Annotated in this window: 52 protein-coding genes (1 of these 52 only partly in view); 30 read left to right on the top strand and 22 right to left on the bottom strand. The window is 72.8% G+C overall.

The window, feature by feature from the left end:
* The 6 genes from dacB to folE form a co-directional block, all read left to right on the top strand.
* On the top strand, positions 1-786 hold the final stretch of the coding sequence (gene dacB, locus ELQ39_RS13875; RefSeq protein ID WP_242592063.1) for a D-alanyl-D-alanine carboxypeptidase/D-alanyl-D-alanine endopeptidase. 813 nt of this gene lie to the left of the window's left edge; the window shows 786 of its 1,599 coding nt (coding positions 814-1,599); the start codon falls outside the window, past its left edge; it ends in the stop codon at positions 784-786.
* A 214-nt stretch (positions 787-1,000) separates the two neighbouring features.
* Complete coding sequence (locus tag ELQ39_RS13870; RefSeq protein WP_242592062.1) at positions 1,001-2,134, top strand: zinc-dependent metalloprotease; 1,134 nt, start codon at positions 1,001-1,003, stop codon at positions 2,132-2,134.
* 196 nt (positions 2,135-2,330) lie between these two features.
* A complete protein-coding gene (gene tilS / locus ELQ39_RS13865) occupies positions 2,331-3,359 on the top strand; it encodes a tRNA lysidine(34) synthetase TilS (RefSeq protein ID WP_190004764.1) in 1,029 nt (342 codons plus the stop codon).
* A 67-nt stretch (positions 3,360-3,426) separates the two neighbouring features.
* Entirely contained in the window at positions 3,427-3,987 is a 561-nt protein-coding gene (hpt, locus tag ELQ39_RS13860) for a hypoxanthine phosphoribosyltransferase (protein ID WP_033274920.1), read from the top strand.
* A gap of 189 nt (positions 3,988-4,176) precedes the next feature.
* Positions 4,177-6,216: an ATP-dependent zinc metalloprotease FtsH gene (gene ftsH / locus ELQ39_RS13855; RefSeq protein WP_190004825.1), complete on the top strand. Its 2,040-nt coding sequence runs from the start codon at positions 4,177-4,179 to the stop codon at positions 6,214-6,216.
* 143 nt (positions 6,217-6,359) lie between these two features.
* Entirely contained in the window at positions 6,360-6,965 is a 606-nt protein-coding gene (gene folE / locus ELQ39_RS13850) for a GTP cyclohydrolase I FolE (RefSeq protein WP_242592061.1), read from the top strand.
* A 61-nt stretch (positions 6,966-7,026) separates the two neighbouring features.
* Here folE and ELQ39_RS13845 read toward each other — a convergent pair whose 3' ends face one another.
* From ELQ39_RS13845 to folP, 5 genes are all read right to left on the bottom strand, one after another.
* Entirely contained in the window at positions 7,027-7,515 is a 489-nt protein-coding gene (locus ELQ39_RS13845) for a DUF3180 domain-containing protein (protein WP_019526730.1), read from the bottom strand.
* Between the two features lie 61 nt (positions 7,516-7,576).
* Complete coding sequence (gene folK / locus ELQ39_RS13840) at positions 7,577-8,188, bottom strand: 2-amino-4-hydroxy-6-hydroxymethyldihydropteridine diphosphokinase (RefSeq protein ID WP_242592060.1); 612 nt, start codon at positions 8,186-8,188, stop codon at positions 7,577-7,579.
* Complete coding sequence (gene folB / locus ELQ39_RS13835; RefSeq protein WP_190004768.1) at positions 8,185-8,544, bottom strand: dihydroneopterin aldolase; 360 nt, start codon at positions 8,542-8,544, stop codon at positions 8,185-8,187. The genes folK and folB overlap by 4 nt, the downstream gene beginning before the upstream one ends.
* 140 nt (positions 8,545-8,684) lie before the next feature.
* Complete coding sequence (locus ELQ39_RS13830) at positions 8,685-9,194, bottom strand: nuclear transport factor 2 family protein (protein ID WP_189897438.1); 510 nt, start codon at positions 9,192-9,194, stop codon at positions 8,685-8,687.
* Positions 9,191-10,099 carry a dihydropteroate synthase gene (gene folP, locus ELQ39_RS13825; RefSeq protein ID WP_190004769.1) on the bottom strand — a complete coding sequence of 303 codons (909 nt, stop codon included), beginning with the start codon at positions 10,097-10,099 and terminating at the stop codon, positions 9,191-9,193. The genes ELQ39_RS13830 and folP overlap by 4 nt, the downstream gene beginning before the upstream one ends.
* Positions 10,100-10,647: 548 nt before the next feature.
* Between folP and ELQ39_RS13820 the strand changes: the two genes are divergently transcribed.
* Complete coding sequence (locus ELQ39_RS13820; RefSeq protein ID WP_242592059.1) at positions 10,648-11,991, top strand: hypothetical protein; 1,344 nt, start codon at positions 10,648-10,650, stop codon at positions 11,989-11,991.
* A gap of 65 nt (positions 11,992-12,056) precedes the next feature.
* On the opposite strand, the gene ELQ39_RS13815 is transcribed toward ELQ39_RS13820, so the two are convergent.
* On the bottom strand, positions 12,057-13,391 hold the full coding sequence (locus tag ELQ39_RS13815; RefSeq protein WP_242592058.1) for a PH domain-containing protein: 1,335 nt from the start codon (positions 13,389-13,391) through the stop codon (positions 12,057-12,059).
* Entirely contained in the window at positions 13,388-13,963 is a 576-nt protein-coding gene (locus tag ELQ39_RS13810) for a PH domain-containing protein (protein WP_242592057.1), read from the bottom strand. Before ELQ39_RS13810 ends, ELQ39_RS13815 begins: the two co-directional genes overlap by 4 nt.
* A gap of 31 nt (positions 13,964-13,994) precedes the next feature.
* On the opposite strand from ELQ39_RS13810, the gene ELQ39_RS13805 reads away from it, so the two are divergent.
* Complete coding sequence (locus ELQ39_RS13805; protein WP_190004772.1) at positions 13,995-15,146, top strand: NADH-quinone oxidoreductase subunit D; 1,152 nt, start codon at positions 13,995-13,997, stop codon at positions 15,144-15,146.
* 3 nt (positions 15,147-15,149) lie between these two features.
* Here ELQ39_RS13805 and ELQ39_RS13800 read toward each other — a convergent pair whose 3' ends face one another.
* Complete coding sequence (locus tag ELQ39_RS13800; protein ID WP_242592056.1) at positions 15,150-16,169, bottom strand: SAM-dependent methyltransferase; 1,020 nt, start codon at positions 16,167-16,169, stop codon at positions 15,150-15,152.
* 150 nt (positions 16,170-16,319) lie between these two features.
* Here ELQ39_RS13800 and ELQ39_RS13795 point away from each other — a divergent pair, with 150 nt between their 5' ends.
* From ELQ39_RS13795 to ELQ39_RS13785, 3 genes are all read left to right on the top strand, one after another.
* On the top strand, positions 16,320-17,522 hold the full coding sequence (locus tag ELQ39_RS13795) for a sensor histidine kinase (protein WP_190004774.1): 1,203 nt from the start codon (positions 16,320-16,322) through the stop codon (positions 17,520-17,522).
* 80 nt (positions 17,523-17,602) lie between these two features.
* Positions 17,603-18,274 carry a response regulator transcription factor gene (locus ELQ39_RS13790; RefSeq protein ID WP_190004775.1) on the top strand — a complete coding sequence of 224 codons (672 nt, stop codon included), beginning with the start codon at positions 17,603-17,605 and terminating at the stop codon, positions 18,272-18,274.
* Between the two features lie 32 nt (positions 18,275-18,306).
* Positions 18,307-18,921: an AAA family ATPase gene (locus ELQ39_RS13785; RefSeq protein ID WP_242592055.1), complete on the top strand. Its 615-nt coding sequence runs from the start codon at positions 18,307-18,309 to the stop codon at positions 18,919-18,921.
* Positions 18,922-18,941: 20 nt separating this feature from the next.
* On the opposite strand, the gene ELQ39_RS13780 is transcribed toward ELQ39_RS13785, so the two are convergent.
* Complete coding sequence (locus ELQ39_RS13780) at positions 18,942-20,048, bottom strand: DUF5937 family protein (RefSeq protein WP_225640977.1); 1,107 nt, start codon at positions 20,046-20,048, stop codon at positions 18,942-18,944.
* 77 nt (positions 20,049-20,125) lie between these two features.
* Positions 20,126-21,307, bottom strand: a complete 1,182-nt coding sequence (locus ELQ39_RS13775) for a threonine aldolase family protein (protein ID WP_225625496.1) — start codon at positions 21,305-21,307, stop codon at positions 20,126-20,128.
* Positions 21,308-21,500: 193 nt separating this feature from the next.
* Between ELQ39_RS13775 and ELQ39_RS13770 the strand changes: the two genes are divergently transcribed.
* The 10 genes from ELQ39_RS13770 (at position 21,501) to ELQ39_RS13725 (ending at position 29,753) form a co-directional block, all read left to right on the top strand.
* Complete coding sequence (locus ELQ39_RS13770; RefSeq protein WP_242592054.1) at positions 21,501-22,448, top strand: Rossmann-like and DUF2520 domain-containing protein; 948 nt, start codon at positions 21,501-21,503, stop codon at positions 22,446-22,448.
* A gap of 73 nt (positions 22,449-22,521) precedes the next feature.
* Positions 22,522-23,520: a pantoate--beta-alanine ligase gene (gene panC / locus ELQ39_RS13765; protein ID WP_242592053.1), complete on the top strand. Its 999-nt coding sequence runs from the start codon at positions 22,522-22,524 to the stop codon at positions 23,518-23,520.
* Positions 23,517-25,220 carry an L-aspartate oxidase gene (locus ELQ39_RS13760; RefSeq protein WP_242592052.1) on the top strand — a complete coding sequence of 568 codons (1,704 nt, stop codon included), beginning with the start codon at positions 23,517-23,519 and terminating at the stop codon, positions 25,218-25,220. The genes panC and ELQ39_RS13760 overlap by 4 nt, the downstream gene beginning before the upstream one ends.
* Positions 25,221-25,225: 5 nt before the next feature.
* Positions 25,226-26,203, top strand: a complete 978-nt coding sequence (gene nadC, locus ELQ39_RS13755) for a carboxylating nicotinate-nucleotide diphosphorylase (protein WP_190004782.1) — start codon at positions 25,226-25,228, stop codon at positions 26,201-26,203.
* A gap of 8 nt (positions 26,204-26,211) precedes the next feature.
* Entirely contained in the window at positions 26,212-27,009 is a 798-nt protein-coding gene (locus ELQ39_RS13750) for a type III pantothenate kinase (RefSeq protein WP_048459544.1), read from the top strand.
* Between the two features lie 278 nt (positions 27,010-27,287).
* A complete protein-coding gene (locus ELQ39_RS13745) occupies positions 27,288-27,893 on the top strand; it encodes a hypothetical protein (RefSeq protein WP_242592051.1) in 606 nt (201 codons plus the stop codon).
* 26 nt (positions 27,894-27,919) lie between these two features.
* Positions 27,920-28,093 (top strand): hypothetical protein, encoded by a 174-nt coding sequence (locus ELQ39_RS13740; protein ID WP_242592050.1) that lies wholly within the window; start codon positions 27,920-27,922, stop codon positions 28,091-28,093.
* A gap of 161 nt (positions 28,094-28,254) precedes the next feature.
* Positions 28,255-28,662, top strand: coding sequence for a BlaI/MecI/CopY family transcriptional regulator (locus ELQ39_RS13735; protein WP_242592049.1), 408 nt, complete (start codon positions 28,255-28,257; stop codon positions 28,660-28,662).
* A 9-nt stretch (positions 28,663-28,671) separates the two neighbouring features.
* A complete protein-coding gene (locus tag ELQ39_RS13730; RefSeq protein WP_190004786.1) occupies positions 28,672-29,205 on the top strand; it encodes an amino-acid N-acetyltransferase in 534 nt (177 codons plus the stop codon).
* A gap of 212 nt (positions 29,206-29,417) precedes the next feature.
* Positions 29,418-29,753, top strand: a complete 336-nt coding sequence (locus tag ELQ39_RS13725) for a histone-like nucleoid-structuring protein Lsr2 (protein ID WP_242592048.1) — start codon at positions 29,418-29,420, stop codon at positions 29,751-29,753.
* Here the strand turns inward: ELQ39_RS13725 and ELQ39_RS13720 are convergent.
* Positions 29,732-30,439, bottom strand: coding sequence for an SCO3374 family protein (locus ELQ39_RS13720; protein ID WP_242592047.1), 708 nt, complete (start codon positions 30,437-30,439; stop codon positions 29,732-29,734). The two genes, ELQ39_RS13725 and ELQ39_RS13720, sit on opposite strands and share 22 nt — an antisense overlap.
* 430 nt (positions 30,440-30,869) lie before the next feature.
* Here ELQ39_RS13720 and ELQ39_RS13715 point away from each other — a divergent pair, with 430 nt between their 5' ends.
* Positions 30,870-33,395: an AAA family ATPase gene (locus ELQ39_RS13715; protein ID WP_190004789.1), complete on the top strand. Its 2,526-nt coding sequence runs from the start codon at positions 30,870-30,872 to the stop codon at positions 33,393-33,395.
* Between the two features lie 75 nt (positions 33,396-33,470).
* On the opposite strand, the gene ELQ39_RS13710 is transcribed toward ELQ39_RS13715, so the two are convergent.
* Positions 33,471-34,124, bottom strand: coding sequence for an HAD family acid phosphatase (locus ELQ39_RS13710; protein ID WP_242592046.1), 654 nt, complete (start codon positions 34,122-34,124; stop codon positions 33,471-33,473).
* Positions 34,125-34,564: 440 nt separating this feature from the next.
* On the opposite strand from ELQ39_RS13710, the gene ELQ39_RS13705 reads away from it, so the two are divergent.
* Positions 34,565-35,302: a M23 family metallopeptidase gene (locus ELQ39_RS13705; protein ID WP_190004791.1), complete on the top strand. Its 738-nt coding sequence runs from the start codon at positions 34,565-34,567 to the stop codon at positions 35,300-35,302.
* 28 nt (positions 35,303-35,330) lie between these two features.
* Here ELQ39_RS13705 and ELQ39_RS13700 read toward each other — a convergent pair whose 3' ends face one another.
* Positions 35,331-35,927: a TetR/AcrR family transcriptional regulator gene (locus ELQ39_RS13700; protein WP_242592045.1), complete on the bottom strand. Its 597-nt coding sequence runs from the start codon at positions 35,925-35,927 to the stop codon at positions 35,331-35,333.
* Between the two features lie 137 nt (positions 35,928-36,064).
* Between ELQ39_RS13700 and ELQ39_RS13695 the strand changes: the two genes are divergently transcribed.
* A complete protein-coding gene (locus ELQ39_RS13695) occupies positions 36,065-37,633 on the top strand; it encodes an MDR family MFS transporter (protein ID WP_242592044.1) in 1,569 nt (522 codons plus the stop codon).
* Positions 37,634-37,676: 43 nt separating this feature from the next.
* On the opposite strand, the gene cseC is transcribed toward ELQ39_RS13695, so the two are convergent.
* The 5 genes from cseC to ELQ39_RS13670 all read right to left on the bottom strand — a co-directional run bounded on the left by cseC (position 37,677) and on the right by ELQ39_RS13670 (position 42,284).
* On the bottom strand, positions 37,677-39,020 hold the full coding sequence (gene cseC, locus ELQ39_RS13690; protein WP_242592043.1) for a two-component system sensor histidine kinase CseC: 1,344 nt from the start codon (positions 39,018-39,020) through the stop codon (positions 37,677-37,679).
* A gap of 8 nt (positions 39,021-39,028) precedes the next feature.
* Positions 39,029-39,727 carry a two-component system response regulator CseB gene (gene cseB, locus ELQ39_RS13685; protein WP_048459555.1) on the bottom strand — a complete coding sequence of 233 codons (699 nt, stop codon included), beginning with the start codon at positions 39,725-39,727 and terminating at the stop codon, positions 39,029-39,031.
* Between the two features lie 160 nt (positions 39,728-39,887).
* On the bottom strand, positions 39,888-40,538 hold the full coding sequence (locus ELQ39_RS13680) for a hypothetical protein (RefSeq protein WP_242592042.1): 651 nt from the start codon (positions 40,536-40,538) through the stop codon (positions 39,888-39,890).
* Positions 40,526-41,065 (bottom strand): SigE family RNA polymerase sigma factor, encoded by a 540-nt coding sequence (locus ELQ39_RS13675; protein ID WP_190004796.1) that lies wholly within the window; start codon positions 41,063-41,065, stop codon positions 40,526-40,528. Before ELQ39_RS13675 ends, ELQ39_RS13680 begins: the two co-directional genes overlap by 13 nt.
* A gap of 283 nt (positions 41,066-41,348) precedes the next feature.
* The gene (locus tag ELQ39_RS13670; RefSeq protein ID WP_225625489.1) at positions 41,349-42,284 is read right to left on the bottom strand and encodes an A/G-specific adenine glycosylase; all 936 of its coding nucleotides are present in this window, start codon (positions 42,282-42,284) and stop codon (positions 41,349-41,351) included.
* 938 nt (positions 42,285-43,222) lie between these two features.
* Here ELQ39_RS13670 and ELQ39_RS13665 point away from each other — a divergent pair.
* Positions 43,223-44,098, top strand: a complete 876-nt coding sequence (locus tag ELQ39_RS13665) for a hypothetical protein (protein ID WP_242592041.1) — start codon at positions 43,223-43,225, stop codon at positions 44,096-44,098.
* Positions 44,099-44,219: 121 nt separating this feature from the next.
* Here ELQ39_RS13665 and disA read toward each other — a convergent pair whose 3' ends face one another.
* Together disA and radA are read right to left on the bottom strand one after the other, a co-directional pair.
* Positions 44,220-45,344 carry a DNA integrity scanning diadenylate cyclase DisA gene (gene disA, locus ELQ39_RS13660; RefSeq protein WP_026244092.1) on the bottom strand — a complete coding sequence of 375 codons (1,125 nt, stop codon included), beginning with the start codon at positions 45,342-45,344 and terminating at the stop codon, positions 44,220-44,222.
* A gap of 69 nt (positions 45,345-45,413) precedes the next feature.
* On the bottom strand, positions 45,414-46,826 hold the full coding sequence (gene radA, locus ELQ39_RS13655; RefSeq protein ID WP_190004799.1) for a DNA repair protein RadA: 1,413 nt from the start codon (positions 46,824-46,826) through the stop codon (positions 45,414-45,416).
* A gap of 230 nt (positions 46,827-47,056) precedes the next feature.
* On the opposite strand from radA, the gene ELQ39_RS13650 reads away from it, so the two are divergent.
* Positions 47,057-48,838 carry a BACON domain-containing protein gene (locus ELQ39_RS13650; RefSeq protein ID WP_242592040.1) on the top strand — a complete coding sequence of 594 codons (1,782 nt, stop codon included), beginning with the start codon at positions 47,057-47,059 and terminating at the stop codon, positions 48,836-48,838.
* A gap of 89 nt (positions 48,839-48,927) precedes the next feature.
* Here the strand turns inward: ELQ39_RS13650 and ELQ39_RS13645 are convergent, their stop codons facing one another.
* Positions 48,928-49,791: a DUF1631 domain-containing protein gene (locus ELQ39_RS13645; protein WP_242592039.1), complete on the bottom strand. Its 864-nt coding sequence runs from the start codon at positions 49,789-49,791 to the stop codon at positions 48,928-48,930.
* A 95-nt stretch (positions 49,792-49,886) separates the two neighbouring features.
* Between ELQ39_RS13645 and ELQ39_RS13640 the strand changes: the two genes are divergently transcribed.
* The 4 genes from ELQ39_RS13640 (at position 49,887) to ilvD (ending at position 54,408) form a co-directional block, all read left to right on the top strand.
* On the top strand, positions 49,887-50,819 hold the full coding sequence (locus ELQ39_RS13640) for a Ppx/GppA phosphatase family protein (protein ID WP_190004802.1): 933 nt from the start codon (positions 49,887-49,889) through the stop codon (positions 50,817-50,819).
* Positions 50,820-50,927: 108 nt separating this feature from the next.
* Positions 50,928-51,791: a sugar phosphate isomerase/epimerase family protein gene (locus tag ELQ39_RS13635; RefSeq protein WP_242592038.1), complete on the top strand. Its 864-nt coding sequence runs from the start codon at positions 50,928-50,930 to the stop codon at positions 51,789-51,791.
* Positions 51,788-52,423 carry a TetR/AcrR family transcriptional regulator gene (locus tag ELQ39_RS13630; RefSeq protein ID WP_190004804.1) on the top strand — a complete coding sequence of 212 codons (636 nt, stop codon included), beginning with the start codon at positions 51,788-51,790 and terminating at the stop codon, positions 52,421-52,423. The genes ELQ39_RS13635 and ELQ39_RS13630 overlap by 4 nt, the downstream gene beginning before the upstream one ends.
* A 131-nt stretch (positions 52,424-52,554) precedes the next feature.
* A complete protein-coding gene (gene ilvD / locus ELQ39_RS13625) occupies positions 52,555-54,408 on the top strand; it encodes a dihydroxy-acid dehydratase (protein WP_242592037.1) in 1,854 nt (617 codons plus the stop codon).
* Between the two features lie 25 nt (positions 54,409-54,433).
* On the opposite strand, the gene ELQ39_RS13620 is transcribed toward ilvD, so the two are convergent.
* Complete coding sequence (locus tag ELQ39_RS13620) at positions 54,434-56,602, bottom strand: outer membrane protein assembly factor BamB family protein (protein WP_242592036.1); 2,169 nt, start codon at positions 56,600-56,602, stop codon at positions 54,434-54,436.
* Positions 56,603-56,724: the final 122 nt, after the last annotated feature.

The raw sequence follows: 56,724 nt of genomic DNA, 5'->3' as shown, positions 1-56,724 counted from the left end.
ACCCTCTACAAGGGCGACACGGCCCACCCGATCGGGCGCAACGACAACCTCGCCGCCGTCACCCCCCTCATGGCCGACGAGGGCCGCACCGACGACTCCTCCAGCGGACCCGCCCCACGGGTCGCCGACCCCGCGGCGGACGCCGCCCGGACGTTCGGCGACCTGCTGAAGGAGCACGGGATCACGGCCACGCCGCCCGGCCCGTCGAAGTCGACCACGCGCGCGACCACCCTCGCGACGGTCTCCTCGCCGCCGCTCTCCTCGCTCGTCGAGCGCATGCTGACCAACAGCGACAACGACCTCGCCGAGGCGCTCGCCCGGCACACCGCCGTGGCCACCGGCAAGCCGGCGGACTTCGCCGGCGCGGGGGCGGCGGTCACCGCGCGGCTGAAGCAGCTGAAGCTGCCCGTGAAGGGCGTCGTGATCAAGGACGGCAGCGGTCTGGACCGCGAGGGCCGGCTCACCGCCGACCTCCTGACCGCCCTCCTCGTCAAGGCGGGCGACCCCGCCCACCCGGAACTGCGCTCCGCCCTCACGGGCCTCCCCGTCGCCGGCTTCACCGGCACGCTGTCCGGCCGCTACGCCGACGGCGCGGCCGGCGTGGTCCGCGCCAAGACCGGCACGCTGACCGGCGTCAACACACTCGCCGGCACGGTCGTGGACCGCGACGGCCGCCTGCTGGCGTTCGCGTTCCTCGCGAACGACACCGCGGGGGCGGAGGCGGCCCAGACGGCCTTGGACAAGGCCGCGACAGCGTTGGCGACGTGCGGCTGCCGGACGCGGTAGGGGAGTGCGGAGGCCGCACTTCTAGGAGCTGCGGGGCGGCAAAGCCCCTCAGGGGCGCGGGGAAGTGCGCGCACGGGGGGCCGGGGGCGGAGCCCCCGAGGACGGGAGGGCAGGACACCGCACATCCGTGTGCCGGTGCAGCCGCGCGCGCCCCCGGCAGGGGCGTCGCTGTGAGGATCTGCCCGTTTCCCCACCCCTCACGTACCGTTGACACATGACGAGCATCGGTGGTGCTGCCTCATCCGGCATGGTCGACTGGAACCTCGCGGTCGCGACCGCGACCAGGCTCATGCGGCCCGGCCCCGACGTGAGCCGGGACGAGGCCCGCGCCGTCGTCGCGGAGCTCCGCCGCCACGCGCGGTCCGCGGAGGAACACGTCCGCGGCTTCACGAACCTCGGCACGCCCGAGACCCATGACACACCCCTCCTCGTGGTGGACCGCCCCGGCTGGGTGCGGGCCAACGTCGCCGGCTTCCGCGAGCTGCTCAAACCCCTGCTCGACAAGATGCAGGAACGACGCGGCACGAGCCCCGGCAACGCGGTGATGGGCGCCGTCGGCGGCAAGGTCACCGGCGTGGAGCTCGGCCTGCTCCTGTCGTTCCTGGCCTCCCGCGTCCTCGGCCAGTACGAGACCTTCGCCCCCGCGACCCGGGACCTCCCGGCCGGGGCGGCCGGCGGCGGACGGCTGCTGCTGGTCGCCCCCAACATCGTCCACGTCGAGCGCGAACTCGACGTGGAGCCGCACGACTTCCGGCTGTGGGTGACGCTGCACGAGGAGACGCACCGCACCCAGTTCACGGCCGTGCCCTGGCTGCGGGACCACCTCGAGGGCGAGATCCAGGCGTTCCTGGCCGAGACCGACGTCGACCCGATGACCGTGCTGGAGCGGGTGCGCGAGGCCGCGCAGTCCCTGGTCGGCGGGCGTCCCGAGGGCGAGGAGGGCGACGAGGGGCGTTCCCTCGTGGAGATCGTGCAGACCCCCGCCCAGCGGGAGATCCTCGGCCGGCTCACCGCCGTCATGTCGCTGCTGGAGGGCCACGCCGACTACGTCATGGACGGGGTGGGCCCCGAGGTCGTGCCGAGCGTCGCCGAGATCCGCGAGAAGTTCCAGCAGCGCCGCGCCAAGGGCGCCTCCCGCCTGGACATGGCGCTGCGCAAGCTGCTCGGCCTGGACGCCAAGCTCCGGCAGTACCGCGACGGCGAGCGCTTCGTCCGCGCGGTCGTCGACGAGGTCGGCATGGAGGGCTTCAACCGGGTGTGGACGTCGCCGAACACCCTCCCCACCAAGGCGGAGATCGGCAAACCGGCGGACTGGATCACACGGGTGCACCGCAAACCGGACGCATAGGCGCCGCGCCCCCGTCGCGCTGGGCGTCCGGGCGACGGCAGACGGACGCCCCGCCAATCACCCGTCCGAGGGACCGTGAGCCCCGGGCAGGCGTGCAATGCTCGGGGAACGGCCCGGTTCTGTCACCATCTACACACTCTGCGTGACCGACCCCCGGGTTCACCCCCCCCCGGACATCATCAGAAGGGAACCGGACATGGGTCCCCATCCTGCGGTCGCGGCGATACGCCTGGCGGTCCGCCGCGTCCTGAACGACATCCTCGCCGAACACGGCCGGACGCCCGGCCGCCTCACGCCCGACGAGCGGTCCTCCTCCCCGCTCGTGCTCGTGGCCTGCTCCGGCGGCGCCGACTCCATGGCGCTCGCCTCCGCCCTCGCCTTCGAAGCCCCCCGCGCCGGTCTGCGCGCCGGCGGCGTCACCGTCGACCACGGCCTCCAGGCGGGCTCCGACCTGCGCGCCGCCGAGGTCGCCTCCCGGCTCCGCGAACTCGGCCTGGACCCCGTCGAGCCGGTCGCCGTCACCGTCGGCCGCGACGGAGGCCCCGAGGCCGCCGCCCGCGACGCGCGCTACGCCGCCCTCGACGCCGCCGCCGAACGCCACCGCGCCGCCGCCGTCCTCCTCGGCCACACCCGCGACGACCAGGCCGAGACGGTGCTGCTCGGCCTCGCCCGCGGCTCCGGCATCCGCTCCCTGTCCGGAATGGCCGCGGTCTCGGGGGCCGACGGCCGTTACCGGCGGCCCTTCCTCCAGCTCGACCGCCAGACCGCCCGCAAGGCCTGCATGGTCCAGTCCCTGCCCGTCTGGGACGACCCGCACAACACCGACCCCGCCTACACCCGCTCCCGGCTGCGCCACGAGGGCCTGCCCGCCCTGGAGAAGGCCCTCGGCAAGGGCGTCGTCGAGGCCCTCGCCCGTACGGCCCAGCTCTCCCGCGACGACGCCGACGCCCTCGACGCCTGGGCCGGGAAGGCCGCGGCGGGCGTCCGCGACGCCGATGGCCGCCTGGAGTGCGCCGCGCTGCACGACCTGCCGCCCGCCGTGCGCCGCCGTGTGCTGCGCCGGGCCGCCATCGAGGCCGGCGCCCCGGCCGGTTCGCTCTTCGCCCGTCACATCGAGGAGGTCGACCGGCTGATCACCGGCTGGCGCGGTCAGGGGGCCATCAATCTCCCCGGCCGGGTCGTCGCCCGCCGGCAGGGTGGCAGACTGGTGATTCGGCAGGGCTGAATCCGGACCCCACCGACCGAAGAGGTCGCGGGGCGGACCGGACCGGCCGGTGGGACGACCGAAAGTGATGCGGGTGGACGCGAACGACATGGGTGCCGACCTCGAGAAGGTGCTCATCACCAAGGAAGAGATCGACGCCAAGCTGACGGAGCTGGCGGCGAAGATCGACGCGGAGTACGCGGGCAAGGACCTGCTGATCGTCGGCGTGCTCAAGGGCGCGGTGATGGTGATGGCCGACCTCGCCCGGGCGCTGTCCACCCCCGTCACGATGGACTGGATGGCCGTGTCCTCGTACGGGGCGGGCACGCAGTCCTCGGGTGTGGTGCGGATCCTCAAGGACCTCGACACGGACATCAAGGGCCGCCACGTCCTGATCGTCGAGGACATCATCGACTCCGGCCTGACGCTGTCCTGGCTGATCTCCAACCTCGGCTCGCGCGAGCCCGCCTCCCTCAAGGTGTGCACGCTGCTGCGCAAGCCCGAGGCCGCCAAGGTCGCCATCGACGTCGAATGGGTCGGTTTCGACATCCCCAACGAGTTCGTCGTGGGCTACGGCCTGGACTACGCGGAGAAGTACCGCAACCTGCCGTTCGTCGGGACGCTCGCGCCCCACGTCTACGGCGGGTGAACCGCGGCGGCCCCGGCCGCCGCACGTGATCGGGAACCCCGGCGGGCTCCGCGGCGTTGGAGCATGCGTGGACGCCATTGCCGGCCCGTCCCTCGCAGCGTCGGGGGCCGATGCTGGGGTACCGTCCGAAGAACAGCCTTTATCAAACTCACTATGGCAGGAGGGACGGGGCGGCACCGCTCCGTATGGATGGACGTGAAGCGATACTTCCGTGGGCCGGTCATGTGGATCGTGCTGGCCGTCCTTGCCGTGGTCGTGTTGATGCAGGTCGTCGGCTCGTCCGGCGGCTACAAGACGGTGGACACGGGCCAGGTCGTCCAGGCGATCAATGAGAACAAGGTCGAGTCGGCCAAGCTGACCACCGGCGACGAGCAGACCGTCAAGGTCCAGCTCAAGGACGGCCAGAAGGTCGAGGGCAGCTCGAAGATCCAGGCGAGCTACATCGGCGACCAGGGCGTCACCATCGCCAGCACGCTGCAGGACAAGTTCCAGAACAAGCAGATCCCTGACGGCTACACGGTCTCGCCGTCGAAGCAGAACCCCTTCGTGAGCATTCTGCTGTCCCTGCTTCCCTTCGTCCTCATCGTGGTCGTCTTCCTGTTCCTGATGAACCAGATGCAGGGCGGCGGCTCCCGTGTCATGAACTTCGGGAAGTCCAAGGCGAAGCTCATCACCAAGGACACCCCGAAGACGACGTTCGCCGACGTCGCGGGCTCCGACGAGGCCGTCGAAGAGCTCCACGAGATCAAGGAGTTCCTGCAGGAGCCGGCGAAGTTCCAGGCCGTCGGCGCCAAGATCCCCAAGGGCGTGCTGCTCTACGGCCCGCCCGGCACCGGCAAGACCCTGCTCGCGCGCGCCGTCGCGGGCGAGGCGGGCGTCCCGTTCTACTCGATCTCCGGTTCCGACTTCGTCGAGATGTTCGTCGGTGTCGGCGCCTCCCGTGTCCGTGACCTCTTCGAGCAGGCCAAGGCGAACGCCCCGGCGATCGTCTTCGTCGACGAGATCGACGCCGTCGGCCGCCACCGCGGCGCCGGCCTCGGCGGCGGTCACGACGAGCGCGAGCAGACGCTGAACCAGCTGCTCGTCGAGATGGACGGCTTCGACGTCAAGGGCGGCGTGATCCTCATCGCCGCGACGAACCGCCCGGACATCCTCGACCCGGCGCTGCTGCGTCCCGGCCGCTTCGACCGCCAGATCGCGGTCGACCGTCCGGACATGCAGGGCCGCCTCGAGATCCTCAAGGTGCACCAGAAGGGCAAGCCGGTCGCCCCGGACGTCGACCTCGGCGCCGTGGCCCGCCGCACGCCCGGCATGACCGGTGCCGACCTGGCCAACGTGCTGAACGAGGCCGCGCTGCTCACCGCGCGCAGCGACCAGAAGCTGATCGACAACAAGATGCTCGACGAGGCGATCGACCGCGTCGTCGCGGGCCCGCAGAAGCGGACCCGGATCATGTCCGACAAGGAGAAGAAGATCACCGCGTACCACGAGGGCGGACACGCCCTGGTCGCGGCGGCCTCACCGAACTCCGACCCGGTCCACAAGATCACCATCCTGTCGAGAGGCCGCGCCCTCGGCTACACCATGGTCCTGCCGGACGAGGACAAGTACTCCACCACGCGCAACGAGATGCTGGACCAGCTCGCGTACATGCTGGGCGGCCGCGCGGCGGAGGAGCTGGTCTTCCACGACCCGACCACCGGTGCCGCCAACGACATCGAGAAGGCCACGGGACTGGCCCGCGCGATGGTCACGCAGTACGGCATGACCGAGCGGCTCGGCGCCATCAAGTTCGGCGGCGACAACACCGAGCCCTTCCTCGGCCGTGAGATGGCTCACCAGCGCGACTACTCGGAAGAGGTCGCCGCGCTGGTCGACGAAGAGGTCAAGAAGCTCATCGAGACCGCGCACAACGAGGCGTGGGAGATCCTCGTCGAGAACCGCGACGTCCTCGACAACCTGGTCCTGGCCCTCCTGGAGAAGGAGACGCTGGGCAAGGAGGAGATCGCCGAGATCTTCGCGCCGATCGTGAAGCGTCCGCCCAGGCCCGCCTGGACCGGCTCCTCGCGCCGTACGCCGTCCACCCGCCCGCCGGTGCTCTCCCCCAAGGAGCTGGCCCTGACGAACGGGGCGAACGGCGCCACGCCGGCCATCTCCACCACGAAGACCGCCACGACGGACCCCGCCCCGCAGCCGGAGCGGACCCCGGAGGAGCGCCCCGAGAGCTGACCCGAGGCTCCCGGAGCCCTCACCGGGCCCGGAATGGATGCCGCGTCCCCCTGGTTCTAGCCTGGGGGACGCGGCATTCTGCGTAACCCGCAGTTCGAGACGCGTGCCCGGTCACGCGTGCAGGCACAGGAACGAGGCACCCCATGACCGACCCCGTGACGCTGGACGGCATAGCCCCCATCGGAGAGTTCGATGAGAAGCGGGCCCAGGACGCCGTGCGCGAACTGCTGATCGCGGTGGGCGAGGACCCGGACCGTGAGGGCCTGAAGGAGACTCCGGCGCGCGTGGCCCGTGCCTACCGGGAGATCTTCGCGGGGCTGTGGCAAAAGCCCGAGGACGTACTGACGACGACGTTCGACCTCGGCCACGACGAGATGGTGCTGGTCAAGGACATCGAGGTCCTGAGTAGCTGTGAGCACCATCTGGTGCCGTTCGTCGGGGTTGCTCACGTCGGTTACATTCCGTCGGTCGAGGGCAAGATCACGGGTCTTTCGAAACTGGCCAGGCTCGTGGATGTCTACGCCCGGCGCCCGCAGGTGCAGGAACGACTCACCACTCAGGTCGCCGACTCCTTGATGGAGATCCTGGAGCCGCGTGGGGTGATCGTCGTGGTCGAGTGCGAGCACATGTGCATGTCGATGCGCGGAGTGCGGAAGGTGGGGGCGAAGACCATCACGTCGGCCGTCCGCGGACAGCTGCGTGACCCTGCCACCCGCAATGAGGCGATGAGCCTGATCATGGCGCGCTGACGCCGGACGGACGGAAGGGGCACGGTCCGGGAGGACCGCCCCCTTTTTCGCGTACGGCGTCTCAGCTCGCCGGGGCCGTGCCCGGGTGGTCGTCGTCCTCGTCGTCCGGGAGCTTGCACACGTGCTCCAGGAACTTGGCCGCCGCTATCACGCCGATGCCCGCCACCACGGAGAAGCCGGCGTAGATGGCCTGGTCGCGGCGGGCGGGGATGTCCAGGGAGCCCAGCAGCACGACGAAGGTGCCGCCGTAGAGGCCCGCGACGAGAGCCGCCACCAGGGCGCTGGCCTGCCCGAAGACCACCGCGCGGGCCGCCTGCAGCGGGTCGACGCCCTTGGCGTCCGGACGGCGCTCGCGCTGGGCCTTGAGGCGGGCGCGCAGGGAGAGCGCCGTGGCCGCGAGGACCGTGGCGATCAGGGCGAGCACGATCGGCGCCGCCACGGGGACGCTCGGGAGGGTGCCCAGCGAGTTCCACAGGCGGGCGCCGGCCCAGGACAGGACCCCGGCGACGACGAAGACGCCGGCCAGCACCCTGATGCGCAGCTCTTTCACGGTGTCCCTTCGCGTTCCCCCGGCCGGTGGCCCGGGCTGTGGCCGTCCTCGACCTTAACGGCTACTCGGGCAGCCGGAGTTCCAGGTCGGCGCGCGGCGCGACCCCGTCCCGGGTGACGGCGTCCAGCAGCTCCGCCACCGGACCGTGTCCCGGGAGCTCGGCGGCGGGGTCGATGTCCAGCCAGGGGGCGAGCACGAAGGCGCGCTCGTGGGCGCGCGGGTGCGGCAGGGTGAGGTGCGGGTCGTCGGAGTGGAGGTCGGCGTAGGCGACGATGTCGACGTCCAGCGTGCGCGGACCCCAGCGCTCGTCCCGTACCCGGTGGAAGGCCTCCTCGACCGCCTGGGCGCGCTCCAGCAGGGAGGACGGCGGCAGGGTCGTCCTCAGCACGGCGACCGCGTTGAAGTAGGACGGCTGGCTGCCGGGCTCGACGCCCCACGGCTCCGTCTCGTACACGGGGGAGACCGCCTTGACGCGGATGCCCGGGGTGTCCTCCAGGGCGTCCACGGCCCCCTGGAGCGTCTCCAGGCGGTTGCCCAGGTTGGCGCCGAGGGACACCACGGCCCGTTTCGGGTTCTGGAGGGTGGTGTCGGCGGCGTCCACCTGCTCGACCACGGAGGCGGGGACGGGCTGGACGGTCGGGTCGGTGTGGCCCGTGGTGGACGGCCTGGTCATGCGCGGCTCCGGGTGATGGTGACGGTCACGTCGTCGAAGGGCACGGTGATCGGCGCGTCCGGCTTGTGGACGCGCACCTCGACCTCCCGTACGACGTCGTGCTTCAGGCAGACCTGGGCGATGCGCTCGGCGAGGGTCTCGACGAGGTTGACGGGCTCGCCCTCGACGACGGCCACCACCTCCTCGGCCACGATGCCGTAGTGCACGGTCTTCGTCAGGTCGTCGTCGGCGGCGGCCGGGCGGGTGTCCAGGCCCAGGACGAGGTCCACGAGGAAGGTCTGGCCCTCCTCGCGCTCCTTCGGGAACACACCGTGGTGCCCGCGGGCCCTCAGGCCGCTCAGCGCGACACGATCCACACGAATCACTCCTGCTGTCGTCGGTCCGGCCGGTCGGTGCCCTGTGCGGACGGCACACCGGCCTTCTCTCGAATCTACCCGCGGCGGGCGCGTGCCCCGGCGGCCGTGCCCGGCGGGGTGAGAACCGCCACGTGCGCGGGTCAGGGCGGGGTCGGGGTGTCGTCGTCCTCGTCGTCGTCCTCCTCGGCGAGGACCGGGGAGGCGTGGTGGGACCAGAGCTTCCAGCCGGACGGGGTGCGCCGGTACACGTTGGTGGCGACGACGAGCTGCCCGACCAGCGGTCCCAGCTCCTCGCCCTCCTCGGGGGCGGGTCCGCCGCTGAGGATGTTCTCCGTGCAGGTCACCACCGCGGTGTCCCCGGTGACGGAGACGTGCACGTCGGTGAGGAAGAACTGGATGTAGTCGGTGTTCGCCATGATCAGCGCGTAGGAGCGGAGCACCTCGCCGCGTCCGGTGAGCACCGGCCAGCCGGGGTGCACGCAGGACACGACGCCCGCGTCGGCGGGGTCGTGGTACTCCTCGTCGACGCCGAGGTCGGCAGGGGTGAGCCAGGCGGAGGCGACCTCCTCGAAGTCGCCCCGCTCCAGTGCCTCGTAGAAGGCGGTGTTGGCGGCCTCGACCTGCTCGACGTCGGTGTGGGGTGCGGTCACCGGGCTCCTTCCGCACCGTGCTCGGGGGATGAGGGGTCGTCGTCGGGGCGTGCCGCCTGTATCGCGCGGACCACCCGTACGGCGTCGGCGCTGGCCCGGACCTCGTGGACCCGCACCGCCCAGGCGCCGGCCCGGGCCGACAGGGCGGTGACGGCGGCGGTGGCCGCGTCGCGTTCGCGGGCGGGCGGCGGCGGGGCGTCGGGGCCCGCCAGCACCCGGCCGAGGAACCGTTTGCGGGACGCGGCGACGAGCAGGGGGTGGCCGAGGCCCAGCAGGCGGTCCAGGCGGGCGAGCAGCGCGAGGTCGTGCCCGGCGTCCTTGGAGAAGCCGAGACCAGGGTCGACGATCACGCGGTCGGCGGCGATGCCGCCCTCCAGGACGGCCTCCACGCGCGCGTGGAGCTCGTCGGCGACCTCGGTGACCACGTCCTCGTACACGCCCCGGACGTTGCCCCCCTCCAGGAAGCCGCGCCAGTGCATGACGACGAACGGGGCGCCGGCGGCGGCGACGACGCCGATCATGGCGGGGTCGGCGAGGCCGCCGCTGACGTCGTTGACCAGGGAGGCGCCGGCCGCGAGCGACTGCTCGGCGACGGAGGCGCGCATGGTGTCGACGGAGACGGTGACGCCCTCCGCGGCGAGCCCGCGGACCACCGGGACGACGCGCCTGAGCTCCTCGGCCTCGTCGACACGGGTGGCGCCGGGGCGGGTGGACTCGCCGCCGACGTCCACCAGATCGGCGCCCTGTGCGACCAGGTCGAGGCCGTGCTTGACGGCCGTGGTGGTGTCGAACCAGCGTCCGCCGTCGGAGAAGGAGTCCGGGGTGACGTTCACGACTCCCATGACCGCGCACCGGTCCCAGTGGGGGAGGCCCGCGACCTGACGGCGTCCGCTGTGAGTGCTCATACGTTCAGCGTAGGCCCAGGGAGGGTGGGTGGTGGCGCACGGGCCCGGCGCGCGGGAAACGCCGCGCGCGGACATTGGCGGCACCTTTCGGGCCGCATTGCCGTGAGGGGGACGCGCGGAAGAGCGGAAAGAGCGGGAGAGGGGCCGAAACGGGGTCCCCGGGGGCGGGGAGAAGCCGATCTCCTCCGGGAAGACGCGCCCTGCGGGGAGCGGTCGCGGGGGAGACGCCGAAACGGATCGGAAGGGGTGGAGGGAAGGGCGTCGGCGGGCGGAAGCGGAGGGCTGAAGGAGCCCGGGGCACGCGGGTGGCGAGGGGCGGTGGGGCGCCGGGGCGGGGCGTCCCGGAGGGGGCCGGCGCAGGGGCCGACCGGAATGCGCCGAGGGCGAGTTGAGCGGCGGACGGACCCCATAAATGATCTTGAAGAGAATTCAATGACCCGTTTTTCACGCACGGCCCCGATCGCTGACGGCCTGTGAAACGTCGCTTGTGGCTTTCTTTTTACGGGGCGGGGCACCATCATTCGCCTACGCGCGGTAAGTTTCTGGCCATGCCACGTGGACGTCACCGTCATTCCCCGCCTCTGCACAGGATGCTGCCCCCGTCGGCGATCGCAGGCGTGTCCGTCGTCTGCGCCCTGGCGCCGTGGGTGTTCACGCAACCGGTGGTGCTCCGTCTCCTGGCCGCGGCCGCCGCGGTCACGGCGATCGTGGGCGCCGTCGTGATGCGTCACTGGGACGCCCAGGCGGGCAAACGCGTCGCCGACCTCACGCGCGCGCGGGCGAGCGACGAGTGGCGTTTCGAGGAGCGCGTCGCCGAACTCGAGTCGGACCTCGAGGAGTCGCGTGAGCTGCGCATGAAGCTGGAGCAGCGGCTGCGCGCCAAGCGCGCGGAACTGGCGGGGCTGCGCAACGAGCACGCCGCACTGCTGCGCCGGTACGCGGCGGCCGAGGCGGAGCGCGCCAACGTCCTCGAGGAGCGCCGGGTGCTGGAGATCGAGGCGGCCGTCCCGGCACGCGCCCTCCCCGCGGGCACGCCCGCGACGACCCGGCCGGAGCCGGAACCCACGGTCCCCGGGACGACCGCGGACGTGGACCGGGCGGAGGACGCCGGGCAGCAGGAGAAGCGGGACGAGAAGACCGCCGGCGTCTTCTCCCCGGAGGGTTCGAAGCTGTACCTGAAGGCCGACGCGGCGCTGGCACGGTTCGCGGCGAAGCCGAAGGCCCACACCGGGACGCCGGCCGAGGCGGAGACCGAGGCCGAGGCGGACTGCGACGCGCCGGAGGAGACGGCCGCGGAGCCCTCCGTGCCGGCCGCGCGCAAGGAGAGCGCCCAAGGGACCGCGAAGGCCGGGGACGCCGCGAAGGCCGGGGACGCCCCGAAGAGTCCTGCCGTGAGGACCACCGCTCCTCAGGGCGGCGGCACCCCCGAGGACGACGGGCCCGAGCCGACGAAGCGGCCCAGGCCCGACCCGGCGCAGGAGGACGAGGCCGGGGGGCAGCCCCGGGCGGCCGGCGACCATGAGCGCGCGGCCGCCCCCACCGCACCGGCCGCCTCCCCCGCCCCGGCCGCGCGCCGGCCCGCCGGGCACTTCACGGTGCCGACCGCGGTGGCGGTCGTCCCGCCGACGCAGCCCGTGCGGCAGCCGGTGCAGGACGACGGGTTCGACTTCTTCGGCACCAAGAACGCCCGGCGCGAGGCGCTGGACGCCGTGCAGAACGAGGACCTCGCCGACGTCGTCGGCCAGGAGGCGCTGGCGCTGCACAAGGCGGAGGCGGAAGCCCAGTACAAGCCGGCCGCCGAGGAGCCGAGCGCCGGTCAGGTCATCGACCTGACGGCCCACGACGAGACGGAGCACATCGACGTCCAGGGACTGCGCAGCGCGGTGTCCTGAACCGGCAGTCCTTCATGGGAGAGGGCCCCCGCCCGGGCGGGGGCCCTCTCCCATGTCCGTGCCGGTCAGGCCATCCAGCGGTCCGGCAGGGCGTCCCTGCGCCCCGTGCGGGACCGTTCCGCCTGGGAGTGCAGCAGGGCCGCGGCCTCCTCGGCGGGGCGCAGACGGGCGGTCACGGTGCCGTTGGCGCCGGTGTCCACGTGGACGTCGGCGACCCCGTGCGCCCGCTGCCAGGGCCCCTGGGCGAGCCGTACGCTCTGCACCTTCGCGTGCGGCACCAGCGAGAGGCTGCGCCGCAGCAGACCGCGCCGGGAGGCGAACACCGCGTCCGTGACGGCGAGCCCGTGGCCCCGCCACCACACCGGAACGCACCACCGTGCGCCGCGCGGCGGGCGGGAGAACGCCTCGGGCGGGGGCACGGTCACCCCGGGCAGAACCCGCGCGACGACCGACTCGGCCATCGCGCGCGGGGCCACCGGCAGCAGCAGGGAGTTGGACGAGCCGGCCACGTCCAGCTCCACGCGCACCCAGCCCCGCCTCCGCCACAGCAGCGGCTCGACCAGCCGCACGGTCTGCACCCGGCCGGGCGGCACCGTCTCGTGCGCCCGGTCCAGCAGCCCGTGGTCGATGCGGAGGCCGTCGGGCGACTCGCCCAGCGTCCAGTCGTACTCGGCGACGAAGCGGCCCACGCTGCTCGCGCCCGCCGCGCCGAGCATCGGGACGCCGGCCGCGAGCACCGTCCACAGGCTGTGGGTGGCCGTCCACAGCAACGGCAGGGCGACGGCGGCGACCAGCAGCCAGACCCAGGTCGCCCCGGTCAGCAGCAGCGAGACGGCCAGCACGCCCGGCGGCACCCGCAGCATCTGCCGGGAGGGCGCCTCGCCCACCTCGTGAGCGCTCTCCGGGGCGAAGCCCGCCGCCCGCGCCAGCAGCTCCGCGCGCAGCGCCCGCGCCTCGCCCGCCCCGAGGAACGCCAGCTCGTCCTTCTTGTCGGTGCCTATGACGTCGAGTTTCAGCTTCGCCACGCCCGCGACCCGGGCCAGCAGCGGCTGGGTGACGTCGATGGCCTGGATCCGCTCCAGCCGGATGTGCGCGGTGCGCCGGAACAGCAGCCCGGTGCGCACCCGCAGCTCGCTGTCGGTCACCGCGAAGTGGGTGAACCACCAGCTCAGGAAGCCGTAGAGGGCGGCAGCCGGGATGAGCACGCCGAGCCCGACCAGCAGCGTGGTCGTGGTCAGCCGGGTGAGCTGACGCTGAGCGCCGTCGGGGTCGTGGACCGCCCAGCCCATCAGGACGGCCACCGGCGCCCACGCCCGCCGCAGCGGTGTGACGGGGTGCAGCCGCCGCTCGGTCACGGGCGGCCGGCCGGTCACGTCCTCCTGGACGCCGGGCGCGGTCACAGCCCCGCCGACCGGGCCTCGCCCAGCTCGGTGAGCCGGTCGCGCAGCCGTTCCGCCTCGGCCGGGTCGAGCCCGGGGATGGTCGCGTCGGTCGCCGCGGCGGCGGTGTGCAGCTGCACGCTGGCCAGCCCGAAGTGCCGTTCGACGGGCCCGGAGGTGACCTCCACGAGCTGCATCCGCCCGTACGGCACGACCGTCTCCTCGTGCCACAGCACGCCGCGGCTGATCAGCAGGTCGTCGGCGCGCTCGGCGTACCGCCAGGAGCGCCAGTTGCGCTCCAGCATCACCCAGCCCCACAGCAGCAGGGCCAGCGGGAGCACCGCGAAGGCTCCCCAGGCGGGCCCGGCCAGCAGGCCCGGCACCAGCGCGGTGGCCAGGGTCAGGAGCCCCAGCCACACCACCAGCAGCAGCCGCCGCATCGTCAGCAGCCCGGGCGGCAGCGCGCGCCAGACCGGCTCCGCGCCGGCGTCCGGCTCGGTGCCGGCGTCCGGCGCCGGTACGTCCGCCGTCGCAGGCGTGGGCGTCCCCTGCGCGTCCGCTGTCCCCGTGTCGTGCGGGCTCCCCGTCTCCATGGGGCCAGCGTACGTAGGACAGACTGTGTCCATGACTCCTACGACGGAGACCATGGTCGGAATCGGCGGCGCGGCGGAGAGCACCGACATGGTGCTCAACATCGGCCCGCAGCACCCGTCCACGCACGGCGTGCTGCGGCTGAAGCTGGTGCTGGACGGTGAGCGGATCGTCCGCGCGGAGCCCGTGATCGGCTACATGCACCGGGGCGCGGAGAAGCTGTTCGAGGCCCGCGACTACCGGCAGATCATCGTGCTGGCCAACCGGCACGACTGGCTGTCGGCGTTCTCCAACGAGCTGGGCGTCGTCCTCGCCGTGGAGCGGATGCTCGGCATGGAGGTCCCGGAGCGAGCGGTGTGGCTGCGCACGCTGCTCGCCGAGCTGAACCGGGTGCTCAACCACCTGATGTTCCTCGGCTCCTATCCGCTGGAGCTCGGCGGCATCACCCCGATCTTCTACGCCTTCACCGAGCGCGAGAAGCTCCAGCACGTCATGGAGGAGGTCTCCGGCGGGCGTATGCACTACATGTTCAACCGCGTCGGCGGCCTCAAGGAGGATCTCCCCGCCGGCTGGACGGGACGCGCGCGTGCCGCGGTCGCCGACGTGCGCTCGCGCATGGACCGCTTCGACGACCTGGTGCTCGGCAACGAGATCTTCCGCGGCCGCACCCGGGGCGTCGGCGCGCTGTCCGCGGAGGCGGTGCACGCGTACGGGGTGAGCGGGCCGATCGGGCGCGCCTCCGGGGTCGACTTCGACCTGCGCCGCGACGAGCCGTACCTGGCCTACGGCGAGCTGGGCGACGTGCTGAGGGTGGTCACCCGCGAGGAGGGCGACTGCCTCGCCCGCTTCGAGTGCCTGCTGGAGCAGACGCACAACTCCCTGGACCTCGCCGACGCCTGCCTCGACCGGCTGGCGGAGCTGCCGCCCGGCCCGGTCAACCAGCGGCTCCCGAAGGTCCTCAAGGCGCCGGAGGGCCACACGTACGCGTGGACGGAGAACCCGCTCGGCATCAACGGCTACTACCTCGTCAGCAAGGGCGAGAAGACGCCGTACCGGCTGAAGCTTCGCTCGGCGTCGTACAACAACATCCAGGCGCTCACCGAGCTGCTGCCGGGCACGCTGGTCGCGGACATGGTGGCCATCCTGGGGTCGATGTTCTTCGTCGTCGGTGACATCGACAAGTAGCCGTCACTCGGCCAGGACGTCCCCGACGCCCACCGGCTGCACCAGCCACCCGAAGTCGCCGAGGCCGCCCGGCGCGGTCAGCTCGGCGGCCTCCCCGGCGGCGGCGAGGGCGCGGACGTAGCCGGCCGGGTCGCTGCTCGCCCGGGACAGCGGAGGACGCCCGCCCGTGACGCCCAGGGCGCGCAGGGCGTCCCGCTGGGTCAGCAGGCGCGTGCCGGGCAGGGCGGGGGCGGCGGCGCAGGCGTCCAGCGCGACGTGCGCCGTGAGGTCGCGGGTGCCGTCCGGCACGGGCGCGGTCTCCCGGCCCTCCCGGAACGCGGTCAGCGTCCCGAACGGCGGGCGCGCGCCGACGGTGTGCGCGTAGTCCACGGCGACGGCGGCGCCGCGCGCGAGCGTGCCGACGGCCGCGGTCCAGGCGTGGTCCCGGGGACGTCCGATCTCCGCGCGCAGGCCCTCCTCGGGCGGCAGTGTCCACCACCGGTCCAGCCACCCGGCGTCCGCGCCGGCGACCGGCTCCCCGAGCCGCTCGGCGCCGTCCGCCCGCACCAGCACGTACCGGGGGGTGCCGGACGCGTCCACCTCGGCGACGTCCAGCGGCACGTTGTCCAGCCACTCGTTGGCGAACAGCAGCCCCGTGACGCCCTCGGGCGGCTCGTCCCGCCACACGATCCGGTCGTCCAGCCCCTGGGGGCGCGCGGCCAGTTCGACGGCGTACGGATGCACGCGGGCCGACACGTCCGCGGGGAGCGCCCCCAGCACCCCGGTGACCAGTTCGCCCCGTCCGGCCGCCATGTCCACGAAGTCCAGCGCGGGCGGGCGGCCCAGTGCCTCGTCGACCCGGCACAGCAGCAGCGCCACGGCACGCGCGTACAGCGGGGAGGCGTGCACGGACGTCCGGAAGTGGGCGGCCGGGCCCGCGCCGGGGCGGCGGTAGAAGCCGTCCGGGCCGTACAGGGCCTCCTGGGCCGCCTCCCGCCAGCCGCGGAAACCGTCCTTCGCCGTCCCCGTCGTACCCGCCGTCACCGCTGCCCCGCGTCCGCCGTCGCCGTCGTCACCGGGCCAGGCTACGTGCGCGCGCCGGACGGCCCTCCACCTTGCGGAGTACACGCGGCGCGAGGGGATCGGCCCTCCGGTTGACCCCTGCACGCATTTCGCTTCCCTACGCTGGGTTACGTGCAGCGCCTCTATGACTTCCTCCGCAGGCACCCGACGTGGGTCGACGGCTTCTGGGCCGTGATCCTGTTCGGGATCTCGGTGCTCGGCGGAGCGAGCGTCGAGGAGGGGCGGGGCACCGACCTGCAGGCCCTCATCGTGCCGGTGATGCTCCTGCTGTCCGTGGTGGTGGCGCTGCGCCGCAGGATGCCGGAGCGGATGCTGCTCCTCGCCCTGGTCGTCGGTCTCGGCCAGCTCGTCCTCGACGTCCCCACGGGGCCCGCGGACTTCGCGCTGCTGGTGATCGTGTACACGGTCGCGGCCGTCGGCGCCCGCTGGGCCTCCCGTCTCGCGCTGACCGCCGGTCTGTGCGCCGCCCCGCTCGCGCAGCTGCGCTGGCCCAGCCCGCAGGCGAGCACGGCCGAGAACGTCGCCCTGTCGGTCATCCTGGCCGTGCCGTTCGCCCTGGCCTGGGTGCTCGGCGACTCCATACGCACCCGCCGCGCCTACTTCGCCCAGCTGGAGGAGCGGGCCGCCCGGCTGGAGAAGGAGCGCGAGGCGCAGGCCAAGGTCGCGGTCGCCGCCGAACGCGCCCGGATAGCCCGCGAGCTGCACGACGTGGTCGCGCACAACGTGTCGGTCATGGTGGTGCAGGCCGACGGCGCCGCCTACGTCCTCGACGCGGCGCCCGACCAGGCCAAGAAGGCCCTCGAGACCATCTCCACCACCGGCCGCCAGGCCCTCGCCGAGATGCGCCGCCTGCTGGGCGTGCTGCGCACCGGCGAGCACCAGGAGGCGGGGGAGTACGTGCCGCAGCCGGGGCTCCAGCAGATCGAGGACCTGATCGAGCAGTGCCGGGAGTCCGGACTGCCCGTGGACTTCAAGGTGGAGGGCACCTCGCGGGAACTGCCCCGCGGCGTCGAGCTGACCGCCTACCGCATCGTGCAGGAGGCGCTGACCAACACCCGCAAGCACGGCGGCCCCAACGCGGGCGCCAGTGTGCGCCTGGTCTACTTCGACGACGGGCTGGGCCTGCTGGTGGAGGACGACGGCAAGGGCGCCCCGCACGAGCTGTACGAGGAGGGCGGTTTCGACGGCCAGGGACACGGCCTGATCGGCATGCGCGAGCGGGTCGGCATGGTGGGCGGAACGCTGGACGCCGGACCGCGGCCGGGCGGAGGATTCCGCATCAGCGCGCTGCTGCCGCTCAAACCGGCGCATTGACCCACACGCACGCCCCTGGTGACACCTGTCACGCCCCTGTGGCACCCGATGACCGAGACGAACCGACGGAAGAGGCCCCGATGACGATCCGCGTGATGCTCGTCGACGACCAGGTGCTGCTGCGCACCGGTTTCCGGATGGTGCTCGCCGCCCAGCCGGACATGGAGGTCGTCGCGGAGGCGGGCAACGGCGTGGAGGCCCTGGAGGTGCTGCGGACCACCTCCGTCGACGTGGTGCTCATGGACGTCCGCATGCCGAAGCTGGACGGCGTGGAGGCCACCCGCCGGATCTGCGCCGACACCGACCCGCCGAAGGTGCTCATCCTGACCACCTTCGACCTCGACGAGTACGCCTTCTCCGGACTGAAGGCGGGCGCGTCCGGCTTCATGCTCAAGGATGTGCCGCCCGGCGAACTGCTCACCGCGATCCGCGCCGTGCACAGCGGCGACGCCGTGGTGGCCCCCTCCACCACCCGCCGGCTCCTCGACCGGTTCGCGCCGATGCTGCCCAGCAGCGGCAAGCGGCCCGAGCACAAGGAGCTGGAGCGGCTCACCGAACGCGAGCGGGAGGTCATGGTGCTGGTCGCACAGGGCCTGTCCAACGGGGAGATCGCGTCCCGGCTGGTGCTGTCCGAGGCGACCGTGAAGACGCACGTGGGCCGCATCCTCACCAAGCTGGGGCTGCGCGACCGGGTGCAGGTGGTCGTCCTCGCCTACGAGACGGGTCTGGTGCGGGCCGGCGGACACGGCTGAGCGGCGCCCCGGCCCCCGGTAGGGTGCCGCGCATGCTCCTGTGGATCAACGGCCCCTTCGGGGGCGGCAAGACACAGACCGCACACGAGATACGCCGGCGTCTGCCGGGCAGCGTCGTCTGCGACCCCGAGCAGCCCGGCTTCGGCCTCCACCGCATGCTGCCGCCTGAACTGCGCGGTGACTTCCAGGACCTGAGGGCCTGGCGGCAGGGCGTCGTGGAGGTCCTGGACCTCGCCCTGACCCGGCGCGAGGGCGTGGTGATCGCGCCGATGACCGTCACCGACCCCGGCTACTTCGCCGAGACGGTGGGACGGCTGCGCGAACTGGGGCATGACGTACGGCACTTCACCCTGCTCGCCGAGCGGGAGACAGTGCTGCGGCGGCTGCGGGAACGTGGGCTCGGGCATCTGGTCGGCGGCGGGCTCCGGCGGGAGAGCTGGGCGGCCGAGCGGCTCGACGACTGCCTGGAGCGGCTCGCGGAGCCGGAGTTCGCCGAGCATCTGTGGACCGACCACAGCACCGTGCCGAAGACGGCCGACCGGATCGCCGTCCTCGCCGGCCTCACCCTGCGCCCCAACCACGAGGGCCGGCTGCGCACCCGGCTCCGCCAGACGGGCGTGGGACTGCGGCACATCCGCCTCGGCTGAACGCCGGGCCTCCCGCGCGCTCACCGCAGGATGCCCTCCAGGAAGTCGCTGCCGAGACGGGCCACGACCGTCACGTCCAACTGGTGCAGGACGTACCGGCCGCGGCGGCGGGTGGTGATCAGGCCCGCCTTCTTCAGCACGCCCAGGTGCCGGGATATCTCCGGCGCGGTCATGCCGTGCATCTGCACCAGCTCGCCGGTGGTGTACGCGCTGCGGGCCAGGTGGCGGCACATGCGCATACGGACCGGGTGGGACAGCGCGGTCATCCGCAGGGCGAGCTGCTCGACCGTCGGCGGGGCTGCCATGTCGGGGGATCCGGCCGGGTAGTGCAGCACGGGCTGCCAGCCGTGCCTGTGCAGCACCTGAAGGTGCGGTCGGCCGAGGCTGGTGGGGATCAGCAGCAGCCCGCCGTCCCCGGTCGCGGTGCGGCCGTCGCCCAGCTTGTCCACGGTGATCCGGCCCGCCGCCTCGTCCAGCGTCACGGCGGACGACACCGACGTCAGCGCCTCTCCCAGCCCTTTGCGCCGCAGCAGGTCCGTCTTGAGGCGGGCGTCCGCGGCGAGCTGGTGCCGCAGCCGGGACCACGCCTCCGCGAAGAACGCCTCGTCGCAGTCCTGGAGGAACTGCCGCAGCCACGCCCTGGTGCGCGGCGGGTCGGCCAGCAGGCGCTCGGTGAACAGCAGCTGCCGCGGCCCCCGCGCGGCGGCCAGTTCCAGCGAGCGGCGGCGCACCCCCTCGTCGCCGAGCGGTCCGCGACCGGGCGCGTCGTAGGGGGGCGCGCAGGTGAACTCCAGGGCGGCGTCCACGAACTGCTCGTCCGACAGCTTGTCCAGCAGGTCCAGCTCCCCGGCGAGCGAGTCGCCCGGCAGCGTCCGGCGGCCCGGCATCCCGGCGCAGGGCAGGAACAGGTCGGAGAACGTCGTCCGCCACAGGAAGTCCGCCTCGCACATCCGGTCCGCGAGATGCGGGTCCAGGCGTGCGGTCACCCCCGTCACCCAGGCCTGGAGGCCGGGGTGGTGGGCCGGCTCGGACAGCGCGTGCAGCGCCATGCCCAGCTCGGCCAGCGGAGAGATCACGACGGCGATCCGCTCCGGCCGCAGCCCCGTGATGTCGATGTGCACGCCCATGCCCACATGGTGCACCCGGCCACCGACACCGGGCCCCGAACCGACGTCGGCCGTCGGCCGGGGACCCGGGGCGCGAGCTACGCGCCGGTCAGGCGGCGGGCGAAGTCCGTGGCCGCCTCGCGGACGTCGTCGGCAGTCCACTCCAGGGCCGCGGCGCGGACGTAGACCTCGGTGACGGTCAGGCCGGGCCCCTTCGGGTCCCAGTGGTTCGCGAACAGCATCGTCCCGGTCTCCTCACCCGCCTCGATCGCGGTCTCCGCCACGAACTCCGTCCCGTACGGCAGCCACACCTGGAAGTCGTAGGTGTGCGGCACCTCGGGGTGCACGCGGAACCAGGGCAGCCCCCCTGCTTCCAGGCCCTCGCGCAGCGCGGCGGCCACCACGCGCGCGTGGCGGACGTACTCCGGCAGCCGGGGCAGCTCCCGGTCGAGGCCGATCAGCGCGGACAGCGCGGTCGGGAACTGCTGGAACACCGCGCCCCCGTAGCGGTGCCGCCAGGTCTTCGCCTCCTCGACCAGCGAGGCGGGTCCGGCGAGGGCCGCGCCGCCGAAGGCGTCGAGGGACTTGTAGAAGGACACGTAGACGCTGTCCGCGAGGCCCGCGATCTCCTCCAAGGGCTTCCCGAAGTGCTCGGTGCACTCCCACAGCCGCGCCCCGTCGAAGTGGACGACCGCGTCGCGTTCCCGCGCGGCCTCCACCACCCCGGTCAGCTCGTCCCAGGTGGGCAGCACGAACCCGGCGTCCCTGAGGGGCAGTTCCAGCATCAGCGCGCCGAAGGGTTCCTCGAAGCCGCGGACCTCCTCGGCGGTGGGCAGCCGCGGCTCGTTCGCGAACCGCACCGGGCGCAGGCCGCTGACCTGGCTGAACGCGTTCCGCTCGTACACCTCCGGGTGGCTCAGCGGGTGCAGCGCCACCGCCGGGTTCCCGGTGCGGCCGGCCCAGCAGCGCAGGGCCACCTGCTGCGCCATCGTGCCGGTCGGGAAGAAGGCGGCGGCCTCCGTGCCGAGCAGCTGCGCCACCCGCCGCTCCAGGGCCTCCACGACCCCGTTGCCGTAGATGTCCGCGGTCTCGTCCAGGTCGTAGGCGTCGCCCGCCGCTTCCAGCAGCGCCAGCCGCTCCCTGAGCGGGGCGAGGAAGCCGAGGCGCGCCAGCACGCGCGGGGCGTTCCGCCAGGCCGCGATGCGTCGTTCACGCGGTGTGGGCGCGGCGGCCTCCTCCGTCGTCGGTTCCGTGCCGTCGTGCTCCGCCGTGTCAGTCATGCCCGTGATCATCCCCCGCCCCCTCCGCGCGGTCACCCCCGAATCCGTACGAACGCCAGGGCGTGGACGGTCCGTCGTGTCCACGGAAACCCACAGCCTGTGGACAACCGGTGGCCGCCGGAACCGATCGCGTTAACATGACGAGAAATCGTCCGGTACCCCGAGCGGACTGGAACGGGAAGGCCGCCGTCGCGTGAACACAACCCCACAGCCCGATCCCCGGGACCGCCCCGCGCGGCTCACGGTCGGCGTCGTAGGCGCCGGACGTGTGGGCCCCGCCCTCGCCGCGTCCCTGCAGCTCGCCGGGCACCGCCCGGTGGCCGTCTCCGCCGTCTCCGACGCCTCCCGCAGGCGCGCCGAGGAGATGCTGCCGGACGTGCCGGTGGTGCCGCCCGCGGAGGTGCTGGAGCGGTCCGAGCTGGTGCTGCTCACCGTCCCCGACGACGCCCTGCCCGAACTGGTCACCGGACTCGCCGAGACCGGCGCCGTGCGCCCCGGCCAGCTCCTCGTGCACACCTCCGGGCGTTACGGCGCGAAGGTCCTCGACCCCGCCCTGCGCGCGGGCGCGCTGCCGCTCGCCCTGCACCCGGCGATGACGTTCACCGGCACCCCCGTGGACGTGCAGCGGCTCGCCGGATGCTCCTTCGGCGTCACCGCGCCCGACGAGCTGCGGCTGGCCGCCGAGGCGCTGGTCATCGAGATGGGCGGCGAGCCCGAGTGGATCGCCGAGGAGAACCGCCCGCTCTACCACGCGGCCCTCGCCCTGGGCGCCAACCACCTGGTCACCCTGGTGGCCCAGTCCCTGGAGCTGCTGCGCACCGCGGGCGTCGGCGCCCCCGACCGGATGCTCGGCCCGCTGCTCGGCGCCGCCCTCGACAACGCCCTGCGCTCCGGCGACGCGGCCCTCACCGGACCGGTCGCCCGGGGCGACGCCGGCACGGTCGCGGCGCATATCGCCGAGTTGCGCGAGCACGCACCCGGGACCGTCGCCGGATACCTGGCCATGGCCCGCGCCACCGCCGACCGCGCCCTCGCCCACGGGCTGCTGAAGCCGGAGCTCGCCGAGCCCCTCCTCGGGGTGCTCGCCAGCCCGTCCGACGCGGCCGCCGGCCCCGGAGAGACCCCGGGGGACGCGACATGAGCGGCGCCGCCCGCACCTCCCGCCCCCACCCCACCCGTACGCCCCCGCGCGCGTCCCGGAACGGAGCCGCCCGATGACCGCCTCCCTGCTGCGCACCGCCGCCGACCTGCGGGCCCGCGCGCGTGTCGGCCGCCGTGCCGTCGTGATGACCATGGGCGCGCTGCACGAGGGCCACGCCACGCTGATCCGCACCGCCCGGAGGATCGCGGGACCCGAGGGCGAGGTCGTCGTCACCGTCTTCGTCAACCCGCTGCAGTTCGGCGCCGGCGAGGACCTGGACCGCTACCCGCGCACCCTGGACGCCGACGTCGAGCTGGCCGGGAAGTCCGGCGCGGACGCCGTGTTCGCCCCGTCCGTCGACGAGGTCTACCCCGGCGGCGAACCCCAGGTGAGGATCAGCGCCGGCCCCATGGGCGAGCGGCTGGAGGGCGCCTCCCGCCCCGGCCACTTCGACGGCATGCTCACCGTCGTGGCGAAGCTGCTGCACCTCACCCGCCCCGACGTCGCTCTCTACGGGCAGAAGGACGCCCAGCAGCTCGCCCTGATCCGGCGCATGGTGCGCGACCTGAACTTCGGGGTGGAGATCGTCGGTGTCCCCACCGTCCGCGAGGAGGACGGGCTCGCCCTGTCCAGCCGCAACCGCTACCTCTCGCCCGCCGAGCGGCGCACCGCGCTCGCCCTGTCGCAGGCCCTGTTCGCGGGCCGCGACCGGCACGCCGCGCAGGAGGCGCTGCGCGCCCGCGCCCGCGAGGTGCCCGCCACGCGCGCGCGTGCCGAGGCGCTCAGCGCGATCGGCGAGTCCCGCGCCGCCGCCGACGCGCACGCCGTCGCCACCACCGCCGGCGGGCCCGCCGCGGTCCGTGCCGCCGCCCGCCTGGTGCTGGACGAGGCCGCCCGCCTCGACCCGCCGCTGCGGCTGGACTACCTGGCGCTGGTCGACCCGTCCGACTTCACCGAGATCGGCGACGACTTCACCGGCGAGGCCGTCCTGGCGGTCGCCGCGCGCGTGGGCTCCACCCGGCTGATCGACAACCTCCCCCTGACCTTCGGAACGTTCGGAGACGCCTCGTGACCACTACAGGCATACGGCTGCACGCCCCCGCCCCGGGGTGGTCCATCGACGCGGACGTCGTGGTCGTCGGCTCCGGCGTCGCCGGGCTCACCGCCGCCCTGCGCTGCGAGGCCGCGGGACTCACCACCGTGGTGGTCACCAAGGCGCGCCTCGACGACGGCTCGACCCGCTGGGCGCAGGGCGGCATCGCCGCGGCCCTCGGCGAGGGCGACACCCCCCAGCAGCACCTCGACGACACCCTGGTCGCAGGCGCGGGCCTGTGCGACGAGGAGGCGGTGCGCATCCTGGTCACCGAGGGCCCCGACGCCGTACGGCGGCTCATCGCGACCGGCGCGCAGTTCGACGAGTCCACCGACGGCGGCCTGGAACTCACCCGCGAGGGCGGCCACCACCGGCGCCGCATCGCCCACGCGGGCGGCGACGCCACCGGCGCGGAGATCTCCCGCGCCCTGGTCGAGGCGGTCCGCGCGCGAGGGCTCCGCACGATCGAGAACGCGCTCGTCCTGGACCTGCTCACCGACGCCGAGGGCCGCACCGCCGGCGTCACCCTGCACGTCATGGGAGAGGGCCAGCACGACGGCGTGGGCGCGGTCCACGCGCCCGCCGTGGTGCTCGCCACCGGCGGCATGGGCCAGGTGTTCTCCGCGACCACCAACCCGGCCGTCTCCACCGGTGACGGCGTCGCCCTCGCCCTGCGCGCGGGCGCCGAGGTGAGCGACCTGGAGTTCGTCCAGTTCCACCCCACGGTGCTGTTCCTCGGCCCGGACGCGGAGGGCCAGCAGCCGCTGGTCTCCGAGGCGGTGCGCGGTGAGGGCGCCCACCTGGTGGACGCCGACGGCGTGCGCTTCATGCTGGGGCAGCACGAGCTGGCCGAGCTGGCGCCCCGCGACGTCGTCGCCAAGGGCATCGTGCGCCGCATGCTGGACAACGACGCCGAGCACATGTACCTCGACGCCCGGCACTTCGGCGCCGAGATGTGGGAGCACCGCTTCCCGACGATCCTGGCCGCCTGCCGCGCCCACGGCATCGACCCCGTCACCCAGCCCGTGCCGGTCGCCCCGGCCGCCCACTACGCCTCCGGCGGCGTCCGCACCGACTCCCGCGGCCGCACCACCGTGCCGGGGCTGTACGCGTGCGGGGAGGTCGCCTGCACCGGCGTGCACGGCGCCAACCGGCTCGCGTCCAACTCGCTCCTCGAGGGCCTGGTCTACGCCGAGCGCATCGCCGCCGACATCGCCGCCACCGGCCTCCACACGCGCGTGCCGCAGCCGCTGCCCACGGCGGAGCGCCCCGCGCACCCGCTGCTCCCGCCCGAGGCGCGCTTCGCCATCCAGCGGATCATGACCCGCGGCGCGGGCGTGCTGCGCTCCGAGGCGTCCCTCGCCGAGGCCGCCGACCGTCTGCACCGGCTGCACGCCGACGCGCGCGACGCCCTCGACGAGAACGGCAAGACCGCTGAGCCGGGCGTCGACACCTGGGAGGCCACCAACCTGCTGTGCGTCGCCCGTGTGCTCGTGGCGGCGGCCCGGCAGCGCGAGGAGACCCGCGGCTGCCACTGGCGCGAGGACCGTCCCGAGCGCGACGACACGGCATGGCGCCGCCACATCGTCGTACGGCTGAATCCCGACCGATCGCTGGCGGTGCGCACCACCGACACCACAGACTTCCCCCCGACCCTCCCCCAGGCCCAGGAGCAGTGACAGCAGTGACCACCCCCGACCTTCCCCTCGTCTCCTCCGGCGGCTGTGGCGACGGCTGTGCCTGCGGCGCGGGCGAGGAGGACGCCTACCTGGAGTGCGGGCTCGACCCCGCGCTCGCCCAGCTCCTTGCCGACGCGGGGCTCGACCCCGTCGAGGTCGAGGACATCGCCAACGTGGCCCTCCAGGAGGACCTGGCGCACGGCGTGGACGTGACCACGGTCGCGACCATCCCCGAGGACGCCGTCGCCACCGCCGACTTCACCGCCCGCGAGGCGGGCACGGTGGCCGGCCTGCGGGTCGCCGAGGCGGTCATGTCGATCGTCTGCACCGAGGAGTTCGAGGTCGAGCGGCACGTGGAGGACGGCGACCGCGTGGAGGCCGGCCAGGTCCTGCTGTCGGTCACCACCCGCACCCGCGACCTCCTCACCGCCGAGCGCAGCGCGCTGAACCTGCTGTGCCGCCTGTCCGGCATCGCGACCGCCACGCGCGCGTGGGCGGACGCGCTGGAGGGCACCAAGGCGAAGGTGCGCGACACCCGCAAGACCACGCCGGGGCTGCGCAGCCTGGAGAAGTTCGCGGTGCGCTGCGGCGGCGGCGTGAACCACCGCATGTCCCTGTCGGACGCGGCGCTGGTCAAGGACAACCACGTGGTGGCCGCCGGCGGCGTCGCGCAGGCCTTCAAGGCCGTACGCGAGCGCTTCCCCGACGTCCCGATCGAGGTCGAGGTCGACACCCTGCACCAGCTCCGCGAGGTGCTGGACGCGGGCGCCGACCTGATCCTGCTGGACAACTTCACGCCCGTCGAGTGCGAGGAGGCGGTCGCCCTCGTCGACGGCCGCGCGGCGCTGGAGGCGTCCGGTCGCCTCACCCTGGCCAACGCCAAGGCGTACGCCGACACGGGCGTCGACTACCTCGCCGTGGGCGCCCTGACCCACTCCTCGCCGATCCTCGACATCGGCCTCGACCTGCGCGCTGCGGAGTAGGACCGGCCATGCTGCTGACCATCGACGTGGGCAACACGCACACCGTTCTCGGCCTGTTCGACGGCGACGAGATCGTCGAGCACTGGCGCATCTCCACGGACGCGCGGCGCACGGCGGACGAGCTGGCCGTGCTCCTCCAGGGCCTGATGGGCATGCACCCGCTGCTGGGCGAGGAGCTGGGCGACGGCATCGACGGCATCGCCATCTGCGCGACCGTCCCGTCCGTGCTGCACGAACTGCGCGAGGTCACCCGCCGCTACTACGGCGACGTGCCCGCGGTCCTCGTGGAGCCGGGCGTGAAGACGGGCGTGCCGATCCAGTTCGACAACCCCAAGGAGGTCGGCGCCGACCGCATCATCAACGCGGTCGCCGCCAACGAGCTGTACGGCGGCCCGGCGATCGTCGTCGACTTCGGCACGGCGACGACGTTCGACGCGGTCTCCGCGCGCGGGGAGTACGTCGGCGGGGTCATCGCGCCCGGCATCGAGATCTCGGTCGAGGCGCTCGGCGTCAAGGCCGCCCAGCTCCGCAAGATCGAGGTGGCCCGCCCGCGCACGGTGATCGGCAAGAACACGGTCGCGGCGATGCAGTCCGGCATCGTCTACGGCTTCGCCGGCCAGGTCGACGGCGTGGTCAACCGGATGGCGCGGGAACTGGCCGACGACCCGGACGACGTCACGGTCATCGCCACGGGCGGTCTCGCCCCGATGGTCCTGGGCGAGGCGACGGTCATCGACGAGCACGAACCCTGGCTGACCCTGATCGGCCTCCGCCTGGTCTACGAGCGGAACGTGTCCCGCATGTAGCACCCGCTCCCGCGGGCCGCACCCTGCCCGCCCCGGGCGGCAGCGGGGTGCGGCGTCCCGCGCTGCGGCCACGCGCTCGTGCGGCCCGGCTGCCCGCCCGCCTCCTGCCCGCGGGCGCACGGCGGCCCCACGTGGGGCCGCCGTGCGGCTTCACCCGGTGTCTTCGGCGGGCTGTCCACCTGCGCCGGGCTGCCCCGCACCCCGCCCACCCGGGTGGTGGGCGCGCCACACTGGCGATCTTTGTGCGGATTTGTCTGATTAGCGCGTATCGTCGCAGCATGCCCACGCCCTACGGATCCCGCGGCGGCCTGGCGTTCGGTGCACAGGAGCTGCGTGTGCTCCGCCGCGCCCTCGCCCTCGCCCTGCACCCCAGCCCGGCCACGGCCGACGACGTCCAGGACTGCCTGCGCCTCGCCGCGTCCCTCGACGAGGCGACGCGCGAAAGCGCCCGGCTGCGCGCCTTTCTGGTGGCCGATCTCGGCCGCTACCGCGCCGCCCTCCCCGGCACCGCCGCCGGCTACCTCGCGCTGCTGGAGGAGGCGCTGGGCGCCGGATACCGGCCGCAGCCGGACGATCTGGCCGCCCTGCGCGCCCTGCGCGGCAACCCCACCGCCGCCGCCCTGCTGCGGCACTGCGAGCGTGTCCGGCTGACCGCCCTGCCCGGGGGCCTGGCCTCCGCGGGCCAGGGCCAGGAGGAGCGCACGGAGCCGGAGAAGAAGCCCGGGGAGCGGCCCTCGACGCCCCACCCGGCGCCGAACCCGAGTCCCGAGCCCGCCCCGGGCGCCCCCCGCCCGACCCGTCGGCCCGTGCCCACCCCCGGCGAGGTCTTCCCCCGGCGCAAACCCGCCACGCCCCCGCCGGACCAGCACCTGGCCGCCGGCTGACCCGCCTGCCTGGCTACCCTGGACGCATGGACTACGTCTCCGCGCTCCTGCCCCCGGTCGTCATGGCCGTCTTCTTCATCGGCGTGATCCGCGTCATCGTGAAGACGCAGGGCGGCGCCAACAAGACCAAGGAGGACGCCGCCGTCGACGCGGCCCTCGCCCGGGCGGAAGGCTCGCCCGCCGGCAAGAGCGACGCCTGACCGGGACCACCCCGGCCGCTCAGGGGCGTACGACCCGCCGTCGTACGCCCCTTTTGGCATGGTTGGCGGTGCATCACGCACGTCCGGCACGCCATTGCCGGGATCTCCCACTATTGTTCTGAGTTGTGCCTCGCCCATTGGGAGAACTCGAAGACGCGGTCATGACGCGGGTCTGGAAGTGGAACCGCCCGGTGACCGTTCGGGAAGTCCTGGAAGATCTCCAGAAGGAACGGTCCATCGCGTACACCACGGTGATGACCGTTTTGGACAATCTCCATCAGAAGGGCTGGGTGCGCCGGGAGTCCGAAGGGCGCGCCTATCGATATGAGGCGGTCTCCACCCGCGCCGCCTACGCCGCCGCCCTCATGAACGAGGCGTGGTCGCAGAGCGACAACGCCGCCGCGGCTCTCGTCGCGTTCTTCGGCATGATGAGCGAGGAACAGCGGCAGGCTCTCCAGGACGCCATGCGGATCGTCCAGCTCCCGCAAACCACCGAAGCCGACGGCGACAACGCCGGTACTCCGGTCGACGAGAACCCCGCCTCTCGCGACGAGCCCGGCGGGCGATAGCGTCCGTCCATGTCAGCAGACAGCCCCGAAGTCACCACGAATGCCCTGACCGTGCGGCGGGCCCGCACCAGCGATGTGCCGGCCGTACGCCGCCTCCTCGACGTCTACGTCCGCGAGGGCATCCTGCTCGACAAAGCCATGGTGACGCTTTACGAGGACATCCAGGAGTTCTGGGTCGCGGAACGGGACGACAACGCGGAGGTCGTAGGCTGCGGCGCCCTGCATGTGATGTGGGAAGACCTCGCGGAAGTGCGCACTCTCGCCGTGAAGCCGGGCCTGAAGGGCGCGGGCGTGGGCCACCGCCTGCTGGAGAAGTTGCTGCAGACGGCCCGCTGGCTCGGTGTTCGACGCGTTTTCTGTCTGACCTTCGAAGTGGACTTCTTCGGCAAGCACGGCTTCGTGGAGATCGGTGAGACACCCGTCGACCGCGATGTGTACGCGGAGTTGCTGCGCTCCTATGACGAGGGTGTCGCGGAGTTCCTGGGTCTCGAACGCGTGAAACCGAACACCTTGGGCAACAGCCGGATGCTTCTGCATCTGTGATCTGTGTCAGGGTCACTATGCGGGTGCCCTATGTCCGAAACGCGCATGTTTCCGGGGCGTGCACGGGCCCCTGTCCTCTGCCGGGGGTTTGTGTTTTTACGGCAAAAGCGGTTTGCTTTCCGCAGTACTGCAGTACTGCATATAACAAGGGGCGGCGATACGGCGGACGCCGGCTCACCCCGGCCCTCAAGTTATCGATGAAAGGAAATCCGGTGGCACAGAAGGTTCAGGTCCTTCTTGTCGACGACCTCGACGGCGGCGAGGCGGACGAGACCGTGACGTTCGCGTTGGACGGCAAGACCTACGAGATCGATCTCACCACCGCCAACGCGGAGAAGCTCCGCAGCCTTCTCGAGCCTTACGTGAAGGGCGGTCGTCGTACCGGGGGCCGCGCTTCCGGCGGGCGCGCAAAGACGCGTTCCTCCTCGGGCGGCAGCCAGGACACCGCGGCCATCCGCGCCTGGGCCAAGGAGAACGGTTACGAGGTGAACGACCGCGGCCGCGTCCCCGCGTCCATCCGCGAGGCCTACGAGAAGGCCAACGGCTGACCCACGCCCTGCGCGGCGGCGCCCGCACCGGAGCGCCGCAGGCGCACGCGGTGGATCTGTGTCGCCACGGTGCTGATCAGACGCACGAGGTCCGGGGGGCCGTCACCAACCCCTCGCGGGCTCCTCGTGTCCATCGCCGACAGCGTCGGCAGCGAGGCCTCCGCCTCGCGGCCCGGCTCGGGGGGCCGCAGCCATACGGCGGCCCCCTGCGGACTGTCCGGGCGCCCGTCGCCGGGACGTCCCGCGGCCGGGTGTCCACGGGGTGCGTCCGGCCCGGCCCCGGCGTCCCACGGGTCGGGGGCGTCCATGAGGCGGCCCTCGCCGAGCGCCCGCAGGTCGAGGTCGAGCCTGCCCCAGTCCAGCCACTCCAGCAGGCCCGGCAGCTCGTCGGCGCCTCCCGCGGCGATCAGCAGCCGCATCCGGTCCCCCTGGACAGCGACCGGGAAGCCCTCCGCGGCCCCGCCCAGCCGCTCCAGTGCCGCACGGCCCGCCTCCGCGGGCACGTCCAGGACGTCGAAGCGCACGCCCACCACCAGCCGCGGCGGAACACCCGGCACCGTGGGCCATCCCAGGACGTTCTCGTACCAGAGGCGTGTCCGGTCACCGTGACGCCCCTCGCTCACCTCACGGGCGGGCAGGCCCGGCCGGCGGGGCGACGGGAGTGCGACGGAGCGGATACCGGCCATGCCCGGGGCAACGCGCGACGACCCCCCGGGTTACGCTGGGTGCCCGAGCGTGTGCGCACGGTGTCGAACAGGGGGCGTGCGGGGGTGAAGCGGGGCGCAAGGTTGTTCGCCCGTAGCGGAGGGAACCCGTGCACTCGGCATGGACGGTCGGTCGCAGCGGGTAAGACATCCCTAGTGGGAGGGGGCGACACGCAGGGCGGGACGGCTCCCGTTCGCCACGGGCGTACTGGCGAAGGGGGTAACTGCCTGGCCTGCGGGAACATCGTCTCGCACCATCGGGTTGGAGCAGATGTCGGCGTGAGCGGGGTCAGGAGGCCATCGACGGTGTCGGCAGTTGGAATGAGCGGTCCCCGCTTGCGGGACTAAGCTGCGGAAGGACAGGGAGGGGAAGTTCCCCCCACTGCCTGACCGCTCTGAGGAGCGATTAACGATGTTCGAGAGGTTCACCGACCGCGCGCGGCGGGTTGTCGTCCTGGCTCAGGAAGAAGCCCGGATGCTCAACCACAACTACATCGGCACCGAGCACATCCTCCTGGGCCTGATCCACGAGGGTGAGGGTGTCGCCGCCAAGGCCCTTGAGAGCCTCGGGATTTCGCTCGAGGCGGTCCGCCAGCAGGTGGAGGAGATCATCGGGCAGGGCCAGCAGGCCCCGTCGGGTCACATCCCCTTCACCCCCCGTGCCAAGAAGGTCCTGGAGCTGTCGCTCCGCGAGGCCCTTCAGCTGGGCCACAACTACATCGGCACGGAGCACATCCTGCTCGGCCTGATCCGTGAGGGCGAGGGCGTCGCCGCCCAGGTCCTGGTCAAGCTGGGCGCTGATCTGAACCGCGTGCGGCAGCAGGTGATCCAGCTGCTCTCCGGTTACCAGGGCAAGGAGACCGCCACCGCCGGCGGTCCTGCGGAGGGCACGCCTTCCACGTCCCTGGTCCTCGACCAGTTCGGCCGGAACCTCACCCAGGCCGCTCGTGAGTCCAAGCTCGACCCGGTCATCGGGCGCGAGAAGGAGATCGAGCGGGTCATGCAGGTGCTGTCCCGCCGTACCAAGAACAACCCGGTGCTGATCGGTGAGCCCGGCGTCGGCAAGACCGCCGTCGTCGAGGGCCTCGCCCAGGCCATCGTCAAGGGCGAGGTGCCCGAGACCCTCAAGGACAAGCACCTCTACACCCTGGACCTCGGCGCCCTGGTGGCCGGCTCCCGCTACCGCGGTGACTTCGAGGAGCGCCTGAAGAAGGTGCTCAAGGAGATCCGCACCCGCGGCGACATCATCCTGTTCATCGACGAGCTGCACACGCTGGTCGGTGCGGGCGCCGCCGAGGGCGCGATCGACGCGGCGAGCATCCTCAAGCCGATGCTGGCCCGCGGCGAGCTCCAGACCATCGGTGCGACCACGCTGGACGAGTACCGCAAGCACCTGGAGAAGGACGCGGCCCTCGAGCGCCGCTTCCAGCCCATCCAGGTCGCCGAGCCGTCCCTGCCGCACACGATCGAGATCCTCAAGGGCCTGCGCGACCGCTACGAGGCGCACCACCGCGTCTCCATCACGGACGAGGCGCTGGTCCAGGCCGCCACCCTGGCCGACCGGTACATCTCGGACCGCTTCCTTCCGGACAAGGCGATCGACCTGATCGACGAGGCCGGTTCCCGGATGCGCATCCGCCGGATGACCGCGCCGCCGGACCTGCGTGAGTTCGACGAGAAGATCGCCGGCGTCCGCCGCGACAAGGAGTCCGCGATCGACTCGCAGGACTTCGAGAAGGCCGCCTCGCTGCGCGACAAGGAGAAGCAGCTCCTCGCCGCCAAGGCGAAGCGGGAGAAGGAGTGGAAGGCCGGCGACATGGACGTCGTCGCCGAGGTCGACGGCGAGCTGATCGCCGAGGTCCTCGCGACCGCCACCGGCATTCCGGTCTTCAAGCTGACCGAGGAGGAGTCCAGCCGCCTGCTCCGCATGGAGGAGGAGCTGCACAAGCGGGTCATCGGCCAGGACGACGCCGTCAAGGCGCTGTCCAAGGCGATCCGCCGTACGCGCGCCGGCCTGAAGGACCCGAAGCGTCCGGGTGGCTCGTTCATCTTCGCCGGTCCGTCCGGCGTCGGTAAGACGGAGCTGTCCAAGGCGCTCGCGGAGTTCCTCTTCGGCGACGAGGACGCGCTGATCTCCCTCGACATGTCGGAGTTCAGCGAGAAGCACACGGTGTCGCGTCTCTTCGGTTCGCCCCCCGGCTACGTGGGCTACGAGGAGGGCGGCCAGCTGACGGAGAAGGTGCGCCGCAAGCCGTTCTCGGTCGTCCTCTTCGACGAGGTCGAGAAGGCCCACCCGGACATCTTCAACTCGCTGCTGCAGATCCTGGAGGACGGTCGCCTGACCGACTCCCAGGGCCGGGTCGTCGACTTCAAGAACACGGTCATCATCATGACGACCAACCTCGGCACCCGGGACATCTCCAAGGGCTTCAACCTGGGCTTCGCCGCCGCGGGCGACACGAAGACCAACTACGAGCGCATGAAGAACAAGGTCTCGGACGAGCTCAAGCAGCACTTCCGGCCCGAGTTCCTCAACCGCGTCGACGACGTGGTGGTCTTCCCGCAGCTGACCCAGGGCGACATCCTGCGGATCGTCGACCTGATGATCGACAAGGTGGACGAGCGCCTGAAGGACCGGGACATGGGCATCGAGCTCTCCCAGTCCGCCAAGGAGCTGCTGTCCAAGAAGGGCTACGACCCCGTGCTGGGCGCCCGGCCGCTGCGCCGGACCATCCAGCGGGAGATCGAGGACTCGCTGTCGGAGAAGATCCTCTTCGGCGAGCTGCGTCCCGGTCACATCGTGGTCGTGGACACCGAGGGCGAGGGCGAGGCGCAGACCTTCACCTTCCGCGGCGAGGAGAAGTCGGCCCTGCCCGACGTCCCGCCGATCGAGCAGGCGGCCGGCGGCGCCGGTCCGAACCTGAGCAAGGACGCGTAAGCGCCCTGCCTCAAGGCCTGTGAGAGGGGCCGGCACCCGCGAGGGTGCCGGCCCCTTTCGTATGTCCGGGGGGGGTCAGGAGAGCCGGCCGTCGTAGTCCGGGAGCTTGAAGGTGCGCTCGGCGTGGCCGCCGGAGAGGTCGGTGGCGCTGTTGCCGATGTTGGCGATGATCGTGTAGCCCTTGCGCTCGATGGCGACACGCTGGGCCGTCTTGTACTCGGCGACGTTCCGGAAGAGGTCGACGAAGCTCCGGACGTACAGGCCGGAGGACTCGTAGCCGGCGTGGTCGAGGTTCCACTCGGTGGGCGCGTAGATGATGCCGGGCCGGGCGGTGACGAAGAACAGGTCGACCCCGCGCTGCTCGGCGTACCGGGCGACCTCCAGGACGGGCTCGTTGGCGGGCTGCGGGAAGCTGAAGCCGAAATCGGTCTCCAGGGCGGTGTTGTCGATGTCGAGGACGATCGCCTGCTTCTCGCCCGGCCGGGCGTCGGCGATGCGCTGCTGCACATAGGGCAGGGCCTGGTCCATGACGGCCCTGCAGTCACGCTGCCAGGTGTCGTAGTCGACGTCCGCCGCGAGGGCGGGGGCGGTGGCCGGGAGGGCGGCGGTGGCCGTCGTGGGGGCCGCTGTGGAGGGTGTGGCCTCGGCGGGTGCGGCGAGGGCCACCAGGGCGGTCGCGGAGACGGCGGTCACCGATACGCGGCGCAACCAGGGGCGTCGGCTTCTCATGTCGTGGGGGTCCTCTCACGTCCGTGACGCTGCCAACATGTCGTGTGCATGCTCGTGTGCGAGGGTGACGCGAGGTGAACCGTAGGGTTACCGGGCGGTAGGCGACCAGAGGCCTGCGCCACATTTCTGCACCCGCTTTTTCACTCCGCAGGTGACGTGCCGCACAGGACCCACGTCACGTACGGCCCGGAATAGTAGAGGGGCGCCGAAACTACATCGGACATTACGGGCGATATAGCGCACGATCGGCTTGAAATGGGGCTTTGGGGCCCTGTGAGCCGCGTCTCAGGGGCTATGCATACCGGTCTGTATCTACGAATTTACGTCGTAGGTCACACCTTTGCGGCTTTTCGGGCGAAAGGGTTACCACTGAATGGCCACCACGCCGCGGGTCCCGTGAGCCGGTGGTTCTCCTCTGTCCCCTCCCCCATGAGGTTTCGATGTTCGAGCGCGTCACGTCCCGTTTCCCCCGCACGTCCGCCACCCGTACCCGTGCGGCCGTCCTGGCCGCCGGCCTGGGCACCTCGGTCGTCCTGGGAGCCGGGGTCGCGGCCGCCGTCGACAACACGGCCGCCTCCGGTGCGGCCGGCGCCGTGCAGGCGCAGGCGGCCGCCCAGTCCAAGGCCGCCGAGACGCAGGCGAAGGCCGTCCAGGCGCAGGCCGCCAAGGCGCAGAAGGCCGCCGAGGCGAAGAAGGCCGCTGCCGCCAAGGCCGCGCAGGCCAAGAAGGCGGCGAAGGCCGCGGCCAAGAAGAAGGCCGCCTCCTGGATCGACCCGGTGAAGTCCTACAAGCTGTCGGCGAGCTTCGCGCAGAACGGCGGCATGTGGGCGCACAAGCACTCCGGCCAGGACTACGCCGTCCCGACCGGCACCCCGGTGATGGCCGCCCACGGCGGCACGGTCGTCAAGGCCGGCGGCAACGGCGCCGGTGACGGTCCCGCGTACGGCAACGCCATCGTGATCAAGCACGGCAACAAGACGTACTCCCAGTACGCCCACCTGTCGTCCGTGCACGTGAAGGTCGGCCAGGTCGTGAAGACCGGCCAGAAGATCGCCTCGTCCGGCAACACCGGCAACTCCAGCGGTCCGCACCTGCACTTCGAGATCCGCACGACCCCGAACTACGGCTCCGCCGTCGACCCCGCGAAGTTCCTTCGCAGCCACGGCGTGACGGTCTGACCCACGGGGAGCGGGCGGAAGCGACCGCCTAGCCGCCCGCCGAGCCCCGGTGGGCCTGGGTGATCAGATCGACGGCGACCTCGAGAACGGCTTCATGCCGCTTCCCGGGGTCGCTTTCGACTTCCTGGAGCACATGCATCCCGGCGTGCAGAGTGAACAGGGCGCTGATGCAGCGCACCTGGTCGACCAGGTCGGCGTCGGGGTCGATGAGGATGTCCCGCAGCCCGAGCATCTTCGTCTTGAACATGTCCCCGATGCGCAGCTCGCGGATGGCCGCCTGGTTCTCCTGCATGAAGCGGAAGAGCGGGGCGGCCTCCATCAGCGCCGCGCTGTAACGGCGGATGATCTCCTGCTTGGTCTCCAGCGAGTGCGGCTGCAGGCGCCCCCACTCGATCAGGTCCTCGATCGGCCGGGAGAGGTCCTCGAAGATGGAGACGAGGATCTCTTCCTTGGTCTTGAAGTGGTAGTAGAGCGCCGCCTTGGTGACGTCCAGCCGCTCGGCGATCTCCCGCAGCGAGGTCTTCTCGTAGCCCTGCTCGGCGAAGAGTTCGAGCGCCACTTCCTGGATGCGCTGGCGGGTGTTCCCGCGGCGCCGCTGCTTGGTGCCGTCCATGGTGCCGCCCATCTTTCCGCTCGGACCCTCTTGACGAAAACTTACTTGACGCCCGGCTAGTTACGCGACTAGCTTCCCGTCGTAGTCAACTAGCCGGGCGGCAAGTAAGTAAAGACGGGCCACCGAGGGTGGCCGGGGGAGTGGGATCCATGACGGACACAGTGGCGGCGGGGGCCGCCCCGACGGACGGCGGGAAACAGCCGCGCAGTGTGCGGGTGGTGCTGCTCGCCCTCATGATCGCGATGATGCTCGCGATGCTCGACAACATGATCATCGGCACCGCGATGCCCACGATCGTGGGCGAGCTGGGCGGCCTGGAGCACCTTTCCTGGGTGGTCACGGCGTACACGCTGGCCACCGCGGCCTCCACCCCGGTGTGGGGCAAGATCGGCGACATGTACGGGCGCAAGGGCTCGTTCATCACCTCCATCGTCATCTTCCTGATCGGCTCCGCGCTCAGCGGCATGGCGCAGGACATGGGGCAGCTCATCGCCTTCCGCGCGTTGCAGGGCCTCGGCGCGGGCGGTCTGATGGTCGGCGTCATGGCGATCATCGGTGACCTGATCCCGCCCCGGGAGCGCGGCAAGTACCAGGGCATGATGGCCGCCGTGATGGCCCTCGCGATGATCGGCGGGCCGCTCGTCGGCGGCACCATCACCGACAACTGGGGCTGGCGCTGGGCCTTCTACATCAACCTGCCGCTCGGCGTGATCGCCCTCGCCGCGGTCGGCGCGGTGCTGCACCTGCCGAGGAAGCGGTCGCAGGCGGGCATCGACTACCTCGGGGTGGCGCTGCTGACCGTCGGCATCACCGCGATCGTCCTGGTCACCACCTGGGGCGGCACCGAGTACGCCTGGACCTCCACGCGGATCATGGAGCTGATCGCCCTCGGCGTCGCGTCCCTGGTCGGCTTCGTGTTCTGGCAGACCCGGGCCGCCGAGCCGGTGGTGCCGCTGCACATCTTCCGCAGCGGCAACTTCACGCTGATGTCGGTCATCGGCTTCATCGTGGGCTTCGTGATGTTCGGCGCGACGCTCTTCCTGCCGCTGTACCAGCAGTCCGTGCAGGGCGCCTCGGCCACCAACTCCGGTCTGCTGCTCCTGCCGATGCTCGGCGCGATGCTGGTCACCTCGATGGTCGCGGGCCGGGTCACCACGAACACCGGCCGCTACAAGGTCTTCCCGGTGGCGGGCAGCGCCCTGCTCGTCGTCGGCCTGTACCTGCTGTCGACGATGGACACCGGGACCTCCCGCCTCACCTCCGGCGTCTTCATGGCCGTCGTGGGCCTCGGCATGGGCTGTCTGATGCAGATCACCATGCTGGTCGCGCAGAACAGCGTGGAGCTGAAGGACATGGGCGTGGCCTCCTCCACGACCACCCTGTTCCGCACCCTCGGCTCGTCCTTCGGCGTCGCGGTCATGGGCGCGCTGTTCAACCACCGCGTCCAGGACGTCATGGCGGAGCGGACGGGCGCGCTGGGCTCCAAGGTGACCGAGCAGTCCGCCCAGCTCGACGCCGCGAGCCTGGCGAAGCTCCCGGAGGCGGCCCGCGAGGCGTACCAGCACGCGGTCTCCTCGGGCACGCACGGTGCGTTCCTGCTGGGCGCGGCCGTCGCCGTGCTGTCGCTGGCGGCGGCGGTCTTCGTCAAGGAGGTCCCGCTGAAGGGCGCGGGCCCCCAGCGGGAGGACGCCCCCGCGCCGGCGCCCGAGACGGTCTGAGGCTCACGGGCTTCCGGGGCGGCGACGTGCCCCGGAGGCCCGCTCACTGCCCCAGCACCGGATAGCTCCCCGTGTTCGTCGGGGCGTGTTCCGGAAGCCACAGGACGGCCGCGGCGCCCTCGGGGGGTGTGCCGGGCGGGGTGCCGGCCGGGCGGACGTTGCGGAAGGTCAGGCGGGCGCCCAGGACGCGGGCCTGGCCCGCCGCGATGGTCAGGCCCAGGCCGTGGCCCCGGCCCGCCCGGTCCGCGCTGCCCGTGCGGAAGCGGCTCGGCCCTTCTGCGAGCAGGTCCTCCGGGAAGCCGGGCCCGTGGTCGCGGACCCGGACGACCCGGCCCTCCACGGTGACCTCGATGGGCGGGGCGCCGTGCCGGGCGGCGTTGGCGAGCAGGTTGAACAGCACCCGCTCCAGCCGCCGCGGGTCGGTGGTGACCTCCGACTCGTGCCTCACGCGCACCACCACGTCCGGGTCCTTCGCCGTGACCCGGCGGGCGACGAACTCGCCGAGCAGGATGTCCTGCAGCTCGGCCCGTTCGGAGGCGCTGTCGAGCCGGGCGACCTCCAGGACGTCCTCGACGAGGGTGCGCATCGCCCGCGCCCGGTCCTGCACCAGCTCCGTGGGCCGGCCCGGCGGCAGCAGCTCCGCCGCGGTGAGCAGGCCGGTCACCGGGGTGCGCAGCTCGTGGGCGATGTCGGCGGTCACCCGGCGCTCGGCCTCAAGCCGCTGCCGCAGCGCGTCCGCCATGGCGTCGACCGCGCTGGCCAGGTCGTCGGTCTCGTCCCGCACCACCCCGCCGATGGCGTCCCGCACCCGTACGTCCGTCTCGCCCCCCGCGACCCGGTTGGCGGCCGTGGCCGCCTTGCGCAGCCGCCGGGACAGATGACCGCCGATGAGCACCCCGAGCGCGCAGCCGCCCAGCACGGTCGCGGTGGAGCCGATCCACAGGGCCTGGTCGAGGTCCTTCAGGATGTCCGAGCTGCGGTCGGTGAAGCCGGAGTGCAGCGACATCACGTGCCCGTTCTTCAGCGGCACCGCCGCCCAGATGTCCGGCGCGCCACCCCGGTCGGCGACGTACGTGGCGCGGCGGCCCTCCTCGACCTTGGCGCGCAGCTCCGTGGGCAGCTGCGGGTCGTCGATCTTGGTGTTGGGGAAGTTCAGCCGCCCGGACAGCTCGTAGTTCCGCTGGGCGATCATGATGCGCTCGTCGGCCAGGTCGCGCGCGTTGTCCAGCATCGACACCCGGGCCGCGTTGTGCACGACCAGGCTGAGCGCGACCGCCACCAGCGCGCCGACCAGCGCGATGGCCGCGCTGAGCTTCCATCTCAGGCCCGCGCCGATGCCGGCCCGCCGTACGAACGCCGTCACCAGGCGCCGGAAGTGTCCGCGCATCCGCCCGCTCAGGCCTTCAGCTTGTAGCCGAAACCGCGGACCGTCTCGATCCGGTCCTGGCCGATCTTCGCGCGCAGCCGCTGCACATGGACGTCGACCACCCGGGTGTCGCCGCCCCAGCCGTACTCCCACACCCGCTCCAGCAGCTTGTCGCGGCTGAGGACGGTGCCCGGCGCCGCGGAGAACTCCAGCAGCAGCCGCATCTCGGTCGGGGTGAGCGCGACCGGCTGCCCGGCCTTGCGCACCTCCATGCCCTCGGTGTCGATCTCCAGCTCGCCGAAGGCCAGCACGGGCCCGCCGTCCGCGTCGTCCTGCCCCGCGCCCGCGCCGCCCGCCCGCTCGAAGCGGCGCAGCACCGCGCGGATCCGGGCGACCAGGACCGCGCCGTCGAACGGCTTGGTCACGTAGTCGTCGGCGCCCGCCTCCAGGCCCAGCACCACGTCGATGGCGTCCGCCCGCGCCGACAGCATGATCACCGGCACGGTCGACTCGTCCCGTATCCGCCGGCACAGGCTGACGCCGTCCAGGCCGGGCACCATGACGTCGAGGAGCGCGATGTCCGGCCGGTCGGCGCGGAACGCCTCCAGACCCGACAGACCGTCGGGCTTCGCGGTGACCGCGAAGCCGTCCCGTTCCAGCGTGAGCTGGGTGGCCTCACGGATGACGTCGTCGTCCTCGACGAACAGGACATGGGTCTGGTCTGCCATCCCGCTGCTCTCAGTTCTCGTGTGGTCCCGGACCGGGCCCGCCCCCGCGCCCGCCCGGTCCTCGTGTCTGTGCCCACCCCACGGGACGCACGGGCCGCGCGACGGGTTCACCCCTTCATCGTGCGCAGGCCCGCCGGCGGTTCCCGCTGTGAGCCGTGTCTCAGCCTTCCGGCGCCGGTGTCGGCACCGCGCCGGCGACCGGCCCGTACTCGTTGTGCGTGCGGTACCTCTCGTCGAACCGGCCCGAGATCCAGCGGTACGTGATCACGACCTCGCCGGACGGGCTCGACACCGGGTCGCCGCGGCCGTAGACCTGCTTGGTCACCACCAGGTCCCCGCGGTCGATCTCGGCGTAGACCGGCGGCTCCTCCGCGCTGAACACGTTGACGTAGCCGTCGCCCTGGTGCCGGTACACGTACGCACCGATGCCGACGGCGTCTCCGCAGGTCAGCACGTTGACGACGACGTCGTCGCGGGCCTCGCCCGTGAGGTTGCCGTAGCTGACGTCCACCGGGTACTCGTCGGCGACGCAGGGCTTCAGCTCCCGCTTCACCTCGTCCGACACGGCCGGATCCTTCAGGATCAGCAGTACGGCGTCCACGCGGTCGGGCGTCGGCGAGGACGCGGTGGCGGGTGCGGCCGGGCCGGCCCCGCCGTCCACACGCGCCGGACCCTCGTCCCGGGCGCCGGTGCCGCTCGCGCCGCATCCGGTCCCGAACAGCACAGCGGCGGCGAGCACGGCCGTCGCCGTACTCGCCGTCCGGGCGGTGGACCGGGCCCGTTCGGGCCCCGCGCCGGTCAGGCCGCGCAACGCTCCCGCTCCTCACGCTCCAGCGCGCGTGCGTCCGACTCGCGGGACTCCAGCTCCTCGCGGAGCCGGGCCAGCGCCCGGTGCAGCGTGCTCTTGACCGTTCCGGCCGACATGCCGAGTGCGGCGGCCGTCTCGTCCGTGGACATCTGCTCCCAGTGTCGCAGCACCACGACGCTGCGCTGCTTCGGGGCGAGGACCTTCAGCACGTCCATCAGCAGGGCGCGGTCCGCGTACTGCTCGGTGGCGTCCTCCACACGCGACTCGGGGAGCTGCTCGGTGGGCACCTCCTCCAGCTTGCGCGCCCGCCACCACTCCGTCCGCGTGTTGATCATGACGCGGCGCAGATAGGCGTCGGCCAGCCGCTTGTCCTCGATGGTCTCCCAGCGGCCGTACGTGCGCACCAGCGCGGTCTGCAGCAGGTCCTGCGCCTCGACGGGATCCGGGACCAGGCGCCGGGCGCTGCGCAGCAGCGCGTCCTGCCGGGTGCGGACGTACTCCTCGAACTCGAGCACCTCGCCCTTCGCCATGGTGTACCGCCTTCCGGTCCCCGTTCCGGCCCGCCCCCGCGGGCCGGCCGTACCGCTCGTGTTCCGTCTCGTCGTGCTCCGGTCGAGCACGCGATCGAAACTACGGAGGCGTTGTCACGGCACTGTGCGGAGCACCCTGCGGGCAGCCCTCGGGTGTCCGTCGGTTGTGTAACGGAGGGACGAACGGGACGAAGCGGTGAGGTGTTCGGTGCGGGTATGCGGCGGTACGCCCGTCATGCGCGGTGTGACGGGCGTGAACCGTGTGACCGGCGAGGGCCCGGTGTCAGCTCAGCGGCAGCCGGTACAGGCCGCCCGGCATCGGCTCCACCAGGCCGTCCGACACCAGCCCGTCCAGCGCGCGGGCGCGCTGCACCGGCTCGTGCCACACCCGGTCCAGCGCCGCCTGCGGCACCGGCCCGTGCGCCTCCCGCAGCACCGCGAGGAGCCGGCCGCGGACCTGGCGGTCGGTGCCCGCATACGTCTGCCCGCGGCGCGGCGGCCCGTCGTGCGCCGGCTTCCCCGCCAGCCGCCACGCGCACTGCGCGGCGATCGGGCAGCGGTGGCACGCCTCGTTCTTCGCCGTGCACACCAGCGCGCCCAGCTCCATGGAGGCGGCGGCCCACCGGGCGGCCGTGGCCGCGTCCTCCGGCAGCAGCGCCCGGGCGAGCCGGCGCTCGGCGGCGGTGGTGGCGTTCGGCGGGTACTGCGTGCCGCTGACCGCGCGGGCGAACACCCGGCGGACGTTGGTGTCCAGCACCGCGTGCCGCTGCCCGTAGGCGAACGACGCCACGGCCGCGGCGGTGTACTCGCCGATGCCGGGCAGCGCGAGCAGCTGGGCGTGCTCGGACGGTACGTCGCCGCCGTGCCGTTCCGTTATGGCCACGGCGGCTCCGTGCAGCCGCAGGGCGCGGCGTGGGTAGCCGAGCCGGCCCCAGGCGCGGACGGCCTCGCCGGGCGCCTCGGCGGCGAGGTCGGCGGGGCGAGGCCACCGGGCCATCCACTGCTCGTAGACGGGCAGCACCCGGTTGACCGGGGTCTGCTGCAGCATGAACTCACTGACCATCACCCCCCACGCGCCGGCCTCCGGGCGCCGCCACGGAAGGTCCCGGGCGTGCTCGTCGAACCAGTCGATGACGGGGGAGTGCAGCGGCTCACCGGGAGCACGCTCGGACACGGAATCGGCGGCGGTGCCGTACGGGGGCTTCGTGGGAGCAGTCATGACCCGTCGATCCTGCCACGCCGGGCCGCGTGGACGGCCGAGCGCCACGGGGAAGAGCCCTTCGTTCCCCGAGCGGGGTCCCGTGCGTGCGGCCGCACGGGGGAGGGGGGCATGGGGGGCGCCGGCGGGAAGATGCGTGCGGGACACCGCGGCCGTCGCGCCCCCCCCCGCACGGGGGGCGACCGGGTGCGGGGGTGCGTCCTCGAGCGGGTGGGCAGGCCTTCGGCGCCGTCCCGTGCGCCCTCCGCGCCCTTCGTCCGCGCCGGCCGCCGGGTGGCGACAGCGCTGGGGGCCGCCGCGGCGAAGAGCCGACTGCCGCCGCTGCGTGCGAGCGGCGGCAGGTTCGTCTCCGTCGACCGCGACCGGCGCTGCTTCGAACCACGGCGGCCGCTTGGCCGCCGAGGACGTCGTCCCGAGCACCGGCGGGCAACGGGACCTCGGACGGGCGGAGTTCCGCGTCGTTCCGGGGGCCGGCTGAACGTCTCCGCTCTCACCGTCTCCGAAGGCGGCTGTGTGGCACGGGCGTTGACCGAAGGAGCGACCGGCCGCGCGCGGTCCTGGACCGGTTCGGCGTGCGCGCTCCGTGCGGGTGGTGCACGCCCACGAACACCCTTGAGAACGTGACGAGTAGAGGACCTCGCCGCAGACGCACGCCACAGCCGTGGCCAGGAGTGCAAGGACCGCGATCGCGAACGCTCGGGTGTGGCAGCGCCGTGTGCGTGGTCGGTGATGTCACGGCATGGCCCGCTGTCCGCACAGTCCTTGATCACCGACCGTAAGGGAACGGCCGGAACGGTCACACCCCGCGATCGTCGTGTGCCGTACCTGGCGAAAGACAGGGGTGGGCGGCCGGTTACCGGGATGATGATCCGGAAAAGTTGCGTGCTGAGCGGCGGGTGGGACAAGCGAACGCTCGGATCTCTCGTACAGTTTGCGCCGTGGGATCTCTGCGCAATCCGGTCGGGCCGCTTCCCTCCTCCATCTACTGGCGTCGGAGGGCCGTACTGCTGTCCGTGCTCGCCCTGTTGGCGTTGGTGATCACCTGGGTCGTGGTCTCCGCCGATGGGAACGGCAACGGCTCGAACAACGGGGCCAACGGCAAGAATCCCGCGCCCTCCATCACCCCCGGACCGTCCGGTTCCGGCCCTGCGATCAGTCAGGCGCCGGGCGGACGGGACGAGACGGGCGACGGCGGGTCGGAGGGGTCCGGCGACGGCTCCGGCGACTCCGCCGGATCGTCCGGTTCCGGCTCCGACGGCGAGGGCGGCGACGGCGATCCGGCGGACTCCGCGGGTGCCGGAGGCGCGGACGGATCGGGCGGTGGCGGCAGCGCCGGTGGTGGTTCCGAGGGCGGTACGTCCGCGGGGGTCGGCGCGGGGGACGCGCTGCCGGCCGGATCGGGGTCCGGACTGCCCAACTGCTCGGCGAGCGCAGTCCGTTTCAGTCTGCGCAGCGAGCGCAACACGTACGGGCCGACGGAGACGCCGGCGTTCCTGCTCACGGCGCGGAACACGTCGGGGGCGGACTGCAAGATCGATCTCGGTCCTGAGCGGACGGTGCTGACGGTGTCCCGGGCGACGGACGACGACACGTTCTGGGCGTCCGACGACTGCCCCAAGGAGGCGCGGAGTCTGGCGTTCCGGGTGCCGGCGGGGGACAGCATCACGTACACCGTGAAGTGGGATCGCAAGCCGAGCGCGCCGGAGTGTGCGACGCCCAAGGCGGGGGCGGCGAAACCGGGGACGTACTTGGTCGAGGCCAAGGCGCCTGGGTTCGAGAAGGTGCGGACGTCGTTCGTGCTGAAGGCCGACTAGGGGTTCTCGAGGTCGCCTTCAGCTGCGGGCCGGTGGGGGTCGGTCGCGCAGTTCCCCGCGCCCCTCGGGGGCGGGCCGGTGGGGGTTCGGCGCGCAGTTCCCCGCGCCCCTGGGGGCTTTCCTACACGTAGCGTTCGAGGATGCTGCTCTCCGCCAGGCGGGAGAGGCCCTCGCGGACGCTTCGGGCTCGGGCCTCGCCGACGCCGTCCACCGTCTGGAGGTCGTCCACGCTCGCGGCGAGCAGCTTCTGCAGTCCGCCGAAGTGCTCCACCAGGCGGTCGATGATCGCGCCGGGGAGGCGCGGCACCTTCGCCAGCAGACGGAAGCCGCGCGGCGACACCGCCGAGTCCAGGGTCTCCGGGGAGCCGGTGTACCCCAGTGCCCGTGCCACCGTCGGCAGCTCCAGCAGCTCCGCGTGCGTGAGGACGTTCAGCTCGTGCAGCGCCTCGTCGACCGTGCGGGAGCGCTTCGCGGTCGGCTCGGGGACGTAGTCCCGTACGACCAGTTCGCGCTCCGGCTCCACGCCCGCGATCAACTCGTCCAGCTGGAGCGCGAGAAGACGGCCGTCGGTGCCCAGTTCGACCACGTATTCGGCGATTTCGGTGGCGATGCGGCGCACCATCTCGAGGCGCTGCGCGACCGCGGAGACGTCCCGGACCGTCACCAGGTCCTCGATCTCCAGCGCGGACAGCGTGCCCGCGACCTCGTCGAGGCGGAGCTTGTACCGCTCCAGGGTCGCCAGCGCCTGGTTGGCGCGGGAGAGGATCGCCGCCGAGTCCTCCAGGACGCGGCGCTGCCCGTCGACGTACAGCGCGATCAGCCGCATCGACTGGGAGACGGAGACCACGGGGAAGCCGACCTGCTTGGAGACACGGTCGGCGGTGCGGTGACGGGTGCCCGTCTCCTCGGTGGGGATCGTCGGGTCCGGGACCAGCTGCACGCCGGCCCGCAGGATCTTCGACAGGTCCGAGGACAGCACGATGCCGCCGTCCAGCTTGCACAGCTCGCGCAGCCGGGTCGCGGTGAACTCCACGTCCAGCACGAAGCCGCCGCTGCACAGCGCCTCGACGGTCTTGTCCGAGCCGAGCACGATGAGCCCGCCCGTGTTGCCGCGGAGCACGCGCTCCAGGCCGTCACGCAGGGCGGTGCCGGGCGCCACAGCGCTCAGCGAGGCGCGCATCAGGCCATCGGAACCGGCACTCCCACCGGACTTTCCGGGAGCTGCTGCCCGGTCGTTGGCTGCCACTGCACTCCTCCGGTCGCAGGTTCTGGGCGCCCCCGCGCTTCGTACGGACGGGCGAGACCTGGGCAAAGTCTACCGGCGGTCCTCCGGCTCCCGTGGGGCCTCTCGCCGACGGGAGCGGGGAAGGACCCGCAGCGCGTCCCCTATGTCCGCCACTTCCAGAACCTTCATGCCCGCCGGAACCTTGCCCGGATCGCCCGGCACCAGGGCGTGCGTGAAGCCCAGGCGGTGCGCCTCGGCGAGCCTGCGCTGCACGCCCGTGACGCGTCTCACCTCGCCCGCGAGGCCCACTTCGCCGATCGCGACGAGGTTCTTCGGCAGCGGGGTGTCACTCGCGGCGGACGCCAGGGCGAGCGCGACGGCCAGGTCCGCGGCCGGCTCGGAGAGCTTCACGCCGCCGACCGTCGCGGAGTAGATGTCCCTTTTGCCCAAGGCGCTGATCCGGCCGCGCTGTTCCAGTACGGCCAGCATCATCGAGACGCGGGAGGTCTCCAGGCCGGAGGTGGTCCGCCGGGGGGAGGGGATCTGCGAGTCCACGGTGAGCGCCTGCACCTCGGCGACCAGCGGACGGCGGCCCTCAAGGGTGACGGTCAGACAGGTGCCCGGGACCGGTTCGTCACGACGGGTCAGGAAAAGTCCGCTCGGGTCCGCGAGGCCCGTGATGCCCTCGTCGTGCAGTTCGAAGCAGCCGACCTCGTCGGTCGTGCCGTAGCGGTTCTTGACGCCGCGGACCAGACGCAGGCGGGCGTGCCGGTCGCCCTCGAAGTGCAGCACCACGTCCACCAGGTGCTCCAGGAGGCGCGGGCCCGCGATGGCGCCGTCCTTGGTGACATGTCCCACGAGGAGCGTGGACATCCCGCGCTCCTTGGAGGCGCGGATCAGCGCGCCCGCCACCTCGCGCACCTGGGCCATGCCGCCCGGCGCGCCGTCGATCTCGGGGGAGGCGACCGTCTGCACCGAGTCCAGGATCAGCAGCGACGGCTTCACCGCGTCCAAGTGGCCGAGGACGGCCGACAGATCCGTCTCGGCGGCGAGATAGAGGTGGTCGTCGATGGCGTGGATACGGTCGGCGCGCAGCCGGACCTGACTCGCCGACTCCTCACCCGTGACGTACAGGGTGCGGTGCTCGTCGCTCGCGGACTTGGCGGCGACGTCCAGCAGCAGCGTGGACTTGCCCACACCCGGCTCGCCCGCGACCAGCACCACCGCTCCGGGCACCAGCCCGCCGCCGAGCACCCGGTCCAGCTCGGGCACGCCCGTGGAGCGGGCGGTGGCCTGCCGCCCGTCGACCTGCCCGATGGGCAGCGCGGAGGTGGTGACCCGGCCCGGCGCGGTCGTCCGCACGGCGGGCGCCGCACCGTACTCCTCGACCGTCCCCCAGGCCTGGCACTCGGGACACCGCCCGAGCCACTTGGCCGTCTGCCATCCGCACTCGGTGCAGCGGTAGGACGGACGGTCCTTGGAGGTCTTGGTACGGGCAGCCATGCCCAAAAGGTAGCGGCCCCCTCCGACACCGGGGGTCCGCCCCCGCCCCGCCGCTCCCCGGCCGCGGGGGATCGCGCCGGTCACCACCGGAGGCCGGGCGCCCCGCGTCGTGGCCGCTCACGGGGCGGGGAAAGGTTCCTGTCCCCGGATTGAGGGATCGTTTCACCCGTACGGATTAAAAGTGCGCACGGCGCCGGAAGGCGTCGCCCCCCGGCCCCTACGGTCGCCGAATGACGAGCAGCGGCCCGGACACCTCGACCCGTACGTCCACCCGTACGACCGGAACCCACCGGACGCACCGGGAAGCGCGCGACCGAGCGGCCGCGCGCACGCCGGACCGGCGGCCGGCCGCCCGCTACGAACCGCACGTGGACGGTCTGTTCACCTACTGCCTGTCCGTCCTGTGCGACCACGACGCGGCCACCGCCGCCCTGGCCGACGCGCTCCACCTCGCGGAGCGCCGCGACCGGCACGTCCCGGACGAACTCGGCAGCCTCCGCGCGTGGCTGTACGCCCTCGCCCGCTGGGCGTGTCTGCGCAAGCTCGCCGAGGCCAGGCGGAAGCGTCAGGCCGCGCACGCCGGCGGCCGCTCCGGCGGGCAGCGTGCCTCCGCGGGACACCAGGACGCCCCCGCCGCGCCCCCCGAGGAGCAGGAGCGGCGCCGCCGCGAACTGGCCGCGCTCGCCTGGCCGGAGGCCGCCGGGACCAGCCCGGAGCAGCGCGAGGCGCTCGAACTCGCCGTCCGGCACCGTCTCGCCGCCCACGAGGTCGCCGCCGTGCTCGGCATGGCCCCGGCCGCGGCGCGCGAACTGCTCGCCACCGCGGCCTGCGAGGTGGAACGCACCCGCGCCGCCCTCGCCGTCGTGGAGACCGGCGCCTGCCCGGGCGTGGCGCACCTCACCGGCGACCAGGGCATGGTGCTCGGCAGCACACTGCGCCGCGAACTCGTCCGCCATGTCGACGACTGCCCGCGCTGCCGCCGTACCGCCGAGCGGGCCGTCCCGGGCCGGTGGCCCGGCACCAGCGTCACCCCGGACGCCCTGCCGCTCGTGCCGGCGCCCACCGGCGCCCTGCGCACCGCCCTCGCGCACCACCCCCGTGTGCACGGCGGCGCGCCCCGCTTCGACCGGCGCGGCTTCCCCATGGACCCCAAGGACCGGGCCGCCCGCCGCGACCGCCTCCGCGCGCGTGCCGTCACGACGACCGTCGTCGCCACGGTCGTCGCCGCGCCCGTGCTGGCCCTGTGGGCGGCCTACCGGGGCACCCCGGTGGGCGAGGGCGTGGGCGGCGGTCCGTCCTCCGCCCGCGAGGACGGCACCGTGGACTTCGACGGTGAGGGGGGCGCCGGCTACGAGAACGCCGGCAACGCCGAGCCCCGCCCCGGGACCCGCTTCGGCGCCGACGGCGCACCGGACGTGTCCGTGGAGGTCGTCGAGGTCGCCGGCGCCGGGCACAGGGGCGCCGCCGTCCTCGGCGTCACGGCCGCCCGCAGCGGCGACACCACGCTGATCACCCTGACCGCGCGGGGTGACGGACCGGTCCGCTGGTCCGCGTCCACCGGCGCCTCCTGGCTCTACCTGAACCGGTCCTCCGGCACGCTGGCCCCGGGCGAGTCGGTGACCGTCCGGGTCCACGTCGACCAGCTGCGCGAGCCGTCCGGACACTGGCGGGCCACGGTGGCGATCTCCCCGGCGGGCTCGGTGGTGTCCATCGAGGGGTACGGCCCCGCCCCGGCCGGCCCGGTCACCGGCTCCCCGTCGGCCCCGGCCGGCCCGCCCCCGTCTCCCTCGCACCCGGACCCCACGACGCCGTCGCCCTCGGACCCCACGCCCACCGGCCCGCCGTCCTCCTCGGACCCGGACCCGGAGCCCTCGACGGACGACCCCGCCCCGGCCGATCCGACCCCGGCCGATCCGTCCCCCACCGACCCGTCGCCCTCGGACCCCGAACCCCCGGAGCCGAGCGACTCCACGCCCGCCGACCCGGGCAGCCCGGACCCGGGCACGTCGTAGAAAGGCAAGCAGGCAGAACCCGGAAGACGCGAAAAGGCGCCCGCCCCCTCACTCGGGGGACGGGCGCCGATGACACCGGAAGCGACCCGTCAGGACGGGTCCGCCGGGTGCGGCGCCAGCAGCGGCAGCTGCGACGCCAGCCGCTCCTCGCACAGCTCGACCAGCCGTTCGTACCCGGCCTTGCCCATCAGCTCGGTCAGCTCCGCGCGGTAGGAGACGTACACCGGCTCACCCGCGCCGTGCGCCGAGGTCGCCGAGGTGCACCACCAGTGCAGGTCGTGGCCGCCGGGGCCCCAGCCGCGCCGGTCGTACTCGCCGATCGACACCTGGAGCACCCGCGTGTCGTCGGGCCGGTCGATCCAGTCGTACGTGCGCCGGACCGGGAGCTGCCAGCAGACGTCCGGCTTGGTCTCCAGCGGCTCGCGGCCCTCCTTGAGGGCGAGGATGTGCAGCGAGCACCCCATGCCGCCCTTGAAGCCCGGACGGTTCTGGAAGATGCACGAGCCCTGGAAGGGGCGCGTCTGCCGCTCGCCGTCCTCGTCCTCGGAGATCCACCCGTTGCGGGTGCCCTCCGCGTGGTGCTGCCAGATGTCCGGTGTGAGACGCGCCACATGCTCGGCGACGCGCTTCTCGTCGTCCTCGTCGGAGAAGTGGGCACCCAGGGTGCAGCACCCGTCGTCCGCGCGGCCCGCCTGGATGCCCTGGCAGCCGCTGCCGAAGATGCAGTTCCACCGCGAGGTGAGCCATGTCAGATCGCAGCGGAAGACCTGCTCGTCGTCCGCCGGATCAGGAAATTCCACCCAAGCGCGGGCGAAGTCGAGGCCCTGCTCGTCGTCGGCAGGCCCCGGCCGCGGCGCCGGCGCCCGCGAAGGATCCCCGGCCAGCCCGGCCCGCTTTTCCTTCCTGGCCGTTTTGTCCGTCTTCTCGTCCTTCGCCTTTTTCGTCTTTGGCACTCGTCCAGGGTAAGTCGCCGCGCGCCCGCCCCGGCACCGGTCCGGCCGTCGGGAAGCGGGCATCACGGCGTGCTGCGGGCAGTAGCGTTTCGTACATGAGACTCGGTGTTCTCGACGTGGGTTCGAACACGGTGCATCTGCTGGTGGTCGACGCCCACCCCGGCGCGCGGCCGCTGCCCGCGCACTCGCACAAGGCCGAACTGCGCCTCGCCCAGCTCCTCGCCGACGACGGATCGATCGGCCCCGAGGGCATCGACCGGCTGGTGTCGGTCGTGCACGAGGCGCTCCAGGCCGCAGAGGACAAGGGCGTGGAGGAGCTGCTGCCGTTCGCGACCTCCGCGGTCCGCGACGCCCGCAACGCCGACGACGTCCTCGGCCGCGTCCGCGAGGAGACCGGCGTCGAACTCCAGGTGCTCAGCGGCGAGGAGGAGGCGAAGCTCACCTTCCTCGCCGCCCGCCGCTGGTTCGGCTGGTCCTCCGGGAAGCTGCTCGTCATCGACATCGGCGGCGGCTCCCTGGAGATCGCCTACGGCATGGACGAGGAGCCCGACGCCGCGGTGTCGCTCCCGCTCGGCGCGGGCCGCCTCACCGCCGGGTGGCTGCCCGGCGACCCGCCCGAGGCCGAGGACGTCCGCGCGCTGCGCCGCCATGTGCGTACGGAGATAGCGCGCTCGGTCGGCGACTTCAGCCGGTTCGGCGCCCCGGACCACGTGGTGGCCACCTCCAAGACCTTTAAACAGCTCGCCCGGCTCGCGGGCGCCCCGGGCTCCGCCGAGGGCCTGTACGTGCAGCGGGAGCTGAAGCGCGAGTCGCTGGAGGCGTGGGTGCCGCGGCTGGCCGGGATGACCGAGGCCGAGCGGGCCGAGCTGCCGGGCGTGTCCGAGGCCCGCGCGGGCCAGCTGCTCGCCGGGGCGATGGTCGCCGAGGGCGCCATGGACCTGTTCGGCGTGGAGCGGCTGGAGATCTGTCCCTGGGCGCTGCGGGAGGGCGTCATACTCCGCCGCCTCGACCACATGGGCCCGGCCTGACCCACGAGGCGACCCGGCCCCGAAGGCGCCACCGCCCGCTATGGCAAACACCACAACGGCCGGGCGGTACCCCGCACCGCCCCCACCCCACCCCGTAACCTGAGGCTCGTGGCAGAAGCAAGGGACGTAGTCCGCATCCCGGATGCGAAGGTCGCCCTGTCCACGGCCTCCGTGTACCCGGAGTCGACGGCGACGGCCTTCGAGATCGCCGCGCGCCTCGGGTACGACGGCGTCGAGGTGATGGTCTGGACGGACCCGGTCAGCCAGGACATCGAGGCCCTCCGCAGGCTCAGCGACTACCACCGCATCCCCGTCCTCGCCGTCCACGCGCCCTGTCTGCTGATCACGCAGCGCGTGTGGTCCACCGACCCCTGGACCAAGCTCCAGCGGGCCCGGGCCGCCGCCGAGAAGCTCGGCGCGTCGACGGTCGTCGTCCACCCGCCGTTCCGCTGGCAGCGGCAGTACGCCCGCGACTTCGTGGAGGGCATCTGGCGGATGGCGGACGAGACCGACGTGCGGTTCGCCGTGGAGAACATGTACCCGTGGCGCTACCGCGACCGCGAAATGCTGGCCTACGCCCCCGACTGGGACGTGACCAAGGAGGACTACCGCCACTTCACGATCGACCTGAGCCACGCCTCCACCTCCCGCACGGACACCCTCGCGATGGTCGAGCGCATGGGCGACCGGCTGGGGCACGTGCACCTGGCCGACGGCCGGGGCTCCGCCAAGGACGAGCACCTGGTGCCCGGCCGCGGCGACCAGCCGTGCGCCGAGGTCCTGGAAGGGCTGGCGCGCAGCGGCTTCGACGGTCATGTCGTGATCGAGGTCAACACCCGGCGCGCCATGTCCAGCGCCGAACGTGAGGCCGACCTGGCGGAGGCCCTCGCCTTCACCCGCCTCCACCTCGCCTCGGCGTCCTCCCCTTCCTCCCTGTCGACCCCCTCCTCCCTCCGGGTGCCTAGGCGATGAACGGCGTCACCGCGAGCGCCGGCCCGGACGGGACCGGCGCCCCCCGGCGCCGAGGCCGCCCCCCGGCCCCGGAGTCGGCCGGCACCCGCGACCGCATCCTCGACGCCGCCCGCGAGCAGTTCTCCGCGCGGGGCTACGAGAAGACGTCCGTCCGGGGCATCGCCAAGGCGGCCGGGGTGGACTCCGCCCTCGTGCACCACTACTTCGGCACCAAGGAGCGCGTCTTCGAGGCCGCCGTCGAGGTCGCCTTCGGACCGGTGCTCGACCAGCGGGACTCGGTGCTCGAGGGGCCGCCCGACGAGGTGGGCGAGCGGATGACCCGCATGATCATCGGTCTGTGGGAGAACCCGGTCACACGCGCCCCGCTGCTCGCGATCGTCCGCTCCGCCGTCAACAACGACGCCGCGGCCGCCGTCTTCCGCCGCCTCGTCGCCGGCCAGCTGCTGCGCCGGATCGCCGGACAGCTCGACCGGCCTGACGCGGAACTGCGGGCCGAGCTGGCCGCCGCCCAGCTCGTCGGCATCGCGATGATCCGGTACGTGATCCGGGTCGAGCCGCTCGCCTCCGCGGACCCCGAGGACATCGTCCGGCGGGTCGCCCCCGTCGTACAGGGCCACCTCACCGGGCCTTGAGCACGGACCGCCTGAGACACGCGTCCCGTATTCCGGACACCTTGTCCCGCCCTCTGGATGACCGGCGTACGCTCGATGCAGTCAGAACTCTCTGGCGGAGACTCCCCGAAGGTCTGAAGGAGCGAGCGACGATGCCCGAGCTGAGGTCCCGCACAGTCACCCACGGCCGCAACATGGCGGGCGCCCGCGCCCTTATGCGCGCCTCCGGTGTACCCGGTGCGGACATCGGCCGGAAGCCGATCATCGCGGTCGCCAACAGCTTCACCGAGTTCGTCCCCGGCCACACCCACCTCGCGCCGGTCGGCCGGATCGTCAGCGAGGCGGTCGTCGCGGCCGGCGGCATCCCGCGCGAGTTCAACACCATCGCCGTCGACGACGGCATCGCGATGGGCCACGGCGGCATGCTCTACTCGCTGCCCTCCCGCGACCTGATCGCGGACAGCGTGGAGTACATGGTCGAGGCCCACTGCGCCGACGCCCTGATCTGCATCTCCAACTGCGACAAGATCACCCCGGGCATGCTCAACGCCGCGCTGCGGCTGAACATCCCGACCGTCTTCGTCTCCGGCGGCCCCATGGAGTCCGGCCGGGCCACCCTGGTCGACGGCACGGTCCGCACGCTGGACCTGATCGACGCGATGGTCGAGGCCGCCAACGACAAGGTGTCCGACGCGGACGTCCTCCGCATCGAGGAGAACGCCTGCCCCACCTGCGGCTCCTGTTCCGGCATGTTCACCGCCAACTCGATGAACTGCCTGACCGAGGCCATCGGCCTCTCCCTCCCCGGCAACGGCTCGGTCCTCGCCACCCACACCGCCCGCAAGGACCTGTACGTCCGCGCGGCCGAGACGGTCATGGACCTCACCCGCCGCTACTACGAGCAGGACGACGAGACGGTCCTGCCTCGCAACATCGCCACCTTCCAGGCGTTCGAGAACGCGATGGCGCTGGACATCGCCATGGGCGGCTCCACCAACACGATCCTGCACCTGCTGGCCGCCGCCCAGGAGGCGGAGGTGCCGTTCGGCCTCACCGAGATCGACGCCCTCTCCCGCCGCGTGCCGTGCCTGGCGAAGGTCGCCCCGAACGTCGCCAAGGACCGCACGTACTACATGGAGGACGTGCACCGCGCGGGCGGCATCCCCGCCCTGCTCGGCGAGCTCCACCGCGCCGGCCTGCTCAACGAGGACGTCCACGCCGTCCACAGCCCGTCCCTCGCGGACTGGCTGAAGACCTGGGACATCCGCGCCGGCTCCCCCTCCCCGGAGGCGGTCGAGCTGTGGCACGCGGCCCCCGGCTGCAAGCGCTCCGCCGAGGCGTTCTCCCAGTCCGAGCGCTGGGACACCCTCGACGAGGACGCCGAGGGCGGCTGCATCCGCTCCGCCGAGCACGCCTACTCCAAAGACGGCGGCCTCGCGGTGCTGCGCGGCAACCTCGCCGTCGACGGCTGCGTCGTCAAGACGGCCGGCGTCGACGAGTCCATCTGGACCTTCGAGGGCCCGGCGGTCGTCTGCGAGTCGCAGGAGGACGCCGTGCGGAAGATCCTCACCCAGCAGGTGAAGGAGGGCGACGTCGTCGTCATCCGCTACGAGGGTCCCAAGGGCGGCCCCGGCATGCAGGAGATGCTGTACCCGACGTCGTACCTGAAGAGCCGCGGCCTCGGTAAGGCCTGCGCCCTCGTCACCGACGGCCGCTTCTCCGGCGGCACCTCCGGCCTCTCCATCGGCCACGCCTCCCCCGAGGCGGCCTCCGGCGGCACGATCGCCCTGGTCGAGGACGGCGACCGCATCCGCATCGACATCCCGAACCGCTCCATCGAGCTGCTGGTCGACGACGCGGAACTGTCCCGCCGCGAGGATGCCCTCGCCGGCCGCTACGCCCCGAAGAACCGCGACCGCAAGGTCTCCGCGGCCCTGCGGGCCTACGCGGCGATGGCGACGAGCGCGGACAAGGGCGCGGTGCGGGACGTGAGCAAGCTGGGCTGAGGCCCCTGCACGACCCCGCTTCCTGTCACCAGGAGGCGGGGTCGTCCGCGTCCACGGCGAAGACGGTGCCGTCGGGGGCGCCCGCGACGACGCGGCCCCCCGCGAGGAGAGGCGCGGCAAGTGTCCCGGGGATCCGGTCGGAGTCCGGCCCGAGCCGCGGCCGGGTCTGCCCGAGGAGCTTGCCCGTGCCGGCGTCGACACCGAGCAGGCGTCCGTCGGGCGCGGAGACGTACACGTGCCGTCCGTCGGCGGCGGGCACCGAGCCGCGGCTGATCCCCGTCTCCAGCCGCCACAGCTGTTCGCCGGCGGTCATGTCGACGGCGACGAGCGAGCCGCCCGCCCCCATGAGGTACACGGTGTCGCCCCGCACGCCGGCCTTCGCATCCGAGACCGGCACGGGCAGCGCGACCCGCTGTGTGCCGACGGTGCCGGGCGTGTACCGGACCACGGCAGCGGTGTCCCCGTACGTGCCTCCGCCGGCGAGGAGGAACACGTGCCCGCCGGCGGTTCCCGCGGGCGTCATCGACCCCTCGAGCTCCACGTCCCACCGCACGTCCCCCGTCGCCGGGTCGACCGCTGTGACACGGGTCGTGCTCCCGCCGTCGGACGTGGTCACCGCGTAGGCCGCTGGGTCCTCCTCTCCGTCGAAGGAGGTGAAGTAGGGCACGGCGTGACCGGGGACCCGGCGGGACCACTCGATGTCGCCCGATGCGCTGTCCACGCCCGTGACCGTGCCGTCGGCGCGGGTCAGCAGCAGGGTGTCGCCCACCGCCCGCACCCCCTGGTAGTCGGGCGTGTCGTCCTGCTGCCACACGGGGTCGCCGGTGGCCGGGTCGAGTGCCTCGAGGTCGCCGATCCGGTCGAGGGAAGGCTGGAGCAGACCGGCGGACAGGACGGGCGGTTCGCTCCGCGTGGTGCCCGGGGCGACGTCGCGCTGCCACACGGTGCGGCCGTCGGCCGGATCGAGGGCGAACACCAGACCGGGCACCGCGCACAGCAGCTTCCCGGCTCCGTACGCGCACTGGGGCACGCCGCTGTCCTCGGAGGCGGGCACCGTCTCCCAGGCGGCCGATCCGGCCGGCGTGCTCTGCGCCGCGGCGGTCCGGCGCGGCGGTGTCGTGTCGTCGTACGCCTGGAGCGCGGCGAACCCGCCGAGCACGGCCACACACAGCACTCCGGCCACCAGGGCCGCCCGCCGGCCCGGGCGCCGTGAAAACCGCTTGGCGGGTGCGTCCGTCGTGGCCGCGGCTGCGGCTTCGTCCCGTACGCCGGACGCCGGGGGTGCGTCGGACGTCTCCCGACCCTCGGACGACTCCCGCGCTTCTGGCGTCCGCTGCGCCGGCACGAAGACCTGCGTGTCGTACGTCGCCGACACCGACCGCAGGTCCCGCATCAGTTCGTCGGGAGTGGGCCGGTCGTCGGGTTCCTTGGCCAGACACCGCCGTACCAGCGACGCGAGGGACTGCGGCACCCCCGTCAGGTCGGGCTCGTCGTGGACGACCTGATAGGCGACGACGTACGGGCTGTCGGAGTCGAAGGGACCGCGCCCCGTCGTCGCGTGCACCATGAGCGACCCGAGCGCGAACATGTCGGCGGCGGGGCCCACCTCACGGGGGCTGCGGAACTGCTCGGGCGCCATGAACGGCGGTGTACCGATCAATTTGCCGGTCTCGGTGCGCAGTTCGCTGTCCCGGGGGCGGGAGATGCCGAAGTCGATGACCTTGGGACCGTCGTCGGCGAGCAGCACGTTGCTCGGCTTCAGGTCCCGGTGCACGACGCCGACCCGGTGGATGTCCCGCAGCGCCTCGGCGAGCCCGGCCATCAGGCGACGCGACTGGTCCGGGTCCATGGGGCCGTTCCGGTTCACCTGCTCGGACAGCGTCGGACCGGGGATGTAGAGGGTGGCCATCCACGGGCGGTCGCCATCGGGGTCGGCGTCGACGACGGGCGCGGTGAAGGCCCCGCTCACCCGTCGCGCGGCGGCCACCTCCTGCCGGAAACGCCCCCTGAACTCGGGATCCATGGCGTAGCGGGCGTGGACGACCTTGACCGCGACCCGCATGCCGGAAGGGCTGCGGGCCAGATGCACGACGCCCATGCCCCCGGCGCCCAGGCAGGACTCCAGACGGTAGTGACCGGCGTATTCAGGAAGTTCCGCTTCCGCACCCGTTCCGGTGTTCCGCTGCGGCGTCATGGAACCACCCCCGTGCTTCTCGTTCGCGCGCGCGCCGCTCGGAGCCTAGTCGATGGTGTGTGCGGGACAGCTGCGGCGTGCCCGTCCTTCTGTGCGAAATGCGAAGTGGTGTTTCATGAGCG

Origin of the sequence: Streptomyces sp. GB4-14 (assembly GCF_022696125.1) — a bacterium.
Classification (GTDB): Bacteria; Actinomycetota; Actinomycetes; order Streptomycetales; family Streptomycetaceae; genus Streptomyces; species Streptomyces werraensis.
This window is presented reverse-complemented; position numbering and strand designations above follow the sequence as displayed.

Coding starts and splice junctions, on each gene's coding strand:
- ELQ39_RS13715 (WP_190004789.1), top strand. CDS start 30,870: ATGTTCGAGAGGTTCACCGACCGCGCGCGGCGGGTTGTCGTCCTGGCT.
- ilvD (WP_242592037.1), top strand. CDS start 52,555: ATGCCCGAGCTGAGGTCCCGCACAGTCACCCACGGCCGCAACATGGCG.
- ELQ39_RS13675 (WP_190004796.1), bottom strand. CDS start 41,065: ATGGCGAAGGGCGAGGTGCTCGAGTTCGAGGAGTACGTCCGCACCCGG.
- ELQ39_RS13630 (WP_190004804.1), top strand. CDS start 51,788: ATGAACGGCGTCACCGCGAGCGCCGGCCCGGACGGGACCGGCGCCCCC.
- panC (WP_242592053.1), top strand. CDS start 22,522: ATGACCGCCTCCCTGCTGCGCACCGCCGCCGACCTGCGGGCCCGCGCG.
- radA (WP_190004799.1), bottom strand. CDS start 46,826: ATGGCTGCCCGTACCAAGACCTCCAAGGACCGTCCGTCCTACCGCTGC.
- ELQ39_RS13700 (WP_242592045.1), bottom strand. CDS start 35,927: ATGGGCGGCACCATGGACGGCACCAAGCAGCGGCGCCGCGGGAACACC.
- ELQ39_RS13720 (WP_242592047.1), bottom strand. CDS start 30,439: ATGGCCGGTATCCGCTCCGTCGCACTCCCGTCGCCCCGCCGGCCGGGC.
- ELQ39_RS13820 (WP_242592059.1), top strand. CDS start 10,648: ATGCCACGTGGACGTCACCGTCATTCCCCGCCTCTGCACAGGATGCTG.
- ELQ39_RS13705 (WP_190004791.1), top strand. CDS start 34,565: ATGTTCGAGCGCGTCACGTCCCGTTTCCCCCGCACGTCCGCCACCCGT.
- hpt (WP_033274920.1), top strand. CDS start 3,427: ATGCGGGTGGACGCGAACGACATGGGTGCCGACCTCGAGAAGGTGCTC.
- ELQ39_RS13810 (WP_242592057.1), bottom strand. CDS start 13,963: ATGGAGACGGGGAGCCCGCACGACACGGGGACAGCGGACGCGCAGGGG.
- tilS (WP_190004764.1), top strand. CDS start 2,331: ATGGGTCCCCATCCTGCGGTCGCGGCGATACGCCTGGCGGTCCGCCGC.
- ELQ39_RS13745 (WP_242592051.1), top strand. CDS start 27,288: ATGCCCACGCCCTACGGATCCCGCGGCGGCCTGGCGTTCGGTGCACAG.
- ELQ39_RS13805 (WP_190004772.1), top strand. CDS start 13,995: ATGACTCCTACGACGGAGACCATGGTCGGAATCGGCGGCGCGGCGGAG.
- ELQ39_RS13870 (WP_242592062.1), top strand. CDS start 1,001: ATGACGAGCATCGGTGGTGCTGCCTCATCCGGCATGGTCGACTGGAAC.
- ELQ39_RS13740 (WP_242592050.1), top strand. CDS start 27,920: ATGGACTACGTCTCCGCGCTCCTGCCCCCGGTCGTCATGGCCGTCTTC.
- ELQ39_RS13730 (WP_190004786.1), top strand. CDS start 28,672: ATGTCAGCAGACAGCCCCGAAGTCACCACGAATGCCCTGACCGTGCGG.
- folP (WP_190004769.1), bottom strand. CDS start 10,099: ATGAGCACTCACAGCGGACGCCGTCAGGTCGCGGGCCTCCCCCACTGG.
- cseC (WP_242592043.1), bottom strand. CDS start 39,020: ATGCGCGGACACTTCCGGCGCCTGGTGACGGCGTTCGTACGGCGGGCC.
- ELQ39_RS13750 (WP_048459544.1), top strand. CDS start 26,212: ATGCTGCTGACCATCGACGTGGGCAACACGCACACCGTTCTCGGCCTG.
- ELQ39_RS13775 (WP_225625496.1), bottom strand. CDS start 21,307: ATGACTGACACGGCGGAGCACGACGGCACGGAACCGACGACGGAGGAG.
- ELQ39_RS13620 (WP_242592036.1), bottom strand. CDS start 56,602: ATGACGCCGCAGCGGAACACCGGAACGGGTGCGGAAGCGGAACTTCCT.
- ELQ39_RS13640 (WP_190004802.1), top strand. CDS start 49,887: ATGAGACTCGGTGTTCTCGACGTGGGTTCGAACACGGTGCATCTGCTG.
- ftsH (WP_190004825.1), top strand. CDS start 4,177: ATGGACGTGAAGCGATACTTCCGTGGGCCGGTCATGTGGATCGTGCTG.
- ELQ39_RS13790 (WP_190004775.1), top strand. CDS start 17,603: ATGACGATCCGCGTGATGCTCGTCGACGACCAGGTGCTGCTGCGCACC.
- folE (WP_242592061.1), top strand. CDS start 6,360: ATGACCGACCCCGTGACGCTGGACGGCATAGCCCCCATCGGAGAGTTC.
- ELQ39_RS13650 (WP_242592040.1), top strand. CDS start 47,057: ATGACGAGCAGCGGCCCGGACACCTCGACCCGTACGTCCACCCGTACG.
- cseB (WP_048459555.1), bottom strand. CDS start 39,727: ATGGCAGACCAGACCCATGTCCTGTTCGTCGAGGACGACGACGTCATC.
- folK (WP_242592060.1), bottom strand. CDS start 8,188: ATGACCAGGCCGTCCACCACGGGCCACACCGACCCGACCGTCCAGCCC.
- ELQ39_RS13710 (WP_242592046.1), bottom strand. CDS start 34,124: ATGAGAAGCCGACGCCCCTGGTTGCGCCGCGTATCGGTGACCGCCGTC.
- ELQ39_RS13735 (WP_242592049.1), top strand. CDS start 28,255: ATGACGCGGGTCTGGAAGTGGAACCGCCCGGTGACCGTTCGGGAAGTC.
- ELQ39_RS13785 (WP_242592055.1), top strand. CDS start 18,307: ATGCTCCTGTGGATCAACGGCCCCTTCGGGGGCGGCAAGACACAGACC.
- ELQ39_RS13670 (WP_225625489.1), bottom strand. CDS start 42,284: ATGACTGCTCCCACGAAGCCCCCGTACGGCACCGCCGCCGATTCCGTG.
- ELQ39_RS13695 (WP_242592044.1), top strand. CDS start 36,065: ATGACGGACACAGTGGCGGCGGGGGCCGCCCCGACGGACGGCGGGAAA.
- ELQ39_RS13780 (WP_225640977.1), bottom strand. CDS start 20,048: ATGGGCGTGCACATCGACATCACGGGGCTGCGGCCGGAGCGGATCGCC.